The sequence below is a fragment of the Arthrobacter sp. NtRootA1 genome, from assembly GCF_019976975.1.
Lineage (GTDB): Bacteria > Actinomycetota > Actinomycetes > Actinomycetales > Micrococcaceae > Arthrobacter > Arthrobacter aromaticivorans.
This window is the reverse complement of the sequence record NZ_AP024630.1, coordinates 798607-856277: the sequence shown is the minus strand read 5'-3', so window position 1 is coordinate 856277 and position 57671 is coordinate 798607. Positions and strand designations below refer to the sequence as shown.

47 protein-coding genes, 1 tRNA gene and 3 rRNA genes (2 of these 51 only partly in view) are annotated in these 57671 nt (G+C 61.6%); 17 read left to right on the top strand and 34 right to left on the bottom strand.

Annotated elements, in window-relative coordinates; translation table 11 throughout:
* Together LDN90_RS04105 and LDN90_RS04100 are read right to left on the bottom strand one after the other, a co-directional pair.
* On the bottom strand, nt 1–1605 hold the 5' portion of the coding sequence (locus tag LDN90_RS04105) for an ABC transporter permease subunit (RefSeq protein ID WP_223948013.1). The gene continues 69 nt to the left of window position 1, outside the view; only the first 1605 of its 1674 coding nucleotides appear in the window; it begins with the start codon at nt 1603–1605; its stop codon lies beyond the left edge, outside the window.
* A 113-nt stretch (nt 1606–1718) separates the two neighbouring features.
* A complete protein-coding gene (locus tag LDN90_RS04100) occupies nt 1719–3017 on the bottom strand; it encodes a maltose ABC transporter substrate-binding protein (RefSeq protein ID WP_223948012.1) in 1299 nt (432 codons plus the stop codon).
* Nucleotides 3018–3223: 206 nt separating this feature from the next.
* On the opposite strand from LDN90_RS04100, the gene LDN90_RS04095 reads away from it, so the two are divergent.
* Together LDN90_RS04095 and LDN90_RS04090 are read left to right on the top strand one after the other, a co-directional pair.
* The gene (locus LDN90_RS04095) at nt 3224–4981 is read left to right on the top strand and encodes a glycoside hydrolase family 13 protein (protein ID WP_223948011.1); all 1758 of its coding nucleotides are present in this window, start codon (nt 3224–3226) and stop codon (nt 4979–4981) included.
* Nucleotides 4982–5001: 20 nt separating this feature from the next.
* Nucleotides 5002–6024 carry a LacI family DNA-binding transcriptional regulator gene (locus LDN90_RS04090; protein ID WP_223948009.1) on the top strand — a complete coding sequence of 341 codons (1023 nt, stop codon included), beginning with the start codon at nt 5002–5004 and terminating at the stop codon, nt 6022–6024.
* A gap of 21 nt (nt 6025–6045) precedes the next feature.
* Here LDN90_RS04090 and LDN90_RS04085 read toward each other — a convergent pair whose 3' ends face one another.
* Nucleotides 6046–6519 carry an N-acetyltransferase gene (locus LDN90_RS04085; RefSeq protein ID WP_346347002.1) on the bottom strand — a complete coding sequence of 158 codons (474 nt, stop codon included), beginning with the start codon at nt 6517–6519 and terminating at the stop codon, nt 6046–6048.
* Between the two features lie 55 nt (nt 6520–6574).
* A complete protein-coding gene (locus LDN90_RS04080) occupies nt 6575–7069 on the bottom strand; it encodes an SRPBCC domain-containing protein (protein WP_223948007.1) in 495 nt (164 codons plus the stop codon).
* Nucleotides 7070–7321: 252 nt separating this feature from the next.
* Between LDN90_RS04080 and LDN90_RS04075 the strand changes: the two genes are divergently transcribed.
* Nucleotides 7322–8269, top strand: coding sequence for a patatin-like phospholipase family protein (locus LDN90_RS04075; protein WP_223948006.1), 948 nt, complete (start codon nt 7322–7324; stop codon nt 8267–8269).
* Between the two features lie 129 nt (nt 8270–8398).
* On the opposite strand, the gene rrf is transcribed toward LDN90_RS04075, so the two are convergent.
* The 6 genes from rrf to LDN90_RS04045 all read right to left on the bottom strand — a co-directional run bounded on the left by rrf (nt 8399) and on the right by LDN90_RS04045 (nt 21930).
* Nucleotides 8399–8515, bottom strand: a 5S ribosomal RNA gene (gene rrf, locus LDN90_RS04070).
* A gap of 141 nt (nt 8516–8656) precedes the next feature.
* Nucleotides 8657–11800 (bottom strand): 23S ribosomal RNA (locus tag LDN90_RS04065).
* 553 nt (nt 11801–12353) lie between these two features.
* Nucleotides 12354–13875: ribosomal RNA gene (locus tag LDN90_RS04060) — 16S ribosomal RNA — on the bottom strand.
* Together the 16S, 23S and 5S rRNA genes form the textbook arrangement of a ribosomal RNA operon.
* A 540-nt stretch (nt 13876–14415) precedes the next feature.
* Complete coding sequence (locus LDN90_RS04055; protein WP_223948005.1) at nt 14416–18072, bottom strand: 1,4-alpha-glucan branching enzyme; 3657 nt, start codon at nt 18070–18072, stop codon at nt 14416–14418.
* A gap of 1 nt (nt 18073) precedes the next feature.
* Nucleotides 18074–19870, bottom strand: coding sequence for a maltose alpha-D-glucosyltransferase (gene treS / locus LDN90_RS04050; RefSeq protein ID WP_216921180.1), 1797 nt, complete (start codon nt 19868–19870; stop codon nt 18074–18076).
* A complete protein-coding gene (locus LDN90_RS04045) occupies nt 19870–21930 on the bottom strand; it encodes an alpha-1,4-glucan--maltose-1-phosphate maltosyltransferase (RefSeq protein WP_223949233.1) in 2061 nt (686 codons plus the stop codon). The genes treS and LDN90_RS04045 overlap by 1 nt, the downstream gene beginning before the upstream one ends.
* 152 nt (nt 21931–22082) lie before the next feature.
* Here LDN90_RS04045 and glgP point away from each other — a divergent pair, with 152 nt between their 5' ends.
* Nucleotides 22083–24707 (top strand): alpha-glucan family phosphorylase, encoded by a 2625-nt coding sequence (glgP, locus tag LDN90_RS04040; protein WP_223948004.1) that lies wholly within the window; start codon nt 22083–22085, stop codon nt 24705–24707.
* Between the two features lie 131 nt (nt 24708–24838).
* Here glgP and LDN90_RS04035 read toward each other — a convergent pair whose 3' ends face one another.
* From LDN90_RS04035 to glgX, 3 genes are read right to left on the bottom strand one after another with little or no spacing between them, the layout of a single operon-like run.
* On the bottom strand, nt 24839–25198 hold the full coding sequence (locus LDN90_RS04035) for a barstar family protein (RefSeq protein WP_216921185.1): 360 nt from the start codon (nt 25196–25198) through the stop codon (nt 24839–24841).
* Nucleotides 25199–25204: 6 nt separating this feature from the next.
* Complete coding sequence (locus LDN90_RS04030) at nt 25205–25666, bottom strand: ribonuclease domain-containing protein (protein WP_223948003.1); 462 nt, start codon at nt 25664–25666, stop codon at nt 25205–25207.
* A gap of 11 nt (nt 25667–25677) precedes the next feature.
* Nucleotides 25678–27792 (bottom strand): glycogen debranching protein GlgX, encoded by a 2115-nt coding sequence (glgX, locus tag LDN90_RS04025; protein WP_216921191.1) that lies wholly within the window; start codon nt 27790–27792, stop codon nt 25678–25680.
* A 239-nt stretch (nt 27793–28031) separates the two neighbouring features.
* On the opposite strand from glgX, the gene LDN90_RS04020 reads away from it, so the two are divergent.
* Nucleotides 28032–28841, top strand: coding sequence for a carbon-nitrogen hydrolase family protein (locus LDN90_RS04020; RefSeq protein ID WP_223948002.1), 810 nt, complete (start codon nt 28032–28034; stop codon nt 28839–28841).
* Nucleotides 28842–29174: 333 nt separating this feature from the next.
* Here the strand turns inward: LDN90_RS04020 and rlmB are convergent, their stop codons facing one another.
* The 6 genes from rlmB to LDN90_RS03990 all read right to left on the bottom strand — a co-directional run bounded on the left by rlmB (nt 29175) and on the right by LDN90_RS03990 (nt 33992).
* On the bottom strand, nt 29175–30164 hold the full coding sequence (gene rlmB / locus LDN90_RS04015) for a 23S rRNA (guanosine(2251)-2'-O)-methyltransferase RlmB (RefSeq protein WP_216921202.1): 990 nt from the start codon (nt 30162–30164) through the stop codon (nt 29175–29177).
* A gap of 79 nt (nt 30165–30243) precedes the next feature.
* The gene (gene cysS, locus LDN90_RS04010; protein WP_223948001.1) at nt 30244–31713 is read right to left on the bottom strand and encodes a cysteine--tRNA ligase; all 1470 of its coding nucleotides are present in this window, start codon (nt 31711–31713) and stop codon (nt 30244–30246) included.
* A gap of 35 nt (nt 31714–31748) precedes the next feature.
* Nucleotides 31749–32105 carry a hypothetical protein gene (locus tag LDN90_RS04005; RefSeq protein ID WP_223948000.1) on the bottom strand — a complete coding sequence of 119 codons (357 nt, stop codon included), beginning with the start codon at nt 32103–32105 and terminating at the stop codon, nt 31749–31751.
* Nucleotides 32098–32664, bottom strand: coding sequence for a 2-C-methyl-D-erythritol 2,4-cyclodiphosphate synthase (gene ispF / locus LDN90_RS04000; protein WP_223947999.1), 567 nt, complete (start codon nt 32662–32664; stop codon nt 32098–32100). The genes LDN90_RS04005 and ispF overlap by 8 nt, the downstream gene beginning before the upstream one ends.
* A complete protein-coding gene (ispD, locus tag LDN90_RS03995) occupies nt 32661–33443 on the bottom strand; it encodes a 2-C-methyl-D-erythritol 4-phosphate cytidylyltransferase (protein WP_216921229.1) in 783 nt (260 codons plus the stop codon). The genes ispF and ispD overlap by 4 nt, the downstream gene beginning before the upstream one ends.
* Before the next feature lie 66 nt (nt 33444–33509).
* A complete protein-coding gene (locus LDN90_RS03990) occupies nt 33510–33992 on the bottom strand; it encodes a CarD family transcriptional regulator (protein ID WP_011690592.1) in 483 nt (160 codons plus the stop codon).
* Nucleotides 33993–34284: 292 nt separating this feature from the next.
* Between LDN90_RS03990 and LDN90_RS03985 the strand changes: the two genes are divergently transcribed.
* Nucleotides 34285–34830 carry a hypothetical protein gene (locus tag LDN90_RS03985; protein ID WP_223949232.1) on the top strand — a complete coding sequence of 182 codons (546 nt, stop codon included), beginning with the start codon at nt 34285–34287 and terminating at the stop codon, nt 34828–34830.
* An 81-nt stretch (nt 34831–34911) separates the two neighbouring features.
* On the opposite strand, the gene LDN90_RS03980 is transcribed toward LDN90_RS03985, so the two are convergent.
* Together LDN90_RS03980 and LDN90_RS03975 are read right to left on the bottom strand one after the other, a co-directional pair.
* On the bottom strand, nt 34912–35592 hold the full coding sequence (locus tag LDN90_RS03980; protein ID WP_216921232.1) for a response regulator transcription factor: 681 nt from the start codon (nt 35590–35592) through the stop codon (nt 34912–34914).
* A gap of 59 nt (nt 35593–35651) precedes the next feature.
* Nucleotides 35652–36893, bottom strand: a complete 1242-nt coding sequence (locus LDN90_RS03975) for an ATP-binding protein (RefSeq protein WP_223949231.1) — start codon at nt 36891–36893, stop codon at nt 35652–35654.
* Between the two features lie 198 nt (nt 36894–37091).
* On the opposite strand from LDN90_RS03975, the gene phoU reads away from it, so the two are divergent.
* Nucleotides 37092–37745 carry a phosphate signaling complex protein PhoU gene (gene phoU / locus LDN90_RS03970; RefSeq protein WP_223947998.1) on the top strand — a complete coding sequence of 218 codons (654 nt, stop codon included), beginning with the start codon at nt 37092–37094 and terminating at the stop codon, nt 37743–37745.
* A 145-nt stretch (nt 37746–37890) separates the two neighbouring features.
* On the opposite strand, the gene LDN90_RS03965 is transcribed toward phoU, so the two are convergent.
* Nucleotides 37891–38637, bottom strand: coding sequence for a phosphoglyceromutase (locus tag LDN90_RS03965; protein WP_223947997.1), 747 nt, complete (start codon nt 38635–38637; stop codon nt 37891–37893).
* A 132-nt stretch (nt 38638–38769) separates the two neighbouring features.
* Between LDN90_RS03965 and LDN90_RS03960 the strand changes: the two genes are divergently transcribed.
* Nucleotides 38770–39591 (top strand): class I SAM-dependent methyltransferase, encoded by an 822-nt coding sequence (locus tag LDN90_RS03960; RefSeq protein WP_223947996.1) that lies wholly within the window; start codon nt 38770–38772, stop codon nt 39589–39591.
* Between the two features lie 22 nt (nt 39592–39613).
* Here the strand turns inward: LDN90_RS03960 and LDN90_RS03955 are convergent, their stop codons facing one another.
* On the bottom strand, nt 39614–39955 hold the full coding sequence (locus tag LDN90_RS03955) for a DUF2516 family protein (RefSeq protein WP_216921243.1): 342 nt from the start codon (nt 39953–39955) through the stop codon (nt 39614–39616).
* A 10-nt stretch (nt 39956–39965) separates the two neighbouring features.
* Complete coding sequence (locus tag LDN90_RS03950) at nt 39966–41150, bottom strand: aminotransferase class I/II-fold pyridoxal phosphate-dependent enzyme (RefSeq protein ID WP_223947995.1); 1185 nt, start codon at nt 41148–41150, stop codon at nt 39966–39968.
* Between the two features lie 74 nt (nt 41151–41224).
* Between LDN90_RS03950 and tmk the strand changes: the two genes are divergently transcribed.
* From tmk to LDN90_RS03935, 3 genes are read left to right on the top strand one after another with little or no spacing between them, the layout of a single operon-like run.
* Entirely contained in the window at nt 41225–41899 is a 675-nt protein-coding gene (tmk, locus tag LDN90_RS03945) for a dTMP kinase (RefSeq protein ID WP_223947994.1), read from the top strand.
* Complete coding sequence (locus LDN90_RS03940; RefSeq protein WP_223947993.1) at nt 41896–43047, top strand: DNA polymerase III subunit delta'; 1152 nt, start codon at nt 41896–41898, stop codon at nt 43045–43047. Before tmk ends, LDN90_RS03940 begins: the two co-directional genes overlap by 4 nt.
* Before the next feature lie 8 nt (nt 43048–43055).
* The gene (locus LDN90_RS03935) at nt 43056–44666 is read left to right on the top strand and encodes an alpha/beta hydrolase (RefSeq protein WP_223947992.1); all 1611 of its coding nucleotides are present in this window, start codon (nt 43056–43058) and stop codon (nt 44664–44666) included.
* Here LDN90_RS03935 and LDN90_RS03930 read toward each other — a convergent pair.
* The gene (locus LDN90_RS03930) at nt 44663–45409 is read right to left on the bottom strand and encodes an HAD family hydrolase (RefSeq protein ID WP_223947991.1); all 747 of its coding nucleotides are present in this window, start codon (nt 45407–45409) and stop codon (nt 44663–44665) included. The genes LDN90_RS03935 and LDN90_RS03930 overlap by 4 nt on opposite strands.
* Nucleotides 45410–45625: 216 nt before the next feature.
* Between LDN90_RS03930 and LDN90_RS03925 the strand changes: the two genes are divergently transcribed.
* A tRNA-Thr gene (locus LDN90_RS03925) sits at nt 45626–45698 on the top strand.
* Nucleotides 45699–45791: 93 nt separating this feature from the next.
* On the opposite strand, the gene LDN90_RS03920 is transcribed toward LDN90_RS03925, so the two are convergent.
* A complete protein-coding gene (locus LDN90_RS03920; protein WP_223947990.1) occupies nt 45792–46397 on the bottom strand; it encodes an XRE family transcriptional regulator in 606 nt (201 codons plus the stop codon).
* Nucleotides 46398–46490: 93 nt separating this feature from the next.
* Between LDN90_RS03920 and LDN90_RS03915 the strand changes: the two genes are divergently transcribed.
* Nucleotides 46491–47420, top strand: coding sequence for an NAD(P)/FAD-dependent oxidoreductase (locus tag LDN90_RS03915; RefSeq protein WP_223947989.1), 930 nt, complete (start codon nt 46491–46493; stop codon nt 47418–47420).
* Between the two features lie 46 nt (nt 47421–47466).
* The gene (locus LDN90_RS03910) at nt 47467–47727 is read left to right on the top strand and encodes a hypothetical protein (protein WP_216921266.1); all 261 of its coding nucleotides are present in this window, start codon (nt 47467–47469) and stop codon (nt 47725–47727) included.
* 336 nt (nt 47728–48063) lie between these two features.
* On the opposite strand, the gene LDN90_RS03905 is transcribed toward LDN90_RS03910, so the two are convergent.
* Nucleotides 48064–48564 (bottom strand): hypothetical protein, encoded by a 501-nt coding sequence (locus LDN90_RS03905; RefSeq protein WP_223947988.1) that lies wholly within the window; start codon nt 48562–48564, stop codon nt 48064–48066.
* Nucleotides 48565–49804: 1240 nt separating this feature from the next.
* On the opposite strand from LDN90_RS03905, the gene LDN90_RS03900 reads away from it, so the two are divergent.
* From LDN90_RS03900 to LDN90_RS03890, 3 genes are all read left to right on the top strand, one after another.
* Nucleotides 49805–50176, top strand: coding sequence for a hypothetical protein (locus LDN90_RS03900; RefSeq protein ID WP_223947987.1), 372 nt, complete (start codon nt 49805–49807; stop codon nt 50174–50176).
* Nucleotides 50177–50654: 478 nt separating this feature from the next.
* Nucleotides 50655–51182, top strand: a complete 528-nt coding sequence (locus tag LDN90_RS24265) for a hypothetical protein (RefSeq protein WP_275963748.1) — start codon at nt 50655–50657, stop codon at nt 51180–51182.
* Complete coding sequence (locus LDN90_RS03890) at nt 51179–51439, top strand: hypothetical protein (RefSeq protein ID WP_223949384.1); 261 nt, start codon at nt 51179–51181, stop codon at nt 51437–51439. Before LDN90_RS24265 ends, LDN90_RS03890 begins: the two co-directional genes overlap by 4 nt.
* 349 nt (nt 51440–51788) lie before the next feature.
* Here the strand turns inward: LDN90_RS03890 and LDN90_RS03885 are convergent, their stop codons facing one another.
* The 7 genes from LDN90_RS03885 to LDN90_RS03855 all read right to left on the bottom strand — a co-directional run.
* A complete protein-coding gene (locus LDN90_RS03885; protein WP_216921305.1) occupies nt 51789–52628 on the bottom strand; it encodes an aldo/keto reductase in 840 nt (279 codons plus the stop codon).
* A gap of 120 nt (nt 52629–52748) precedes the next feature.
* On the bottom strand, nt 52749–53201 hold the full coding sequence (locus LDN90_RS03880) for a hypothetical protein (protein ID WP_223949230.1): 453 nt from the start codon (nt 53199–53201) through the stop codon (nt 52749–52751).
* An 8-nt stretch (nt 53202–53209) separates the two neighbouring features.
* Nucleotides 53210–53851 (bottom strand): bacterial proteasome activator family protein, encoded by a 642-nt coding sequence (locus tag LDN90_RS03875; protein WP_216921311.1) that lies wholly within the window; start codon nt 53849–53851, stop codon nt 53210–53212.
* A gap of 79 nt (nt 53852–53930) precedes the next feature.
* The gene (locus LDN90_RS03870; protein WP_216921314.1) at nt 53931–54122 is read right to left on the bottom strand and encodes a YbdD/YjiX family protein; all 192 of its coding nucleotides are present in this window, start codon (nt 54120–54122) and stop codon (nt 53931–53933) included.
* A complete protein-coding gene (locus tag LDN90_RS03865) occupies nt 54122–56401 on the bottom strand; it encodes a carbon starvation CstA family protein (RefSeq protein WP_216921317.1) in 2280 nt (759 codons plus the stop codon). The genes LDN90_RS03870 and LDN90_RS03865 overlap by 1 nt, the downstream gene beginning before the upstream one ends.
* Before the next feature lie 153 nt (nt 56402–56554).
* A complete protein-coding gene (locus LDN90_RS03860) occupies nt 56555–57097 on the bottom strand; it encodes a PadR family transcriptional regulator (protein ID WP_216921319.1) in 543 nt (180 codons plus the stop codon).
* 63 nt (nt 57098–57160) lie between these two features.
* Nucleotides 57161–57671, bottom strand: the 3' portion of a protein-coding gene (locus tag LDN90_RS03855; RefSeq protein WP_223947986.1) for an NAD(P)H-quinone oxidoreductase. The gene runs 473 nt beyond the window's last position; 511 of the gene's 984 nt are visible here — the last part of the coding sequence; the start codon falls outside the window, past its right edge; its stop codon occupies nt 57161–57163.

Here is a 57671-nt window from a genome sequence, read left to right as displayed (position 1 = left end):
GATGATGATGGCGAGCGCGCTGGCCAGTCCGTAGTCGCGCCCTGTGCCTTGGCCGAACGCCACCTTGTAGACCAGCGTGATCAGGATGTCCGTGGCTCCGATATCGCGATCGGTGTCTGCAAAGCGCGGGCCGCCACCGGTCAACATGTAAATGACATTGAAGTTGTTGAAGTTGAACGCAAAGGAGGAGATCAGCAGCGGTGCCACCGAGACCAGGAGCAGCGGCAGCTTGATGGAGCGGAACACTCGCCAAGGGGATGCTCCATCCATGCGGGCAGCCTCATCAATTTCTGTTGGCAAGGATTGGAGTGCCCCGGTGCATACCAGGAACATGTACGGGAATCCGAGCCACACATTGACCACCAGCACGCTGATTTTGGCCAGGACAGGGTCCGTGAGCCAGCCAATATGCGCCCCGCCCAGCAGTGTCTGGTTCAGCCACCCGAACTCGGGGTTGAGGATGCCCGACCACACCAGTCCAGACAGGAATGCCGGGAAGGCGTAGGGCAAGATCATCAGGATCCGGTAAACCTTTTTGCCGCGGAGGTCCTCACGGTTGAAGGTGATGGCCAGGAACAGCCCCAAGGCGAACGTCAAGGCAACAGAGGCTACCGAGAAAGTGAACGTCCAAAGGATGACGCCCAGCAGTGGGCCGCGGAGGCTCGGATCGGTGAAGGCCCGGGCGAAGTTCGCCATGCCGACGTCGATCTTCCAGCCGGTGGCCAACGTCTCTCCGTTAGCGTCCGCGAAGGCGCCCTTGCCGTTGTCGCGGTAGGCCGTGCCGGTGTCGCTGTCAGTGAAGGTATCGGTGGCGGTGTCGTAGCGCAGCGCCGGCTTGAACTGGTAGGCCGTGCTGCCATCGGCGGTGCGCAGGGTTCCATCAGCGGGGTTCTCTGAGACGGGAACGGTAATCTTCAGAATTTCCTGCTGGTTGGCCACGATCTCCTGGAACTTCAGTGTTTCGTAGCCAGGAAGGGAGTTGGCCTTGCCAGTGGAATCCTTTCCCGCCCCTGATACCTCAGTGAGTGGCTCATCGGTGCTGCCTATTTGGGCTTTGCCGGAGGGGTCCGTAAACAACAGGTAGAACGTATCGCCCTTGGTCAGCACGGCCGCCTTGTATGCAGGCGAATCCGGGACGCGCTTCTGGGCGGTCAGCTGGATGGCCGCGATGGCGTCTTCCTTGGTGCTGTTATGCCCGTCGCCATAGTTGGTGAAGGCGATATAACCGCTGAAGAACACCACCAGGACCTGGAATACCAGCAGGAACAGCACACCCGGAGCCAGATACTTCGCCGGAAGCCCACCCCTGCGCAAATAGATCCAGTTAATCGCCAGCACCACCAGCGAGGAGACGGCGAGCGCGGCCCATGATTGGCTCAGGAACAGCATCATCAGCACGTACACGGCAAAGGCATCCACCAAGCCCAACAGGACGATCTTGAGGATGGTGCCCTTGATGGAGTCGGGGCCCCGGAGGCCGTTCCGGATAGTCCGGTGGGCCGCGTCCTGGTGGGCAACCTTCGGGTGGGCAGTACCGCGAGGCGGCTGCACCGGCGTCGTACTGGCTGCGCTGGCTGGCGGTTCGTGGAGATCTGGCTTTGGCATTTTGGATCCTTGGAGTAAAGCAGTTTGCGACTGGCACGGGCCGGACGGTGGGCCCGGGGCCGGGCGGGCACCGTCCGGCCCCGGGCAGACCGGTGGAATCACCGGTTTAGGCGTCAGCCGCCGATCTTGGACTTGATGCTCGCGGCCATCTTGGCCCACGCTTCAGCGGGATCGCCCTGGCCCTTGATGATGGCCAGTTCCGTGGCGCCCCAGTCAGCCCAGACGGCGCTCATTTCGGGAATAGCCGGCATGGGCACGCCGGTGGCGCCGATCTTGCCGAAGGCCTCCACTACGGGATCGCTGGCTGCCTTCTCAAAGGATGCCTTGAGTGCTGGCGGGCGACCGCCTGCCGTGTACATGGAGTCCTGGGCGGACTCGGAGGTGAGGTAGTTGGTGACGAATTCGTTGGTGGCCAGGGCGTTGGCGCTCTTAGCGCTGATGAAGAAGCCGTTGACGCCGATGAAGGGCTGCGCAGCCTCGCCACCGGCCGTGGGCAGCTCATCAACTGCGAACTTGATGCCCTTCTTCTGAACATCCGGCACGTTCCACGGGCCCGTCAGGAAGTACGCCGATTCTCCGGCAAGGAATTTCTCCTTGGCGATGTCGCCGGTGATGTTGGAGTTGATGATTTTCTCGCCGGCATCGCCCCAGGCGGCCAGCTTCTTGGCGAATTCGACGCCGGCAGCGTCACCAATGAGCAACTGCTTGGCATCGTAACCGCCGTCGGCGTTCTTACCGAAAACCTGCGAACCCATGGATGACTGCAGCGGGTACAGGTGGTAGGGATCGCCCTGTTTGGGATCCATGCCCACCAGGAACGGGAAGGTGGCTTTGCCCTCTGCAACGGCCTTCTTGCCGTTGGCCACTACCTCATCCAGGGTGCTCGCCTTGCTGTCCACGATGCTGGTGTTGCGCAGCAGGGCAATATTCTCGATCGCGTACGGTACGCCATAGACGGCGCCGTTGTAGGTCATGGCCTTGATGGAGGAATCCTGGAACTGGCTGGCTTTGTCGCCTAGTTCCACCGGTGCGATCACACCGTTTTGAACAAACTTTCCAATCCAGTCGTGCGGTCCAACGATCAGATCGGGGCCTTGGCCGGTTGGAACCTGCGTGATGAAGTCATCGCGGACGGCAGCGAAGTCCTTCACTACGAGCTTGACTTCGATGCCGGTGTCGGACTTGAACTTTTCGGTGATGTCCTTCAACGCGGGCGATCGTTCGGCGTCTACCCACATGGTGATGGTGCCGGCGCCGGCTGCCTTGAGGTCCTGCTTGGCGGCTTCCGAACTGGGAGCGGTGGAGGCGCTGCCGCCACAGGCGCTCAGGGCCAGGGCTGCGACCACGGAGATCGCGCCGGTAGCGAAAACGCGGCGGGTGGTCTGAGTCGCGAGGGTGTTGTGCACCTTCATTGGTGTCCCTTTCCTTATGTGCTTCGACGGCGGGGCTCTATGCCCAGAGGCAACGTCGGTGATGTGGCTCACAACTGCAAGCGCTTCCAAACAGTACATGCTGAAACGATGATTGGTAAACCCCGATACTCCACAGAGCTGTCATGGAAGGGTCATTTTGACTGAAAGCGTTTCCAATCTGATGCCTGGTCTCCTACGATGTGTTCATGTCTGTTGATTCATTGCTCCCAGTTGAGGCGTCCGCGCCCGCTGCAGCTCTCGCTAGATTGACGCCCATCCACGAGGCCTCCGCAGCTCACGGATGGTGGCGCTCCGCAGTCATTTACCAGATTTATCCGCGGTCCTTCCGGGACCTCAATGGCGACGGAATCGGCGACCTCGCCGGTATCACCCACGAACTCGCCCACCTCGCCGAACTGGGCGTGGATGCCGTATGGCTCTCGCCGTTCTATCGCTCACCGCAGCGGGACGCAGGCTATGACGTGAGCGACTACTGCGATGTCGATCCGCTGTTCGGAAGCCTCGCGGACTTCGACGCCCTGATCTACGAAGCCAACCGCCTGCACCTGCGGGTCATTGCAGATCTTGTTCCCAACCACTGCTCCGACCAACACGCCGCCTTCCAAGCGGCACTCGCGGCTCCGGCCAACAGCCGCGAGCGGGACATGTTTATCTTCCGGGACGGCCAAGGACCTGACGGAAACGAACCTCCCAACAACTGGCAGTCCCACTTTGGCGGCCCGGCCTGGACCCGCATCACGGAACCGAATGGCCAGCCCGGACAGTGGTACCTGCACCTCTTTGATTCCTCTCAGCCTGATTTCAACTGGGACAACCGTGCCGTGCACGCCGAGTTTGAGCGGGTCCTCCGCTTCTGGCTGGATCGCGGAATTTCCGGTTTCAGGGTTGACGTGGCCCACGCGCTCGTTAAGGCCGCCGGCCTGCCCAACTGGGGTGGACGCGCGGATGGCAACAGCTCCGATGGCTACCCCGGCCACGAGGCCCCTATGTTCGGCCAGCCCGCTTTGCACGATATCTACCGGCGCTGGCGCTCCATCCTGGAGGAATATGGCCCCGATCGGATCCTCTGCGCCGAAGCCAACGTCGATCCCCTTCCCCGGCTGGCACAGTGGGTCCGGCCCGACGAGATGCATCAGGCCTTCAATTTCCCGTACCTGCACGCCGGCCTGGACGTGAACCGCCTGCGCCACATCATCACCGACTCGCTGGTCTCCCTGGACTCGGTTGGCGCGCCCAGCACGTGGGTGCTGTCCAACCACGACGTCGTGCGGCACGCCTCACGCTTCGGTTACGAGGGACCAGGTCCCCGCGATGGCGACGGCATCGGTCCCGACGACGTACAACCCAATGAAGAACTCGGACGACGTCGGGCTGCCGCGGCCACCATGTTCATGCTTGGCCTCCCCGGTGGTGCCTACCTGTACCAAGGGGAAGAGCTTGGGCTGCCTGACTCCACAAGCATTCCCGGGAGCATGCGCCAGGACCCCACCTTCGCCCGGACCGGCGGAGAAAGAATAGGCCGCGACGGCTGCCGCGTGCCGCTGCCATGGCGTTCTTCGGAGTTGCATGCGGGTTTCGGAGATGGCCAGGATCCCTGGCTGCCGCAACCAGAGTCCTGGGCCGCATTGGCGAGGGACAAGCAGCAGGCGGATCCGGCGTCGCACCTTAATCTTTACCGTGAGATGCTTGCCCAACGCGCCGAGCGTCGGCTGGGCCAGGGTTCCCTGGCATGGGTGGAGGACTACTGCACCGAATCCTCGCTCGCCTACCTCAACGGCGACACCTTGGTGATCATGAACGTGGGTAACCAGCCCCTGCCGTTTCCCGACGGCAAGGTCATCCTTCGCAGTTCGGCGGCAGGCGTCGCCCATTCCATGGACTCCGATCTGCAGGGCACGGATCTACTAAGCTCGGGGGAGAGCATCTGGCTCACAACCAGCTAACTTTCCCACCGAGGAGCAGCATGACCGGCATCAAGGACGTAGCCGAGCGATCGGGACTCTCCGTTGCCACGGTTTCACGCGCGCTCAGTGGCAAAGGCAACGTCTCCCCCGCCAGCCGGGAACGGGCACGTGCCGCCGCAGCCGAGCTTGGCTTCGTGCTCTCCTATCACGCCTCGAGTCTGGCGTCCGGCCGTACGCACAACGTTGGCCTGGTGGTGCCCTCGGTGCACCGCTGGTTCTATTCAGCGGTGATCGAGGGTGCCTCCGCTGCGCTCCTGAGTGCCGGATACGACCTCACGCTCTACAACATCGGCGAAGACCCGCAACACCGGCACAGCGTGTTCAACGACTTCCTGCTGCGCAAGCGCGTGGACGCGGTCATTGCAGTCTCCTTGGAGCTCAGCGAGGACGAGATGCAGCAGCTCCTTGCAGTCCATCGGCCCATCGTCGGCATCGGCGGCCCCCTTCCGGGGGCGTCGACCATCCGGATCGATGATTCCGCGATCGCACAGCAAGCCACAAACCACCTGATCGGCCTGGGTCACACCAAGATCGCCCACATGACCGGCGAAGAAGCATACGATCAGGACTTCCAGCTTCCCGGGACACGTCGCGGTGGTTTCGAGAAAGCAATGAACGACGCCGACTGCCAGGTTCGGCCCGAATGGATCGCTTCCGCTGACTTCACTATCGAAGGCGCTTACGCCGCTGCCCGACAGTTGCTGGGAGGCGCACCAGAGCGACCAACGGCAGTCTTTGCTGCATCAGATGAGATGGCCATCGGCACCATTCTTGCTGCGCGTGACTTCGGCCTGCGAATTCCAGAGGACCTCTCGGTCATCGGCATCGACGGACACGACCTCGGGAAGGTCATGGGCCTCACCACCATCGACCAGGACGCAAAGGGGCAAGGAGCACTGGCCGTGCGCACTTTGCTGGGCGCCATCAACAATGGCCTGGACCTTGTACCTGCCGATACTGAACACCCCACCAAGCTCGTGGTTCGTTCGAGCACGGCCGTCCCCAGGAGCGACGCCGCCTAGGCCGGCCCCCCCGGCTACCGCCTAAAACTTCGGCTGCTGCTTCAAGACCTTTTCCATGACCAGTTCCTGCTTGGACGTGTCCTGGGGATACGGTCGGCTGTCCCCTGTGGTGCTGAAACCGTGCCGCCGGTAGAAAGCCAACGCCCTCGTATTGTCCTCGTGGACGCCCAACTCCAAGAGCTCGGCACCCAGATCGATCCGGGCAGCCTCGCAGGCCTGGTGAAGGAGCTCATCCGCCAATCCCAAACCTCGATGTTCGGGGGCAACATAGACACTTATCAGCATGGCTTGAAGTGGCTTCTTCGGGTCTTGAGGATGCTTCAGGACAACCCTCATCAGCCCACAGAACGGGCTTCCATCCACGCCACCGTCAGCCACCAACGTCACGCTGGAATCGCCGGCCATAGCCGCAGTCCGTTCCTGCCATTGCGGGTCCGTTTGCCGCCGCGCCGCCTCCAGGCTTTCGACATAAGCCATAGGCGTATCCGTTAGCATTTCCAGCCGGACTTTCCTCAGGAGAGACCAATCTTCAGCACGAAGTCTCCTGACTCTAGGCAACGGTCCCGCCCATGAACCGTACATAGCGTTCCAGGACGCGAGGCCAACCTTCCGCATACGATTCCCGGCTGGCAGCAGGATCCTCAGCACCTTCCCAACCGTCGTGAACCAACCGTACCTCCGTGCCACCCTCCACCGCCCTGAACGAGACCCTCAATTCCGTGGACCAGAGGGGCGTGCTCGCCGGATACCAGCTTGCATGGAAGGACAGCGGCGGCTGCCAGTCATCGATGGTTCCCCACACCGAGGTGCGACCGTCCTCGGCCGTCTCCAGGATCAGGTTTTCCTCGAATTCCACGTGTGATCCCGCGCCGAACACACTCTCCTCTTCAAGGGGCCACCACAGATGAGGATGGTCCGTAAACCCCAAAAAGGCATGTGAAACGCTGGCTGGCACCACCACTGTCACCACCAAGGGTTCAAGATCGTTGGTGTCCTGTGACGAGGGCTCAGGCTCCGGCTCGGGATGACTGAAAATACTGTCCATGACCACCAACTCTACCGGTGCCTAAACACGCAATTCCCCCATCAACCATGTCCACACCGCGTGCTGGAGGATGGCTTGGTTGCGCAGCCCGTAAGCGCGGTGTTAGAGTCCCGTTGATCGTGATCTATCAACAGGAGGTGAGACCCATGAACGCAGTATCCGAAATGGGTGCTCCCCCGCAGGACACGATCTCGCGACTCAGCTAGTCGCCAACGGGAGCGCCACAGAGGCAATTCGCGAAAGGCGACTCCCATGAACACAACACCTCTTTCTGCCCAGGAAAATCCCGCCACGGTTCCGAAACAAACAGCCGGAAAAGCGCTTGTGCTTGGTGGCGGTGGATCCACGGGCAATGCATGGCTGATCGGCGTGATCGCCGGAATGTTCGATGCCGGAATGGATGTGACCACAGCCGACCTGACTGTCGGCACATCGGCTGGCTCCACCGCCGCGGCACAGATAGCTGGCGCGAGCCCTTCAGAACTGTACGCAGCTATCCTTGCGGCACCACCCCAGCCACAACGACAACGGCCGCCGGAAGCCAATGCAACGCAGTCCGGTCCAGCGCAGCACGTGGTGGACCATTTGGAAAGAACACGAAAAATCATTGAAGCCTCTACGGATCCTGCCGATATGCGCCGAAGGATGGGCGCTGCAGCGCTTGAGTTCGCTGCCAGTGCGGACGAATCAAGGCAAAGCCAGTGGCGTGCAACCGTCGCCGCCCGACTCCCAACTTTGCAGTGGCCGCAACGAACCGTACTCATCACTGCAGTGGATGCCAGGACGGGTCAGCCCGTCCAGTTCGACAGTCACAGCGGCGTAGAACTGGCGGATGCCGTAGCGGCCAGCTGCTCCAGTGGGTTCGCCTACAGCATCGGTGACGGCCGATACATTGACGGCGGGTATCGAGCCAACGCCGAGAATGCGGATCTTGCAGCGGGATACGCCCGCGTGCTGGTGCTCTCACCCTTTGGGGGGAGAACACGGACTCCGCTGGAGTGGGGCATGGACCTCGCCACGCAGGTCGACGAATTACGCGCCGGCGGCAGCCGGGTCGAAACGATCTTCCCGGAGAGCAGGGCCGAGCACATGTTCGGGGCCAATGCGATGGATGCGTCGATGCGTCCGGCGGCTGCCCAGGCCGGTTACGAGCAAGGCCGCGCCCTTGCAGAGCAACTCGATGGGTTCTGGAACAGCTAAATGCGCGTTAAATGGGGCGAGCCCCGGCTGTGGTGGTCGGGGCTCGCTTTGTGTTGGTTAGATTCGTGTCGTTTAAATGTGGGAGACCCCCCGACCCGGTGTGGGTTGGGGGGTCTCGACCTAATGTGTGTCCGGCGGTGTCCTACTCTCCCACACCCTCCCGGGTGCAGTACCATCGGCGCTGTGGGTCTTAGCTTCCGGGTTCGGAATGGGACCGGGCGTTTCCCCCACGCTATGACCGCCGTAACCTTGTTACCCGTCCCCCGGTTTTGTCCGGGGTGGGAAGTCTTGTGTGGTTACAACTTTGTGGTGTTGTTATTCAGTTGTGTTGGTTCCTGGAACGGTTGTTGTTCGGGAACCACATAGTGGACGCGTGCAGTGTTGTGTGTGGTGTAAGTTGTTGGCCTATTAGTACCGGTCAGCTTCACGAGTCTTTGGTCCTCGCTTCCACATCCGGCCTATCAACCCAGTGGTCTGGCTGGGGGCCTCTCACACAAATTGTGTATGGAAATCTCATCTTGAAGCGAGCTTCCCGCTTAGATGCTTTCAGCGGTTATCCCATCCGAACGTAGCTAATCAGCGGTGCACTTGGCAGTACAACTGACACACCAGAGGTTCGTCCGTCCCGGTCCTCTCGTACTAAGGACAGCCCTTCTCAAATTTCCTGCGCGCGCAGCGGATAGGGACCGAACTGTCTCACGACGTTCTAAACCCAGCTCGCGTACCGCTTTAATGGGCGAACAGCCCAACCCTTGGGACCTACTCCAGCCCCAGGATGCGACGAGCCGACATCGAGGTGCCAAACCATGCCGTCGATATGGACTCTTGGGCAAGATCAGCCTGTTATCCCCGAGGTACCTTTTATCCGTTGAGCGACGGCCATTCCACAATGTACCGCCGGATCACTAGTCCCGACTTTCGTCCCTGCTTGAGATGTCTCTCTCACAGTCAAGCTCCCTTGTGCACTTACACTCGACACCTGATTGCCAACCAGGCTGAGGGAACCTTTGGGCGCCTCCGTTACTTTTTAGGAGGCAACCGCCCCAGTTAAACTACCCATCAGGCACTGTCCCTGACCCGGATCACGGGCCGAAGTTAGATGTCCAAAGTGACCAGAGTGGTATTTCAACGATGACTCCACCCGAACTGGCGTCCGGGTTTCAACGTCTCCCACCTATCCTACACAAGCCACTCCGAACACCAATACCAAACTATAGTAAAGGTCTCGGGGTCTTTCCGTCCTGCTGCGCGTAACGAGCATCTTTACTCGTACTGCAATTTCGCCGAGTTTATGGTTGAGACAGCGGGGAAGTCGTTACTCCATTCGTGCAGGTCGGAACTTACCCGACAAGGAATTTCGCTACCTTAGGATGGTTATAGTTACCACCGCCGTTTACTGGGGCTTAAATTCTCAGCTTCGCCCACAAGGGGCTAACCGGTCCTCTTAACCTTCCAGCACCGGGCAGGAGTCAGTCCGTATACATCGTCTTGCGACTTCGCACGGACCTGTGTTTTTAGTAAACAGTCGCTTCCCCCTGGTCTCTGCGGCCCACACCCGCTCACGGAGAGCACGTCTCCATCACGGGGCAGGCCCCCCTTCTCCCGAAGTTACGGGGGCATTTTGCCGAGTTCCTTAACCATAATTCTCTCGATCGCCTTGGTATTCTCTACCTGATCACCTGTGTCGGTTTGGGGTACGGGCGGCTAAAACCTCGCGTCGATGCTTTTCTTGGCAGCATAGGATCACCGGATCCCCCCAAACGGGAGTCCCATCAGATCTCAGGATCGTGCTCGAAGCACACAGGAACGGATTTGCCTATCCCTGACCCTACATCCTTGGACCGGGGCAACCATCGCCCGGCCCGGCTACCTTCCTGCGTCACACCTGTTAATACGCTTACCTCCCGGGATCAGGTCCCGCGCTCGGCCAAAACCCACACACCACAAGGGTGGGCGGGCAGGCTCCGGGCGGTTAGTATCCCCCGCTTGGCATGGGCGGTTTTTCGCCGGTACGGGAATATCAACCCGTTGTCCATCGACTACGCCTGTCGGCCTCGCCTTAGGTCCCGACTTACCCAGGGCAGATTAGCTTGACCCTGGAACCCTTGATCATTCGGCGGACGGGTTTCTCACCCGTCTTTCGCTACTCATGCCTGCATTCTCACTCGTGTAGGCTCCACCGCTGGTTTCCACCGCGACTTCACTGCCCACACGACGCTCCCCTACCACTCCACACCCCTGAACCACGAAGGCTAGGGTACCGTGTGAAATCCACAACTTCGGCGGTGTACTTGAGCCCCGCTACATTGTCGGCGCGGAATCACTTGACCAGTGAGCTATTACGCACTCTTTCAAGGATGGCTGCTTCTAAGCCAACCTCCTGGTTGTCTTCGCAACTCCACATCCTTTCCCACTTAGCACACGCTTAGGGGCCTTAGTTGGTGGTCTGGGCTGTTTCCCTCTCGACTATGAAGCTTATCCCCCACAGTCTCACTGCTGCGCTCTCACTTACCGGCATTCGGAGTTTGGCTGACGTCAGTAACCTTGTAGGGCCCATCGGCCATCCAGTAGCTCTACCTCCGGCAAGAAACACGCAACGCTGCACCTAAATGCATTTCGGGGAGAACCAGCTATCACGGAGTTTGATTGGCCTTTCACCCCTACCCACAGCTCATCCCCTCCATTTTCAACTGAAGTGGGTTCGGTCCTCCACGACGTCTTACCGTCGCTTCAACCTGGCCATGGGTAGATCACTCCGCTTCGGGTCTAGATCACGCCACTACACTCGCCCTGTTCAGACTCGCTTTCGCTACGGCTACCCCACACGGGTTAACCTCGCGACGTAACACTAACTCGCAGGCTCATTCTTCAAAAGGCACGCCGTCACCAGAATCAGACTGGCTCCGACGGATTGTAAGCACACGGTTTCAGGTACTGTTTCACTCCCCTCCCGGGGTACTTTTCACCTTTCCCTCACGGTACTGGTCCGCTATCGGTCATTAGGAAGTATTTAGGCTTATCAGGTGGTCCTGACAGATTCGCACGGGATTTCTCGGGCCCCGTGCTACTTGGGATCCTCTCCAGGCGGCACACAACATTACGGTTACGGGGCTCACACCCTCTCTGGCCGGCCTTTCAAGACCGTTCACCTATGCCTGCACTACACACCCCACCGGTCCGGCAGAACCAGTACGGAAAGTCCCACAACCCCGCCCATGCAACGCCCGCCGGCTATCACACATGAAACGGTTTAGCCTGATCCGCGTTCGCTCGCCACTACTAACGGAATCACTCTTGTTTTCTCTTCCTGCGGGTACTGAGATGTTTCACTTCCCCGCGTTCCCCCCACGCACCCTATGTGTTCAGATGCGGGTCACACAATCACCCTGCGGCGTTGTGCGGGGTTTCCCCATTCGGACATCCTGGGATCAACGCTCGGTTATCAACTCCCCCAGGCTTATCGCAGATTCCTACGTCCTTCTTCGGCTCCTAATGCCAAGGCATCCACCGTGTGCCCTTAAAAACTTGACCACACACAAACCAAACATACGTTCAGTCATGCATCATCTATTCGAGAGAACCACGACCACAAGGGCCAGGTTCATTCATAAGAAATTGCTGTAAGAACACACACACAAATGCGTGTGTGTCCTAGATGCTCGCGTCCACTATGTAGTTCTCAAACAACAACCCCGTCAACCACCCCCACCACCACAACCCACACCCAAAGGCGGGGCCGACCACGGCAGTGAAAGGACAGAAGCAGGAACAAAAGAAACACCAGAAGTGCCCCCCTGCATTGCTGCAAAAAGGTCCTGTTGCCTCAGGACCCAACAGTGCGCCAAACACAACCCCCACAACCACGCCCCGGCACGTTCCCAACACCACCACACCCCCACAAGGGGACGCAGCAACGCCGTACTAACACCAGGACACAACCAGCAAGGCCATGCCAAAAAACATTTGATTTGTTGATATTCCACCCATGAGCACCCACCGCAGAACAAACGCCTGCGCAATGGGCAACACTGACAACCACCACCACCCCATGCAGGGCAACAGCAAGTTGTTAGCAGCTCCTTAGAAAGGAGGTGATCCAGCCGCACCTTCCGGTACGGCTACCTTGTTACGACTTAGTCCCAATCGCCGGTCCCACCTTCGACGGCTCCCCCCACAAGGGTTAGGCCACCGGCTTCGGGTGTTACCAACTTTCGTGACTTGACGGGCGGTGTGTACAAGGCCCGGGAACGTATTCACCGCAGCGTTGCTGATCTGCGATTACTAGCGACTCCGACTTCATGGGGTCGAGTTGCAGACCCCAATCCGAACTGAGACCGGCTTTTTGGGATTAGCTCCACCTCACAGTATCGCAACCCTTTGTACCGGCCATTGTAGCATGCGTGAAGCCCAAGACATAAGGGGCATGATGATTTGACGTCGTCCCCACCTTCCTCCGAGTTGACCCCGGCAGTCTCCTATGAGTCCCCGGCCGAACCGCTGGCAACATAGAACGAGGGTTGCGCTCGTTGCGGGACTTAACCCAACATCTCACGACACGAGCTGACGACAACCATGCACCACCTGTAAACCGACCGCAAGCGGGGCACCTGTTTCCAGGTCTTTCCGGTTCATGTCAAGCCTTGGTAAGGTTCTTCGCGTTGCATCGAATTAATCCGCATGCTCCGCCGCTTGTGCGGGCCCCCGTCAATTCCTTTGAGTTTTAGCCTTGCGGCCGTACTCCCCAGGCGGGGCACTTAATGCGTTAGCTACGGCGCGGAAAACGTGGAATGTCCCCCACACCTAGTGCCCAACGTTTACGGCATGGACTACCAGGGTATCTAATCCTGTTCGCTCCCCATGCTTTCGCTCCTCAGCGTCAGTTACAGCCCAGAGACCTGCCTTCGCCATCGGTGTTCCTCCTGATATCTGCGCATTTCACCGCTACACCAGGAATTCCAGTCTCCCCTACTGCACTCTAGTCTGCCCGTACCCACTGCAGAACCGGAGTTGAGCCCCGGTCTTTCACAGCAGACGCGACAAACCGCCTACGAGCTCTTTACGCCCAATAATTCCGGATAACGCTTGCGCCCTACGTATTACCGCGGCTGCTGGCACGTAGTTAGCCGGCGCTTCTTCTGCAGGTACCGTCACTTTCGCTTCTTCCCTACTGAAAGAGGTTTACAACCCGAAGGCCGTCATCCCTCACGCGGCGTCGCTGCATCAGGCTTTCGCCCATTGTGCAATATTCCCCACTGCTGCCTCCCGTAGGAGTCTGGGCCGTGTCTCAGTCCCAGTGTGGCCGGTCACCCTCTCAGGCCGGCTACCCGTCGTCGCCTTGGTAGGCCATTACCCCACCAACAAGCTGATAGGCCGCGAGTCCATCCAAAACCACAAAAGCTTTCCACCACCATGACATGCGCCAGATGGTCATATCCGGTATTAGACCCAGTTTCCCAGGCTTATCCCAGAGTCAAGGGCAGGTTACTCACGTGTTACTCACCCGTTCGCCACTAATCCCCCCAGCAAGCTGGAGATCATCGTTCGACTTGCATGTGTTAAGCACGCCGCCAGCGTTCATCCTGAGCCAGGATCAAACTCTCCGTTGAAAACAAAAAATCAAACAGACACAACCACACCCACCGGAAATAACGGCAAGAACGCGGCTGCACAAAATTCGAAACCAGCTGAAAACCAGACCACCACACACGGGGGTGCGCAACGGCCCGGCCATAATTTCAACCAATCAAAAAACAATCGGCATCAACAAACTTGGCACACTATTGAGTTCTCAAACAACAGGTCACTATTCCAGAGCAGTACCAACCAAAACCCAAAAGGCCTCAGAATCGCTCCGGAGCAACTTTTCAAACTTACCGGCTGGATCTCTCGGAGTCAAATCGGCAAGCTTGACTTGATTTTTCCTTGCGGTTTCTTGTCAGCTTGGCGATCTCCACTCGGGGACCAGCGCGGGTACTAACTATACCCCTACTCCGCCGAGATGGCAAAGCCACTCAGAGAGGGCTCCGTTGGTATCTCAACGACACACCCAGACGGAGTCAGGGAGGGCCCGAAGCACTCCGCTCCGGACCCTCCCTGCTCTTGAAGAAGTACTCGGGTCTTCAATCACAACCCGGCTCGTTGAAGAACTACTCGGCCAACGTGAACCAGGACGCGCCAAGCGGCGGCAGTGTCACCGTCAATGCCGCCGGCTGGCCATCAGTCCCCGGTGAGGCAGCCTTCAGTGTTCCAGCGTTGATGACGCCTGAGCCACCGTAGGTCTCGGCATCGGTGTTGAGGACCTCAACCCACTCCCCTGCTTCCGGTACGCCCAGAATGTAATCGTTGTGCGGGCCACCGGAGAAGTTGACTGCGCACACCAACGGCTTGCCATCGTTGTCCCAGCGAATGAAAGTCAGCACGTTGTGGTCGGCGTCTCCACCGTTGATCCACTGGAAGCCGCCGGGTTCGTTGTCGCGTACATGCAGTGCAGGCGTTGACGTGTAGAGGCCGTTAAGGTCCCGGACCAGGAGCTGGAGTCCACGGTGGGCCGGGATGTCCGCCAGGAACCAGTCGAGTCCGTACTGCTCCGACCATTCGGCTTCCTGGCCGAATTCGGTACCCATGAATATGAGCTGCTTACCGGGGTGTGCCCACTGGTAGGCGAAGAAGGCGCGGAGGTTGGCCAGTTGCTGCCAACGGTCACCGGGCATCTTGCGAAGCATTGATCCCTTGCCGTGCACTACTTCGTCATGGCTGATGGGCAGGAGGAAGTTCTCCGAGAAGGCGTAGACCATGGAGAACGTGATGGTGCCATGATGCCAGCGGCGGTTGATGGGGTCTTCGGAGATGTATTTCAGGGAGTCGTGCATCCACCCCATGTTCCATTTGAGGCCAAAGCCGAGCCCGCCATGATTGGTGGGTGCCGTGACACCTGGGAACGCGGTGGATTCCTCAGCGATGGTGACGGCCCCGGGGTGCGTCTTGTAGACGGTCGCGTTGACCTCCTGCATGAAGGAAATTGCTTCGAGGTTCTCGCGGCCGCCGAACTTATTGGGTTGCCACTGTCCTTCCTCGCGCGAGTAGTCCAGGTAGATCATGGAGGCCACGGCGTCTACGCGGAGTCCGTCAATGTGGAATTCTTCGAGCCAATACAGTGCGTTGGCCACCAGGAAGTTCCGCACCTCGGTACGTCCGAAGTCGAAGATCAGGGTGCCCCAGTCCGGGTGCTCGCCCAGGTTGGGATCTGAGTGCTCGTACAGGGCTTCGCCGTCAAAACGGGCCAGTGCCCAGGAGTCTTTGGGGAAGTGCGCCGGGACCCAGTCCAGCAGGACACCGATGCCTGCCTGGTGCAGGGAGTCCACGAGGAAACGGAACTCGTCCGGGTGCCCGAACCTGGACGTCGGCGCAAAGTAGGACGTGACCTGGTAGCCCCAGGAACCACCGAAGGGGTGTTCTGCCACGGGCATGAATTCCACGTGGGTGAAACCAAGCCATTTGACGTAGTCAACAAGTTCCTTGGCCAGTTCCTTATATCCCAGGCCAAGGCGCCAGGACCCAAGGTGGACTTCATAGACGCTCATGGGCGAGTTGTGCGGGTCCTTCTGGGCACGCGCGGCCATCCAGTCGGCATCCTTGAACCGGTAGCTGGAGTCGACCACACGCGAGGCCGTGAGCGGCGGAACTTCCGTACCAAAGGCCAACGGGTCCGCCTTCTCAACCCAGTGGCCGCCGCGGGTGAGGATCTCAAATTTGTAGCACGCCCCTGCTACAACCCCAGGAATGAAGACTTCCCAGACACCGGACGAGCCGAGGGAACGCATCGCGTGGCTACGGCCGTCCCAGCCGTTGAAATCCCCCTTGACCCGCACCGCTTGGGCATTCGGGGCCCAGACAGCAAAGGAAACACCGTCCACGTCACTCAGCGAAGAGCGGTAATGCTGGACGTGGGCGCCAAGGACGTCCCAGAGACGCTCGTGCCGGCCTTCGCCGATCAGGTGCAGATCCACCTCACCCACGGTAGGCAGGTAGTGGTAGGGGTCATCAATGGTGACGGGTTCGGCGTCGTACACCACTTCCAAACGGTAGTCCGGCACGTGGCCGTGTTGCAGCGGATCCAGGACAGCGGCCCAAATGCCGTTGGCCTCGTGCTCCATGGCAGTGCGTCCGGCCTCCGTCACCACCGTTACCGATTTGGCGAGGTGCTTCACGGTCCGGATAGTGACGTGGCCGTGATCGTCCAGGTGGGCGCCGAGCACGGAGTGTGGTGCGTGGTGGGCTCCAGCTGCCACGCGGGCCAAGGTCTCGGAGTCCACATGCAGGGGAACTCGGGGCCGTTCGGTGCGTGCAGAGCCTGTCATTTCATTACCTTCCGCTGTAGCTGCGGCGTGCTTGCCGCGGCTCGTGTTGTCGAGGATTTGCCGTGATGCGTTGACCGGAATGGACAGCCAGTCCGGCCGGTTCCGCAACTCATAGACCACCTCATATAAGGCCTTGTCCAGCCACAATGCCACAAACAGCGGCGAGCGGCGGTCAATGGTTCCCGGCATGACTTCGCTGTACCCCGCCAGGAACGCGGTGGAGCAGTCATCCGCCCATGTCGCGGGGACCTTGGCTTCCGCGTTCTCACGGACTGCGGCTCCTGCCGCGTAATCGAAGGAGCGGAGCATTCCCACAACGTCCCGCAAGGGGAGATCGGGAGTGTTGCGCTCACTAATGGTCCGGAGGGGCTCGCCTTCGAAGTCCAGGATGGCCCACCGGCCCGGCGCCTCATTCTTTCCGGGAACCTTGAGGATCTGGCCAAGATGGAGGTCGCCGTGGACGCGCTGCAGCTGGCCCACATCGCGGGGATGCAGCGTGGCTAGCAGTTCTTCGAGGTTGCCCTCATAGGGCCCGACGGCGGAAGCCGCTTCTGCCCATGACTGGCGGACACGCCGGGCCAGGGTCCCAATGATGTCGGCGCCCTGCGTCTGGCCATCCAGCGTGCCGAAAGTTTCCGCGAGCCTGGCGTGGACCGTCGCGGTTGCAGCACCGAGTTCGTGGGCCTCTTGGGTGAAATCGGCACCGGCTGCAGCGGCCTCGACAGCCAACCTCCATGCATCCAATCCCCCCAGCAGGAATTCATGGGCCACCGTGAGCTCGCCCGTGGCCGAGCCACTTGGGCCCTGACCATCCCAGGAACCGGTGATCCAACCCAACGTTGCGGGAACCTCGGTTGTCCCTGCTGCCGTCAGCGCAGAGCCCAACTCCACCTCGGGGTTCCTGCCGGCTGCCAACACACGGAAGATCTTCACGATTGCCGTTGAACCGCCGTCGTCAATGATGACGGACGTGTTGGACTGCTCGCCGGACAGCACGCGGACTGAGGTGGGTCCTTCCGGAAGGGCCACACGGCCCCTGGTGAGGTGTCCCGCGGCGAGGCCGTCATCCACGGTGTCCTCCCGGCGCATGAGATCCAGCCACGCCGTGATGAACTCGGTGTCGTACACGGCGTCGTAAACCAGTCGCAGTCCCAGTTCCGGATCCGTGATCTCCCCGAGCAAGGCTGCGGGAGCGTCCGGCAACGGCTGGCTTCTGAAGCTCAACGGCACCTGGACGACGTCGGTCCGGGGACCGCCGTCGGCCGTCCGGTACGTCACGGCGAGCAGTTCAACCTGCAATCCGGCGATACCTTCCGGGTATGGGAGTTTAAAACCGCCGACACGCTCCAGCGTAAAGTCGGGGCTCTTCACCGGGAACCAGCGTTTGGTGGGAAGCCAGCTCCGGAGAAGACTTTCGATCGAGGGGTTAAGTGTTCCCTTTTTCATCTCATCCTTTGGTCGACACCACGGGAATCGCCTGGGTAAATGGCGATGAGGGGTTGGAAAACGCCGAGCGCAGCCGCAGCCAGTAGAAGTTGTGGCTACCCAGCATGACTGTCAGTTGGCCGTTGTCCCCAACGGCCGGAAATGTTTGGCCACCGAAAATATCCCGGAAGCCCCTGCCGGCATATTCCGGCAGATCCAGGATCGCGGCCACCGGGTGCTGCGAAAGGTTGAAGACGCACAGTATGGTTTCCGCGTCCTCGCCTTCAGGGTTGCCCGCCGGCAGTTCCCGGACATAGGCCAGAACTACCTCGTTGTCCGCTTCGATGTGGCGGAAACTTCCCAGGCCGAACACGGGGTGGTTCTTGCGCACGCTGAGGATCTGCCGGGTCCATCGCAGCAGGGAGCCTGAGTGCGCGGCCTCTGCTTCAACGTTGGCCATGCTGTAGTTGTAGACCAGGGACTGGATCACCGGCAGGTACAGCTTGCCGGGGTCCGCGCCTGAGAAACCCGCGTTCCTGTCCGGGTTCCATTGCATGGGGGTGCGGACGGCATCGCGGTCATCAAGCCAAATGTTGTCCCCCATGCCGATTTCGTCCCCGTAATAGAGGAAAGGGCTACCTGGCAGGGAGAGCAACAGCGCATTAATGAGCTCAATCTCGGCGCGGGAATTGTCCAGCAGCGGAGCCAGCCTCCGCCGGATACCAATGTTGGCGCGCATCCTGGGGTCCGGTGCGTACCAGCCAAGCATGGCGGCGCGGTCGTCCGCGCTGACCATCTCCAGCGTGAGTTCGTCGTGATTCCTCAGGAAGGTCCCCCACTGGGCACCCTTGGGAATCTCCGGAGTCTCCCGCAGGGTCTGGATGATCGGAGCTGCCTTCTGGTCCCGCAGGGCATAGTAGAGCCGGGGCATGATCGGGAAGTGGAAGGCCATGTGGCATTCCGGGGCTTCCTCGGTGCCGAAGTACTCCACCACCTCATGAGGTGGCTGGTTCGCCTCGGCGATGATCACGCGTCCGGGGTAGTTGGCATCCACCATCCGGCGCAGGTCTTGCAGGAAGGCGTGGGTCGCGGGCAGGTTCTCGCAGTTGGTGCCTTCCTCCTCGAAGAGGTACGGAACGGCGTCGGCGCGGAAGCCATCGATTCCCTGGTCGAGCCAGAACCGGATGACGTCATAGAGTGCCTCAATGACTTTGGGATTCTCGAAGTTCAGGTCCGGTTGGTGGCTGAAGAAGCGATGCCAGAAGAATTGGCGCCGGATGGGATCGAAGGTCCAGTTGGATTCCTCCGTGTCCACAAAGATGATGCGCGCATCCTGGTATTTCTCGTCCGTATCGCTCCAGACATAAAAATCGCCGTAGGGGCCCGTGGGGTCCTTCCGTGATTCCTGGAACCATGGGTGCTGGTCCGAGGTGTGGTTTAGCGGGAGGTCGATGATCACCCGGACGCCGCGGGCGTGCGCCTCCGCCACGAGGCGCTTGAAGTCGCTGATGGTGCCAAACTCGTCCAGCACCGAGGTGTAGTCGGCGATGTCATAGCCGCCATCACGCAACGGGGAATGGAAGAACGGCGGCAACCAGAGGCAGTCAACGCCCAGCCATTGAAGGTAGTCCAGTTTCTCGATCAAGCCGTGGAAGTCACCGGAGCCATCCCCGTTGGCATCCGCAAAGGCCCGCACCAGTACTTCGTAGAAGACTGCCTTGCGGTACCAGTGCGGATCATGCTGGAGACCGGGGGCATTCAGCTCGAAGGTGTTCTTCGGAGTGAAGTACTGGCTCGGGTTTTGCGGAGAAAAACTCACTAAGGCTGCCTCCGGATGCTCAGGATGTGTGCTGGCTCCACGTGTGCGTCGAGCCTGACGTAGTTGTGTTCACCCCACCACCAGCTTTGCCCGCTGATCAGGTCATCCACCAGGAACCGGCCGTCCTCGTTGAAGTCCGCAGGGTCCAGCTGCAGTGCCGCCAGGTCCAGGGAAACCGTGCTTTCGCGGGCGCTGTGCGGATCCACGTTAACAACGATGATCAACGTGTCCTTGGTGCCGTCCGGCAACGTCTTGTGCTTGGAGTAGACGATCGTTGCGTCATCGGTGCTGCTGTGCAGCGTAAGGTTCTGCAGGTCGCCCAGGGCAAGGTGGTCCTTGCGGATGGTGTTCAACCGAGTGATGTACGGAGCCAACGTACGGCCGGACGCGGCAGCGCCTTCCCAGTCCCTGGCCTTGTACTCGTACTTTTCGTTGTCGATGTACTCTTCTGCCCCCGGCCGTGCCACGTGTTCGTACAGCTCGTAACCGGCGTACATGCCCCAGACCGGGCTTGCCGTAGCGGCAAGGACAGCCCGGATGCGGAAGGCCGCGGGACCGCCGTACTGGAGGTACTCCGTGAGGATGTCAGGGGTATTCACAAAGAAGTTGGGCCGGAAGAAAGCCGCGCTCTCGTGGCTGACCTCATGGAAATACTGCTCCAGTTCGGTCTTGGTGTTCCGCCACGTGAAGTACGTGTACGACTGCTGGAACCCTGCCCTGCCCAATGCATGCATCATGGGTGGACGAGTGAAAGCCTCCGCCAGGAAAACTACCTCGGGATTCTTTTTGTTGATCTTTCCAATCAACCATTCCCAGAACCACACGGGCTTTGTATGCGGATTGTCCACGCGGAATATCTTCACGCCATGGCTGATCCACAACTGCACCACCCTGAGGATTTCCTTGGAAAGGCCCGCAGGATCGTTATCGAAGTTCAGGGGATATATATCCTGGTATTTCTTTGGCGGATTTTCGGCATAGGCGATGGACCCGTCCACACGGGTGGTGAACCATTCCGGGTTGGACGTTACCCACGGGTGGTCAGGGGCTGCCTGCAACGCCAGGTCCAGTGCAACTTCGAGCCCCAACTCCCGGGCGTGGGCAACAAAAGCGTCAAAATCTTCAAAAGTGCCCAAATCCGGGTGGATGGCATCGTGGCCACCGTCCTTGGAACCAATAGCCCACGGCGAGCCCGGATCCTGCGGGCCTGGTGTCAGCGTGTTGTTGCGGCCTTTGCGGTGCTGGAAACCGATCGGGTGGATCGGCGGCAGGTAGATGACATCGAAGCCCATCTCCGCAACCGCCTCCAGGCGCTTGGCTGCGGTGCGGAAGTTGCCCGAAGTCCAGATACCCGTGGCGTGATCCAACACCGCGCCCTCGGAGCGGGGGAAAAACTCGTACCAGGAACCGCGGCCGGCGAGGTCCCGTTCCACCTGGAGCGGGAACGGCTCGGAAACGGTCACCAACTCACGTATCGGAACGCGTCCGACGGCGGCCAGCACCTCCGGGCTGAAACCGGCACCAAGGCGCTCCTCGGCAGATTTGGTGGTGTCGGCAAGGACGACAGACGCAGCACGCAAGGTGCGCTTCTCCGCAGCGGTGCGACCGGCGTCGTCCTCGGCTGCCTCAGAAAGCAGGGCGGCGCCCTCGGCGAGCATCAACTCGACGTCAATGCCGGCGCCCACTTTCACTTCAGCGTTGTGGTGCCATGTTCCGTAGCGGTCATGCCAAGCCTCAATGACGAACGACCACGCGCCTGTGCCGGAGGGAGACAGCAAACCCTCCCAGCGGTCCAAGCCTTTCCAGCGCTCATCCTTGGCCGGTGCCATGCGGACCCGCTGGCGCTCCTTGCCCTTGGGATCGAGCAGGACGGCAGAGACGCCGAGCTGATCATGTCCTTCACGAAAGACGGTCGCGCCGATGGCGAGATCCTCACCCGGAAGGGCCTTCGCGGGGAACCGGCCACCCTCAACCACCGGCTGGACAGCCGTGATGGGGAACCGGCCGAAGCGCAGTCCGGCGGTGATGTCCGTTTTCGTCTTGGATTTCAAAGCGGTCATGGTTCGCGAGGTATTCGTCACAACCACGACGTTAGCGACAAAAATCCAAGAATGCTAAGCACACGAGCCATCTTCGCGACTCAAGATGACTTTTACCTAAAAGAAACCCAAACCAGTTCCGACTGCCATGTGAGTCCGTTAGTGTGGCGCTCGTGAAGGCAATTCGAAGATTTACAGTCCGTACCGTCCTCCCTGAGCCCATCCGGCCGTTGGCCCGTTTGGCGACCAACTTGCGCTGGTCCTGGCACCGGCCCACCAGGGAACTTTTTGCGAGCCTTAACCCGGCTCTTTGGGAGGCCGCGCAGCATGACCCCATCGCCCTCCTGGGGTCCATCAGCAGGGAGCAACTGCAGGACCTGGCCAACAACGGCGAAGTCGTTAACCGGGTACAGGAAGCAGCAGCCGATCTGGACCGCTACCTCAGTGAGCCGCGCTGGTACCAGGGCCTGGGTGAAGAAGCCCCGGCTTGCATCGCCTACTTCTCGCCGGAATTCGGCATTACCGAGGTTCTTCCCCAGTACTCCGGTGGCCTGGGCATCCTTGCCGGTGACCACCTCAAAGCCGCATCGGACCTCGGTGTCCCGTTGATCGGCGTCGGGCTCCTTTACCAGGCCGGCTACTTCAAGCAGTCCCTGTCCCGTGACGCCTGGCAGCAGGAAACGTATCCGGTGCTGGACCCGGACGGGCTGCCGTTGACGCTTCTGCGCCAGCCCTCCAAGGACGGCGTTCCCGGCAAACCGGTGCACATTTCGCTTCCGCTTCCCAACGGCCGCGAGCTTCACGCGCATGTGTGGCGTGCCGACGTCGGACGCGTTCCGCTGCTGCTGCTGGACTCCAACGTCCCCTCCAACGACGAAGCCGCGCGCGGCATCACCGACCGCCTGTACGGCGGTGGCGGCGATCACCGACTCCAGCAGGAACTGCTGCTGGGCATGGGCGGCGTCAAAGCCCTGCGCGTCTACCAGGAACTGACGGGCACGCCCGCGCCGGAGGTCTTCCATACGAACGAAGGCCATGCAGGATTCCTGGGAATCGAACGCATCCAGGAAGCGATGTCTGACCCCAATGATCCCCTCACCTGGGACGAAGCCCTCGCAGCGGGACGTGCATCCACCGTCTTCACCACGCACACCCCCGTACCGGCAGGCATCGACCGTTTCGAGGCCCTCCAGATCAAGCACTTCTTCGAAGCCGGGCTCGCCCCCGCGGTGCCCGTGGACCGGATCCTGGAACTCGGCCGGGAAAACTACGACGGCGGCAACCCCTCCGTCTTCAACATGGCAGTCATGGGCCTGCGCCTCGCGCAGCGTGCCAACGGGGTAGCCAAGCTGCACGGCGTGGTTTCGCGGGAAATGTTCTCCGGTCTCTGGCCAGGATTCGACCACTCCGAAATCCCCATCACGTCCGTGACCAACGGCGTGCACGTTCCAACCTGGGTGGACCCAAAGATATCCTCCTTGGCACGGCAGCAGTTCGGTGCAGAAGCCGAAGCCCTGGGCCGTTGGGACCTCGCCTACAACGTCAGTGACGAGGACGTCTGGGGGCTCCGCAGGGAACTGCGCACCCAGCTCGTGGACGACGTCCGCCGCCGCTTGCGCGCCTCCTGGAAAACACGAGGTGCCGCCGACGCCGAGCTTGGCTGGACGGACAGCGTACTGGATCCGGACGTGCTGACCATCGGCTTCGCCCGAAGGGTGCCCACGTACAAGCGGCTCACGCTCATGCTGCGCGACCCCGCGCGTCTGAAGGCCCTCCTGCTGAACCCCAAACACCCCATCCAGCTGGTCATCGCAGGCAAATCGCACCCGGCAGATGACGCGGGCAAGAAAATGATCCAGGACCTGGTCCGGTTCACCGACGACCCCGAGGTACGCCACCGGATCGTGTTCCTCCCGAACTACGACATCGCCATGGCCCGCACCCTCTTCCCCGGCTGCGACGTCTGGCTCAACAACCCCCTGCGGCCGCTGGAAGCCTGCGGCACATCCGGGATGAAGGCAGCCATCAACGGCTCGCTCAACCTCTCCGTCCTGGACGGCTGGTGGGACGAAATGTACGACGGCGAAAACGGGTGGGCGATCCCCACAGCCAACAACGGCGCATCCGCCGATGAACGCGACGACATTGAAGCTTCCGCACTCTACGAGCTGCTGGAAACCCAGGTGGCACCGCGCTTCTACGGGACCACCGTGGCCCAAGGCGCCGGCGCAGCAGGACCCTCCGAATCCAGCCGCGAGACCGTGCCCACCCACTGGGTGTCCATGATCAAGCACACCCTGGCAAACCTGGGCCCGGCAGTCTCAGCCGAACGCATGCTCCACGACTACGTCAACAACCTGTACTGCCCCGCAGCAGTAGCCGGGCGCCGGGCCACCGCTGAATCATTCAAGGAAGCCAAGGAACTCGCGGCCTGGACCTCCAAGGTCCGCAGCGCCTGGCCTGAGGTCGTAGTGGAACACGTCGACTCGGTTGGCGTGTCCGAAGAACCCCAGGTCGGCGACACCCTGCAGGTCAACGCGTACGTGGCCCTTCACAACCTGACCCCCGACGACGTCTCCGTGGAGGTCGCGTTCGGTCGTGCCGAGGAATCCGATGAGCTTGAGGACATCGTCGTAGCGGAACTGGACTCCCTGGAGAACCTCGGCGGCGGGCGCCACCTCTTCCACGGCGACCTCGTCATCAACCGTTCAGGATCCTTCGGCTACACCGTCCGCGTGTTCCCGAAGCACTCGGCGCTGGCTTCCAAAGCAGAACTGGGATTGATCGCGAACGCGTAAACCCAACCACACGACATCCGCCGGATGTCAGTCATCCTCCGCGTGCTGCTCCTTCGTCGCTTTGACGCACGCTTCCGGATAACTGACATCCGGCGTTTTGTTTGGACTCCTTAGCGGATGGCTTATGCAGTTCAGTTTTCGAAAACCGCGATCACTGCGAGGTCGCGGCCTGCGTAGCGCTCGGCGTCTTGGAGGATTTCGCAGACCACGCCGAAGGAGCGGTCGGTTCGGTAGGCCGCTGGGACTTGCCAGATCATCGTGACAGGAGTGCCGTCGTCGTCGGACAGGGCATCAGCGAAGTCATGCAGGGAGTCATTGAGGGCGTCCAGATTCACGCCGTAGTACTCAGGGAAGTCCAGGACCTGGCCAAAGACCTCCAGGACGCCCGATTTCGTTGTTGCCGGCGGGACGAGGACGGTCCTGCGCCCGGCGTCTGCCACCTGGTCCTGAAGTTCTTCGATGGTCCAGGTGTCTGCGGAATAGATCTTCATGGGCTCCTACTTGCCTTCGACGATGAACTTGAACGAATCGTAATGGTCAGCGGTGTAGTACTTGGCCGTGTCCTTGCCAACAATGATCCGGCGGGCGCCGCGGTCCGACTCGCCAGGCGTAGGGACCGTGTATTCCTTGTAGAATCCGCTGGACTTCTTGGGCAGGAGTCCCTCGAAGTTACCGAAATTCACGCCGTCCCTGTCATAGGGATAAGGCCCGCCTTTCGCAATCAGGGCAAGCGTCCGTTGCGCTTCCCTGGGAAGCTGCGAGGCGTTGATCGTGGGCAGCGCAGAGGGGTTTGCCACGGACGGCGGGGTTGACGCGGAGCCAGGCTCCGCCGTCGTGGTTTGGGTGCTTGACGTTTCCTGGGTGGCGGTCAGCGGGCCGCCCACCATTGCGACCACAAGCGCGACGACGGCAATCACCAGGGCTGCGAAGGCCAGCAGCTTGCTGCTGCTCCGTTTCATGCGGGGAACTCCTAGGTGCGGTAAATGTTGATGGTGTTGGCCTGCAGGATATCCCGCTCGCCCGACGCCACCAGCGCACCTTTCCGGCGTTCATGCAGCACCGAGGTTGTGAACCGGAGTTCGAACATACGCTTGCCGATGCCCGTTTCACTGAGGATCTCGGGGAGCACCATCTTCACGTCCTGGTTGCTGCCGTTCACCACTATCAAGCCACGGATTTCGCTGTCCTCATGACCCATCAGGAGCTGAATGGAGCGCGCGTTGGGATCATTCCAACGCGCGGGCGTCATGCGCTTTCCCTTGTCGTCGAACCATTGCAGGCTGGAATCATTCGCGTGGGCGGGGAAGCTCTCGGGCTGGTGGCGCAGGAACCACCGGCGAAGCCTGACAAGCTCCCTGGTGGTTTGGAACATGGCGTTGGCTTCCTGGGTCCTGCTCCAGTCCAGCCACGCCGTCGGGTTGTCCTGGCAATAGGCGTTGTTGTTGCCCTGCTGGGTCCGGCCCAGCTCATCGCCGGCGGTGATCATGGGGACGCCGAAGGACAACAATAGAGTGGCCATGAGGTTCCGAATGGACAGCGCGCGGGCCGCCACGATTTCCTCGTTCTCGCTGCGGCCTTCAAAACCATGGTTGTAGCTGCGGTTATCTCCATGGCCATCGCGGTTCTGCTCACCGTTGGCCTCGTTGTGCTTTCGGTCGTAGCTCACCAGGTCCTTGAGCGTGAAGCCGTCGTGTGCCGTGATGAAATTGACCGAGGCCAAGCGCGTGCGGCCGGACGGCGCGAACAGGCTCGCCGAACCCGCCATCAGCTCAGCCAGCGACGCGACTGAGCCGCCTTGGCCGCCGGCCTCAATCGCGGCACGGTCTGACAGCCAGAAGCGCCGGACGCCGTCGCGGAAATGATCGTTCCAATCGGACCATCCCTGAGGGAACCGCCCTGTCTGCCACCCGCCGTAACCCACGTCCCAAGGCTCGGCGATGAGCTTGACCTCTGACAGGACCGGATCCTCGGCAATGGCCCGCAGGAAGGGATGGTTGGGATCGAATTGGTTGCCGGCGTCCCGGCATAATGTCACGGCGAGGTCGAAGCGGAAGCCGTCCACGTGGAAGTCATTCACCCAATACCTCAGGGAATCCAAGGCAAGGTCCACCACCACGGGATCACTGAAATCCAGGGTGTTGCCGCACCCGGTGGTATCCAGATACCTTCCATGCGCATCGTGCCGGTAGTAGCGCTTCTCCGCGAGGCCGCGGAAACTCAGCGCAGGCCCGTCCGGTCCCGCTTCCGCGGTGTGGTTGTAGACCACGTCCAGGATGACCTCGATGCCAGCGGCGTGGAGCAGCTTGATCATGCCCTTGAGCTCGTCCTGCACAGCGTGGGGACCGGCGTTCCGCGCAGCCTCAGTGGCGTAGTCGGAGTGCGGGGCAAAGAAGGCCGCGGTGTTGTATCCCCAGTAGTTCGTCATGCCCAGATCCTGGAGGTGTGACTCGTCCAGGTGGAAGTGGATGGGCAGGAGTTCCACCGCAGTGATTCCAAGCTCAGTTAGATGCTGGATCATCACTGGGTGTGCCATGCCGGCATAGGTGCCGCGGAGGTGTTCCGGAATGTCCGGGTGAAGCATCGTCTGACCACGGACGTGGGCTTCGTAGATTACGGACGTACGCATCGGAGTCCGCGGCGGCGCGTCATCGCCCCAGTCGAAATCCGTTGCCATGTGGACGCTCGTTAGGAATTCGCCCCGCTGATCCACTGCACGAGCATAGGGATCCAGCAACAGGGACTGTTCGCCGTCGTCCTCAATATCCACTGCCGGTACTGACATCGGCAGCCCGCCCTCAGGGGGAGCAGCGCGGAAACCGTACCGTGTGCCTGGCGGCATGCCGCTGACGATGCCAAAGTGCACACCGTCCTCCAGATTGGGAAGGGTGTGAACCCGCCAACCATCCCCCGGGGCCTGGTAGGCGATTTCAACGCGTTCCAGGTCCGGAGCAAACACTGCAACGTTGACATTGTCTGTCTGCTGGGTGACGTCATCAAAGAAGTCGGGCTGGGGCTTGCTCAGTCCGATGGGCCTGGGGCGCGAAGCATCCAGGGCGGCTGCTGGGTCCAAAATAGGCATAACCATTGCTTGCAAGTTTAGTTCCATACCTGATGAGTGCTGAGTCGACCGCCCGTGTGACGGCGCGCACCACGTCAAATTTCCGGCAAGCACCGGCCGCGGCCGTCGTTCCCGGCCGCTCACGTGCTGGAACGCTTCAGCCCGGGCAGCAGCACACTTGTATCGGCTCCCCCGAATGTGTCGCTGCGGCTGTGTGTTGGCCGCAGCCTTGCCATACTGGGACTGACAGAACTGGAGGTTCAATCGTGCGCGTTGCACTCGCTCAAGTCATCACTGGCCGGGACCTGGCCGACAATCTGCGGCTTCTGGAAGAGTACGCCCGCCGTGCCAAGGAGGGCGGCGCGGAGCTTGTCGTTTTTCCCGAAGCAATGATGCGCGCGTTCGGTAACTCCCTCCTGGACATCGCCGAACCCCTCGATGGCCCTTGGGCGGGCCGGGTGCGCGAGCTCGCTGACGAACTTCAGTTGGTGATCGTGGCTGGCATGTTCACGCCAGGCTCCGCTTCGGATTCCGGCGGGCGCCGCGTGCGCAACACTCTACTTGCCACCGGACCCGGCGTGGAGACCAGCTACGACAAAATACATCTCTTTGACGCGTTCGGCTTCGCGGAGTCGGACACGGTTGAGGCGGGAACAGACCCAGTGACGTTCGACGTCGGCGGCGTCACCTTTGGCTTGGCCACCTGCTACGACATCCGTTTCCCCGCATTGTTCACAGCCAACGCGTTGCGCGGAGCCGTGGTAAACATCGTGGCTGCATCGTGGGGAGCCGGACCGGGCAAGGCCGATCAATGGCAGCTCCTTTCCCGCGCCCGCGCGGTGGATACCACCACGTTCGTTCTTGCCTGCGGCCAAGGAGATCCTGCTACCCAGGGCATCGAAGCGAAAGGCACCGCGCCCACGGGCGTCGGGTACTCCGCCGTCGTGTCCCCCTTTGGGCAGGTCCTTGAAGCCCTCGACGGCGAACCCGGCCTCCTCTTCGCCGACATCGACCCTGCCGTGGTGGAAGAAGCCCGCCAAAAGCTCCCGGTCCTGGCCAACCGCCGCGACTTCTGATCTTCTCTCACATCCTGCGGGTTTCGGGCGGATGTTCTCTGACATCCTGCGGGTTTCGGGCGGATCTTCTCTCACTTCCCCTCCCAAAGCGGACCGGACCGCTCGAGCCGGAGCCGCCGTCGTCGTCATTCCAGAGAACAGCAAACGCTCCCCCACCAGCATGAAGTGAGAGAGCGTTTGCCCAAAACAGTCAGGATATGAGAAAGCATCGGCCAAAAACCGCCGGGAAGTGAGAGAGCATCCAAGGGCGCCGCTGGGGCCATCCGGAAGCGTGCGTCACAGCGACAGAGGAGCAGCACACGGAGGATGGCGCTTGCGGCGCCTTACTGAGGATTACGCGGAACGCTGCCTCGACACTTCGTACAGCGAGATACCCACGGCCATGGATGCGTTGAGCGATTCCATGGCGGAGTCGATGGGAATCGAGACGATCTGGTCGCAGTTTTCGCGCACGAGCCGGCTAAGGCCCTTGCCTTCGGACCCGACCACGATGCAGACCGGCTCGGTCGCTACGGTGAGGTCGGGCAGCGAGACGTCGCCGTCGCCATCAAGTCCGAGGACGTAGATGCCCATGTTCTTGAACTGCTTGAGCGCGTTGTTCAGGTTGGACGCGCGGGCCACGGGTACGCGGACCGCTGCGCCGGCACTGGTCTTCCATGCCGATGCCGTGACGCCGACGGACCGGCGCTCGGGGACGATGACACCGTGGCCGCTGAACGCGGAGACGGAACGGATGATCGCACCGAGGTTGCGGGGATCGGTGATGCCGTCGAGCGCCACGAAGATCGGGGCGTTGGAGATATGCCCCTTCTTCCACTTGGCGATAGTGGTCTCTGCGAGGTCGTAAGCGTCCTCGTACTCGTACGGCGGGATCTGCAGCACCAGGCCCTGGTGAACTGCGTCCTCGGTCATGCGGTCCAGTTCGGGCTTGCCGGTTTCCAGAAGCGGGATGCCGCGTTCAGCTGCAAGTTTGAGGGACTCCTTGACGCGGTCGTCCATTTCGATGCGGATGGCAACGTGGAGGGCCTTGGCAGGGATGCCGGCGCGCAGCGCTTCCACAACCGAGTTGCGGCCGGTGACCAGCTCTTCAGTTGCGCGACCCTTGGGGCCGGAGCGAGCACCGGTACCCGGGCGTGCTGGACCGCGCTTGGCGGCCGAACGCTCCGAGAGCTGCTTGTTCTTGTATGCCTTGTGGTAGGTCCGGTCCTCGGCTTTAGGGGTGGGCCCCTTGCCTTCGAGGGCCTTGCGACCGTGGCCTCCGGTACCCGTGGAGGGGCCCTTCTTGCTCTTGCGGATTGCACCCGGGCGACCGTGGTTGGCCATTCTGTCCACCTTGCTTGAAATTAATGAGTCTGCATTCCAGTCTACTGACCCAATGCAATTCGGCGGCGGCGGCGGTTTGTCAGTCGCGTTTCAGGCTCCAGGTAGCGCCGTCCGCACCATCTTCGACGACGACTCCGGCGGCCGAGAGTGTGTCGCGGATGGCGTCGGACGCGGCCCAGTCCTTGTTGGCCCTGGCCGCGGCACGAGCCTCAAGCTGCGCTTCCACGAGGACCTCGAGGGCCGCGTGTTCGCGGCTTTGCACGGCCTCCGGGCGCTTCACGGAATCCAGGCCAAGGACACTTGTCATGGCGTGGACGCTGGAGAGAGCGTCTTTTACGGCGTCCAGATCACCGGCAGCCAAGGCGGTGTTGCCGGCCCGAACGGTCTCATGGAGAACGCCGAGCGCTTGCGGGACGTTGAGGTCATCGTCCATGGCGGCCACGAAGGCGGCCGGCATCGCAGCCTGCGCACCCTCGGTATAGCTGTTCGGCTCAGTGGCTTGCTGCCCCACCTTCGCGGCGGCCTTGGCTATGAAGCCATCAATGCGTTCGACGGCGGCGGCTGCTTCCTGCAGCGACGTAGGCCGATAGTCCAACACAGAACGGTAGTGGGCCTGCCCAAGGTAATAACGGACAACCCGGGGCGAGGCCAAATCAAGCATTTCGGCGGGACTCACCGTGTTGCCGATCGACTTGGACATTTTTTCGCCCTCGTACGTGACCATGCCGTTGTGCATCCAGAAATTGGCGAATTCGTCCCCTGCAGCCTGGGACTGTGCCATCTCGTTTTCGTGGTGCGGGAACCGAAGGTCCAATCCCCCACCATGGATATCGAAGCGCGTGCCCAGGTATTTGGTAACCATGGCGGAGCATTCCAGGTGCCACCCTGGACGTCCGGCTCCCCAAGGGGATTCCCATTTGGCGGTGAGGGGTTCGCCGTCTTTGTAACCCTTCCACAGCGCGAAGTCGCGCGGATCCCGCTTACCGCGGGGGTCGGCGTCGGGAGCGCCCTGCATGTCATCGATGTTCTGGCGCGTCAGCGAACCGTACTTGCTCCAGGAGCGGACATCGAAGTAGACATCCCCGGAATCATCCAGCGCGGGGTAGGCATGCCCGCGGTCGATCAGCCGCTGGATCAGCGCGTGCATTTCCGGGATGTGCCCGGTGGCGCGGGGCTCGTACGTCGGCCGCTGGACACCGAGGGATTCGTAGGCGTTCTCGAATTCCTGCTCGTAGCGGTAAGCCAAAGCCCACCACTCCTCGTCTTTCCGCGCCGTCGGCTCGTCAGCCCAGTCCGGGCCAAAGGATTGCTCGGACTTGGCGAGGATTTTGTCATCGATGTCCGTGACGTTGCGCACCACCGTGACGCGGAGGCCGCGGAATTCGAGCCAGCGCGTCAGTTGATCAAACGCGATGGCGGACCTGACGTGCCCCACATGCGGCATCCCCTGAACAGTAGCCCCGCAGTAGTACACGCTGGCCTTGCCCTGTTCGAGGGGAACGAAGTCGCGGACTTCGGCGGAGGCGGTGTCATAGAAGCGCAGGGTCACCGCTCCAGATTAGCCGATGACGCGGCATGACTTGCCTACTTGCAGTATTCGCCGATTTTGTTGAAGTGCACGGTCAACTGCTGTTGCTGTTCCTGGGTGGTTGCCCCGAGCGAGGAAGCGGCGGCTTTGTCCATGATGGCGGCCATCTCCTTGATGGGATCGCCAATTTCCGGAGCCAGCTTGTCTGCGATCTCGTGATAGTGGGCAGCGATCTGCTTGGACTGCTGCTGTTGATTGCCGTCGGGCTTGAAGGTGTCGTTGTTGAGGAACTCGCAACTGGCCTTCACATCCATCTTCGGCGTCGCTGCACAGCCACCGAGCAGGAGGGCTGCAGCCACACTCGCGGATAGCAGCACGGCGGAACGCACGACGCCGGAATGCGCCTTAGTCATTCAGCCCGCCTTCAGTGGAACCCGGCTCGGTTGCGCCGGGCTCAGGGTAAACGAGGGCGGTGGCAACCGCAGAAATTCCTTCGCCTCGGCCAGTGAATCCCAAGCCATCGCTGGTGGTGGCCGTGACGCTGACGGGTGCGTTCGCGGCTTCACTCAGCACCCTTTGGGATTCTTCGCGGCGGGGTCCGAACTTGGGCCGGTTGGCTACGAACTGGACGGCGACATTGCCGATCTCGAACCCTGCGGCCCTGACAATCCGTGCGGCCTCACCGAGGAGCTTTACCCCGGAGGCGCCGGCCAACTCGGGACGGTCTGTGCCGAAGTGGGTACCAAGGTCACCGATTCCACAGGCGGAAAACAGGGCATCGGCAGCTGCATGGGCGACGCAATCGCCGTCGGAATGTCCGGACAGCCCCCGTTCGCCTTCCCAAAAGAGGCCACCCAACCAAAGCGGCTGGGGATCGTCCTCCGGCGCGAACGCGTGCACGTCGACGCCGATCCCTGTACGGGGCAGGACCAGGTGGGTGGGACGGCTTGCAGCTTGCTGAGACGCCATCATCCTTCCACCCAGCGCATTCCAAGGGGGCCCTCGAGGAGGCCCTCGGCGATGATGAGATCCAGCGGAGTGGTGATCTTCAGCGACTGGCTGGCCCCGCGGACGGCGTGGACCGGAACGCCCAGAAGCTCAACCAGCATGGCGTCATCGGTGACTGCGGCGGCCTGTTTGTCATCAAAGAGCTCTGCGGCGTCGTGCGCACGGCGCAACGTGGCGAGCTCGAAACCCTGTGGAGTCTGGACTGCCCTGAGCTGTTCCCGGGGCGCTGTCCCCGTGACAATTTCCGGGGCGATGGCAGAATCCGAAGCGCCAGTCTGGGCCACAGTCTTGATGGTGTCCACCACGGGCATGGCTGGAATGACGGCCTTGGCGCCGGAAGCCAAAGCGTCGGCGACGCGCTGGAACACGCGCTCGGGGGTGAGGGCACGGGCGGCATCATGTACGAGCACGGCTTCGGTGCCGTCCTCCAAAGCAGCCAGAGCGGCGCGGACGGAATCCGCACGGGTGGACCCGCCGTCGACGACAGTCACTTCCGGGCCACCGTCCACCAGTTCAACAGTGAAGTCAGCAATCAGTTGGCGGAGTTCCGCATCCCCCTTGGGTAGGGCCACGCAGATCTGGCGCGCGACGTCGGCAGCGACGACGCCACGCAGTGCGTGCATCAGGATGGTTTCGCCACCCAGCGGAACTTTGGCCTTTGGCATGCCGTAACCGAGGCGTTCGCCCGAACCGGCAGCAACCACGATCACCGCCGTAACAGCGCGCTTGGAAGGAATACTCATGGTGACAAGAGTACTTTGTGGCAAAAAGAAACCCGGCGGCGCTTTCGCACCACCGGGGATCAATTCTTAGGAAGCCAAGACCTCGTCAAGAACGCTTGCTGCCTTCTCTTCGTCTGTCTTCTCAGCCAGGGCCAGTTCTGAAATCAGAATCTGCCGCGCCTTGGCCAGCATGCGCTTCTCACCTGCGGAAAGGCCGCGATCGTGATCACGACGCCAAAGATCGCGAACGACCTCCGCCACCTTGATGACATCGCCCGAAGCAAGCTTCTCCAGGTTTGCCTTGTAACGACGCGACCAGTTGGTAGGCTCTTCCGTGAACTCGGCGCGGAGAACGTCAAATACGTGCTCCAAGCCTTCTTTGCCCACTACGTCCCGGACCCCAACAAGGTCAACGTTCTCTGCTGGAACTTCAATGGTCAGATCACCCTGAGCCACCTTGAGCTTGAGATACATCTTCTCTTCGCCCTTGATGGTGCGCATCTTGATTTCCTCAATTTTTGCTGCACCGTGGTGAGGGTAAACTACTGTCTCGCCGACCTCAAAAACCATGTGGACTTTCCCCTTTCCCGCAGACTAGTCTATCACGATTAAGGCATACGACTGGCACCCGACGGCCCGTCCTGCCGCGCCAATAAAGGGAAATAGGCCCCAAACGAGCTCGCGATACCCCTTGACGTGGGCCAGGAAAGATGCTTCAGCGAGGCAAGTTGCGCGTCGGACCTTCCCCGTCGCGTACGCCATAAAGCCTTCTCGAATCCTTGTTTCGGCTGGTTTGCCGATAGGCTATGGCTGAAAAGTTTCCAATGACTCTTGAGGAGTAGGTGTCGTGCGCAATTCTGCGATGAACACTGTCCAGCGCGGCAAGCTGGCAATTGCGGCGGCTGCAATCGGCGTCGGTCTTCTGTCCGTTACCGGCTGCGGCTTCGTCAACGCCCAGCAGACTTCCCACCAGTATTCAGCATCGGACGGGGTCAGAGCAGATCTCGGCCAGCTGGAGCTGCGCAACATGCTGATAGTCGCTTCCGGCGAGAACCAGCCCGGCCGCGTGATCGGCGCGGTGTTCAACAAGTCCAACTCGGATGCAACCCTGACCATCAGTGGTGCAAACGGATCCCAGACTGAGATTCCCGTTAAGGCAAATTCAGAGACGTACCTGAACAAAGAGGCTGACGCTGCGGTCCTTAGCACCGCTGGCACCAAGCCCGGCGGACTGAGCCCGGTAACCATTCGCAGTGGTTCTGACTCCGCTACCCTCAACGTTCCCGTAGTTGACGGCACGCTCCCGGAGTACAAGGAGTACCTGCCCTCTTCGAGCGCCACGCCGACGTCCACGGCAACCTCGACTGCCACGCCGACGGCCACCGAATCCGCAGCAGCCGGCCACTAGCGGGCACGCTTCAAGTAAGACAACAAAGGAAGGGTTCCGCTGCGGCGGAACCCTTCCTTCGTCGTTGTGCTGATTGAAGCTTTACGGCTCGAACTTGTACCCCAGCCCACGCACAGTGACCAGGTACCTCGGAACGGACGGATCCGGCTCAATCTTGCTACGCAGGCGCTTTACGTGGACATCAAGCGTCTTGGTATCACCCACATAGTCCGAACCCCACACGCGGTCAATCAGCTGGCCCCGGGTGAGCACACGTCCGGAATTGCGCAGCAGCATTTCAAGGAGTTCAAATTCCTTCAACGGCAGTGATACCTGCTCGCCGTTCACGCTCACCACGTGGCGTTCGATATCCATCCGGACGGGTCCGGCCTGCACGGTGGAGGTGATCAGCTCCTCAGGCTCACCCTGCCTGCGGAGCACTGCGCGCACACGCGCCACGAGTTCGCGGGAGGAGTACGGCTTGGTGACGTAATCGTCGGCACCCAGCTCCAAGCCAACCACTTTGTCGATCTCCGAGTCCTTGGCGGTCAACATGATGACCGGCACGCTGGAACGCTGGCGCAGTTGACGGCACACTTCCGTCCCCGGTGTTCCTGGCAGCTGGAGGTCCAGCAGGACGAGGTCGGCACCGTTCCGGTCGAATTCCACCAAGGCGTCAGTGCCGTTATCCACTACCTCGACGTCGAAACCCTCTTTGCCCAAAAGGTAGGACAGGGGGTCGCTGAAGGACTCCTCGTCCTCCACTATCAAAATCCTGCTCAAGCGCTGGCTCCTTGCTCTTGGGCGCCGCCGGCGCCCACTTGTTTATTCGCGTGTTGCGGTTAATTCGCGTGATGCGGTTGCTGGGTGGTGTGCTGGCTTTCGACGGCGGCAACACCCGTCGCTGGTAGCTCCGCGGACCCGGCAGTGGAGGCAGCATGACTCGGGAGGCCGGCGTCGTCGTCCTGGCCTTCCATCTCAGGCAACCGGATGGTGAACGTTGAGCCTTGACCAGGCTGGGACCACACAGTGACCTCGCCACCATGGTTGGACACAACGTGCTTGACGATGCTGAGGCCCAGGCCAGTGCCACCGGTATGCCGGGAGCGTGCAGCGTCCACCCGGTAGAAACGTTCGAAGACCCGTTCCTGGTCCTCCGGGGTCAGACCCTCGCCCTGGTCCGTGACTGAGATAGCGACCACGCCCTCCCGGGTCCGGACTCCGACGCCTACCCGGGTGTTCTCCGGCGAGTAGCGGATGGCGTTGTCGATGAGGTTGCGCAGGGCGGTGACCAGCAGGTCCCTGTCACCGAACACCAGGGAGTCTGAATGGCCTCCCACAACAATCTGGATGTTCTTGCTCTCTGCCGGGAGCTGCGAGCGGTCCACTGCCTCACTAATCACCGTGTTGATGTCCACCGTGTGGCCTTGCTGGGCAACATTTGCGCCCTGAAGCCGGGAAAGCTCAATGATGTCCTGGACCAACGCTGCGAGGCGTCCGGATTCCTTATGCATGCGTTTGGCGAAGCGACGCACGGCTTCTTCGTCGTCAGGCGAGGCTTCCAATGCCTCGGCCAGGAGCGAAATAGCACCCACCGGCGTCTTGAGTTCATGGGAAACGTTGGCCACGAAGTCGTTGCGGATCTCCTCGGTGCGTGTGATCTCGGTTCGGTCATCGGCGAGCAGCAGGATGTACTCCCAGCCGAGCATTGCTGCCCGCACCTGGACCACGATGGTGCCCTTGCCGAGAGGCCCCCGGGGAAGTTCGTACTGTTCCTCCAGAATCACGCCATCGCGGCGAACCTTTGCGGTCATGTCCAGGAGCTGCTTGTGAACCACGGTGTGGCCCCGAACCAGACCGTAGGCGTACGCTGCCGGACTCGCGCGGACCACGCCATCGATCGCATCGACCACCACAAATGCGCGCCCGACGACGGCAAGCACCTCCGCTGCACCTTCCGGAAGCAGGGGTTCGGTAACATCCAGGTCCACGATCCTGCGCTGCCGTTCGCTGATCCTGAAAGCGAGCATGCCAAAGACGCCCAGCGACAGGCCAACCAAGCCTGCAACGACACCTATAAGCAACGGATCCACGTGTCCAGCTTATGCTCTGGAATCACGCCAAAGTGTTGATCCGATGCCAAACGGGGGCGGTTCAACTAACGTTCATCTAAAGGTGCGCAACCGTTCACTGGCTCCTGACACAGTTACTGGTTGGACTGCCAATTGTTTTTGAAATCCGCACCCAGCATGGGACAGGATTTCCAAGGAAAGGACGCCTTAGTGCGCAAGGTTTTTCAGGAGGAGCTCACCCAGGTCGGTGACGACCTCGTCGAGATTTCCAAACTGGTTCACGAAGCAATCACGAACGCCACTACGGCCTTCGAAGGCGCCGACGTCGATCTTGCCCAAGACGTCATCGCGGCAGACGCACGCATCGACTTCCTGCAGAACAGCCTCGACGAACGGGCCATCGACATCTTGGCTTTGCAAGGCCCCGTTGCCAGCGATCTGCGCATGATTGTTGGTTCGCTCCGTATGAGCGCATCGCTGGAGCGCATGGGTGACCTCGCCCGCCATGTGGCGCAGCTGGCGCGCCTCCGCTACCCCGCAACCGTCATTCCGACGTCCCTGACCCAGACCTTCAAGGCGATGGCGCAGCACGACATCGACATCACGGCCAAGGTCACCGAACTCCTCGAGACCCGCAACCTTGAGGTGGCGCGCGACATCCTCAAGATCAACATCGCCGTGGACGACCTCCACCTCAGCGTCTTCAAGGCGATCGCTTCCCCCGCCTGGAACGAGACTGCTTCCACCACGGTGGATGTGGCACTGGCCAGCCGCTACTTCGAGCGCTTCGCCGACCACGGCGTCTCCGTTGCCCGCAAGGTCACGTACCTCGTCACGGGCGAATGGCAGCCTGAGGGCTTCTAGCGGGTCCCCGCATAACCAACGACGGCGGCCGGTCACCTGAGAGGTGACCGGCCGCCGTCGTTAACACACTACGTAGCTGGTGCCGCGGGCGGGCTGCGTCTAAGGGAGGAACGACCGAGCAGCCGCCGCGGCAGTAGCGGAGAACTTACTTCTTACCCTGGTTCGCTACAGCCAGGATCGCATCTGCTGCGGCCTCGGGGTCCAGGTACGTGCCGCCCGGGTTGATCGGCTGGAAGTCTTCATCCAGTTCGTAGACCAGCGGGATGCCCGTGGGGATGTTCAGTCCTGCAATGGCGTCATCGCTGATGCCGTCAAGGTGCTTAACCAAGGCGCGCAGGGAGTTGCCGTGCGCGGTCACCAGGACGGTCTTGCCGGCCTTGAGGTCTTCCTTGATGTCCGATTCCCAGTACGGGAGGAGGCGGACAAGGACGTCCTTGAGGCATTCGGTGCGCGGAAGGGCGTCGCCGAGGTCCTTGTAGCGGACGTCGTGCGCCTGCGAGAATTCGCTGTCATCGGACAGGGGCGGCGGCGGGGTGTCGTAGCTGCGGCGCCATTCCATGAACTGCTCTTCGCCGAATTCGGCGAGGGTCTGGGCCTTGTCCTTGCCCTGCAGCGCACCGTAGTGGCGCTCGTTGAGGCGCCAGTCGCGCTTGACCGGGATCCAGCCGCGGTCGGCCTTGTCCAAGGCCATGTTGGCGGTGTTGATGGCGCGCTTCAGGAGCGAGGTGTACAGGATGTCCGGGAGGATGTTGTTCTCAACCAGGAGTTCCCCACCGCGCACTGCTTCCGCGCGGCCTTGGTCGTTCAGGTCTACGTCCACCCAACCGGTGAACAGGTTCTTGGCGTTCCAGTCGCTGTGGCCGTGGCGCAGCAGAATCAGCTTGTAAGTCATGGTTTTCATCCTAGCCGAGGGGTCCTGTGCCTTGCCGGGCGTTACGTTTCTCAACGCGGGGTCATTTACGGCCCATAAAGCGGCTCCGCATGGGCCGTAAGTGACCCCGGGTTGCAGGATAAAGTGGGGGCCGTGGTGCAAAAAGCGGAACGGGTCAGTACTTCCCGCAGTCGAAGTGGGAAACCTGTTGGCAACGTCACCCGCGGTACCACCAATCCGAACCGTATGCGTCGCTTGGATCGGTGGCTCGCCGGGCCGCAGGCGTGGCGGCTGCGCGCCGCCGTCGACCCTTTGGTTGTAGACCTGGGCTATGGCGCCTCGCCAGCCACCGCCGTCGAACTGTTTGAACGGCTCCAGGCCGTCCGTTCGGATGTGCGCGTCTGCGGGATCGAAATTGAGCCTGACCGGGTGCGTACGGCCAAGGCGCTGGAACGCCCCGGGCTCAGCTTCCACATAGGTGGTTTCGAAGTGCCCATTCCCGGAGACCCCATACTTGTGCGGGCCTTTAACGTTCTCCGCCAGTATGAGGAGGCGGACGTGGCCGGGATCTGGGGCCTGGTTCAGTCCCGCTTGGCTCCGGGCGGCCTGTTCATCGATGGCACCTGCGATGAGATCGGCCGGTGCGTCACGTGGGTGGCCTTGGACCGGGATCGACCCCTGAGCCTTAGTTTCTCGGTGCGGTTCGGCAGTTTTGAGCTGCCCTCGGAAGTGGCCGAGCGGCTGCCCAAGGCCCTTATCCACCGGAATGTGCCAGGCGAACCCATCCATGCATTCCTGCGGGCCATGGACAAGGCATGGCTGGAGGTCGCGCCTCTGGCATCGTTCGGCAACCGGCAGCGCTGGACGGGAATGTGCCGCTTACTGCGCGACGCCGGGTGGCCGCTTCAGGATGGTCCCTCCCGGTGGCGCCTGGGTGAAGTTACGGTGGCGTGGGACGCGGTTGCGCCGAAGTAGCGTTCTTTACCCACGCATTTTTCTACCAGGGTCCGTAGGGACCGACGTTGCGGTTGCCGCCGCTGCCTGCTTCGCGGACTGCTGGACGGACGTCCGCAAGGTATACGCAGGACGCGGTCACTGCAGCAATGCCGAACAGGCCCAGACCGCTACCACCGCTCAAGAGGGTCAATGCGCCGATGGCAAAAGCGACGCCGGTGAGGGCCAACCAGAACGTCTTGGTGCGCTTGGAGGCAGCAACAAACAGCGTCGGCCGGTGGCGCAGGCAATCCACAAAAGCCCACAGTTCAAGAACAACGGCCACCAAGCCAAGGATGAAGTAGACCGCGTTGGTGACAATCGCGATCAAGAATTTTCCGTCCACGCCCCTTAGCCTAACCGTCCAGCGACTTCAGTGCTTGCTCGAGATCGGACCAGAGGTCTTCCACATTCTCGATCCCCACGCTCAAACGAACCAGGTTCTCCGGGACACTGACCGGTTCAGCCGTGTGCCGGCGTCGACGTTCGATCAGCGACTCAACCCCACCCAAAGATGTTGCCGGGAGCCAGAGCTGAAGCGCGCGGACCATTTCGTCGGCAGCCTCGGCGCCAGAGCGGGCTTCGTCTCCTGCGATCTGGATGCACAGGATGGATCCGAACCCCTTCATCTGGTCCTTGGCGCGCTCATGCCCCGGATCCGTGGGGAGGCCCGGATAACGGATGGACTCTACCCTCGGATGAGTGCTGAGGCGCTCGGCGAGCACTGCCGCGGACGCCTGCGAACGCTCGATCCGCAAGGCGAGGGTGCGCAGTCCGCGCAGCGCAAGCCATGCTTCGAACGGGCCGGCGATGCCGCCGTGGATGATGCGGTGGTGGAGGAGCGTGGCCCGCAGTTCCGCGTTGGAGGTCACCAAGGCGCCCAGGACGACGTCGGAATGGCCCGCCAGGTATTTGGTCACGGAGTGAAGCACGACGTCGGAGCCCAGGCTAAGCGGCTGCTGCACCAACGGCGTGGAGAAAGTATTGTCTGTGACCACGGTCGCGCCCACAGCGTGGGCGGCGTCGGTAAGCGCCCGGACATCGGCAATGCCAAGCATGGGGTTGGTGGGGCTTTCCAGCCAGAGCATGTCCGCGGCTTTGCCATCTTCCGGACTGATCACGGCCTTCACGGCCTCCGTGTCCGTAATGTCCACGATTCGTAGGTCCAGGAAGCCCTTCTCAGCAAGTTCCGTCGCCATGACCAAAGAGCCCGAGTAGCTATGGGATGGCATGACAACAACGCCACCGGCAGGTACCAAAGAGAGGGCCGAGCTGGCGGCAGCGAGCCCGGATGCGTACAGCAAGCCGGGCAGCGTAGCGCCTTCCAGCTTGCCCAGGGCGTCCTCGAACGGGTCCCAGGTGGGGTTGGCGTAGCGACCATAGCCGCGATCGCCGTCGCCAAGAGAACCAGTTCCAAAATATGTGGAGGACAGGACGATGGGCGGATTCACCGGCTCATCATGTTTACGCTCGGGGCGGCCCGCAGCCACCACAACGGTTTCCGGGGACAAATCGGCAGCACGCTGATCGGAAAGGCTCATGGTTTCAGGGTAGTCGTGGGCGAGCCTGTGGATGAAAGCGGTTACGGTTTGCGCCTGATCGGTAGGCTAGACAGGTGAGTATTCAGAGCCCCGGTCTTTTCATCGCGTTCGAAGGTGGCGATGGAGCCGGCAAGTCCACCCAGGCTGCCCGGCTCTGCGACGCCCTCGAATCGAGGGGCCTGTCCGTGGTGCGCACCCGCGAACCCGGCGGGACGCCCATTGGAGAAAAGCTGCGCTCCCTTGTCCTGGACCATGGCCACGGCACCATCGACGCCCGCACAGAGGCGCTGATGTTCGCGGCGGCCCGGGCAGCGCACGCCAGCCAAGTGATCCGCCCGGCGCTTGCAGCCGGTCGTGTGGTCATCACGGACCGCTACATTGACTCGTCCGTTGCCTATCAAGGTGCTGGCCGCGGGCTTGGGGCAGAGGGGGTTTTGTCCCTCAACGAATGGGCCACGGAAGGCCTGCATCCGGACCTGACTGTACTGCTCGACGTCGAGCCCTCCGACGGCCGCGAACGTCGCACCGCCGGCGCGGCTGCGGAGGACCGTTTGGAATCGGAACCGGACGCGTTCCATTCCACAATCCGCCATGCCTTCCTTGACCTCGCTGCAGCGGCTCCCACAAGTTATTTGGTGCTCCCAGCCAAAGCCGAAATTGGGACGCTGGCCGCGCAGATCCTCGAACGCGTGGAATCCCTGCTGGTTGAGCGTGGGCTGGGCGAGCGTGTTTCCGGGAACCACCTATGAATGTTTGGGACGACCTCCAAGGCCAGTCGCCGGTCGTTGCCCAGCTCAAGCAGGCAGCGCAGGGCGAAACCGGCCTCACTCATGCCTGGCTCTTCACCGGCCCTCCGGGATCGGGCCGTTCCAACGCTGCCAAGGCTTTCGCTGCCGCGCTGAACTGCGAGCAGGACGACGTCACTTTGCGTGGCTGCGGGGAGTGCGCCGCGTGCCACACGATCCTCGGCGAGACCCATTCGGATGTGACATTCGTACGGACCGAAAAAGTCACCATCACCATTGACGAAGCCCGCGAACTTGTCTCAAAGGCTGGCGACCGTCCCGCCACTGGCCGTTGGCGGATCATCATCGTTGAGGACGCGGACCGCATGGCGGAACGAACCACCAACGTCCTGTTGAAGGCGATCGAGGAACCGACTCCGCGTACTATCTGGATGCTGTGCGCCCCATCGCCGGCAGACGTACTGGTTACCATCCGATCGCGCTGCCGTCCCGTAAGCCTTCGGCTTCCCCCAGCCTCCGACGTCGCCGCACTGCTGGTAAGGCGTGACGGCATTGATCCCGAACTCGCGGACCGGGCTGCCCGTGCCGCGCAAAGCCACATCGGAATTGCCCGCCGCCTCGCCCGGGACGCGGACGCCCGCGAACGCCGTCTCGAAACGGTTCGCATCCCCTTGGGACTCCGTGGGGTTACGGCAGCGGTGATGATGGCCGAGAAGCTCGTCAAGATTGCCACCGATGAAGCCAACAGCTCCAATGATGAACGCGACGCGGCCGAGAAAATTGCGCTCCTGGCAAGCCTTGGCGCACCAGAGTCGGGCACCCTGCCACCGTCCATGCGGAGCCAGGTGAGGCAGCTTGAGGACGACCAAAAACGCCGTGCCAAGCGCTCCATCACGGACTCGCTGGACCGCACGCTGACCGATCTGTTGTCCTTCTACCGGGATGTCCTGATCATCCAATTGGGGAACGCCGTGGAGCTGGTCAACGTTGAGCTCAAGAGCGATCTTGAAGAATACGCCGCCCGCTCCACCCCGGAAGCGACCCTCGCCCGGATGGACGCGATCAACAAGGCCCGTGTCCGTATTACCACCACCAACGTGGCGCCGCTGTTGGCGGTCGAGTCCATGGCGACCAGCCTCATCCAGCAATAGGAGAATCCATGAAGTCCGCACCTCGCCGGCCCGCCGGTACCCCTATAAGGGACCGGTCTGTCCAGCCTGCTGCGGGCAGGAGTGCCAGGCGGCGCGGGTTCGCGGCCCTCTGCTTGGCCCTTGCCTCCCTGCTGGTGCTCAGTGCCTGCTCGTTGCCCTTCCTGCCGACACCTACGGCGAAGCCAAGCACCAGCACTGTTGACCCGTCCATTGCGGCCTCGGCGCCTAAAGGCCTCGAAAAGTACTACTCACAGGCCGTGAAATGGACCTCGTGCGAGGACGGGTTCCAGTGTGCTGAGGTCAAGGTTCCCCTGGACTATGGCAAACCGGACTCCGCCGACATCACGCTGTCCGCCATCAAATTGCCCAGCACGGGCACCAAGAAGGGTTCCATCCTGGTCAATCCGGGAGGTCCGGGCGGCTCCGGCGTCGATTTCGTCAAGGATGCGGGAAACACGCACTTCACCGAGAAGCTCCGCGCCAACTACGACATGGTGGGCTTCGACCCCCGCGGCGTCAAGCGGTCCGCTCCGGTCACCTGCCTGTCTGATGCAGAACGCGACGCCGCTCGCGAGAAAGTATTCCGGAAGGACACGGACCAAGGCCTGGCTGCCGCCTTGGCCTTCAACAAGTCCCTCGCTGAGAAGTGCGTCGAGAAGACCGGACCCGTGCTGGAGCACATTGATACCGTCAGTGCTGCCAAAGACCTGGACGTCCTGCGCGCGGTCGTCAACGATGCCAAGCTCAATTACCTGGGCTATTCCTACGGTACTTTCCTGGGTTCCACCTACGCCTCGCTGTTCCCTGAGAACGTCGGGCACCTAGTCCTGGACGGTGCCGTGGACCCGTCCATCAGCAACGAGGAACTGACTGCGGGGCAGGCTAAAGCGTTTGAAAAGGCCCTTCGCACGTACGTCGACGACTGCCTTCGTCAAAAGGGGTGCCCCCTGAGTGGCTCCGTTGACAACGGAGTCCAGGAAATCAGGGATCTCATCAACGCAGTGGACCAGAACCCCCAAACAGCCAAGGACGGGAGGCTGGTGACCGGGACCGAGTTTGTCAACGGGCTCTTCCTCCCGCTCTATGACAACCAAAGCTGGCCGGCATTGACCCAGGCCCTGGACAGTGCATTCTCCGGTGACGTGTCCCAGATGATGCGCATCGCCGATCTCGGGGCGGACCGCGAAGCCAACGGTACGTACAGTTCAAACTCGGCGTTCGCGTTCCAGGCCATCAACTGCCTCGACTACCCAATGGTCAGCGATACCGCCGGAATGAGGGCTGAGGAAGTTCGCCTCAAGCAAGAATCTCCAACATTCGGCGCATTCTTCGCCTACGGCGGGGTGACCTGCAAGGACTGGCCGTACAAGAACACCCGCACGCCGGCCCCTGTGGACTACACCGGCTCCGCCCCCATCGTCGTCATCGGTACCACCGGCGACCCGGCCACCCCCCTGGAGTGGGCACAGTCGCTGCGCAAACAGCTGGAAAATGCGGCCCTGGTCACCTGGGAAGGTGAGGGGCACACAGCCTATGGCCGCTCGAACTCATGCGTCAGCACCGCCGTCGACGATTACTTTGTGGACGGCAAGCTGCCGCAGGACGGACTGCAGTGCTAAGTCTCCCGTGACGTGACAGGCCTGGATTCGTGTTTCTCCAGCAGGAGCGGGAGTTGCTTGATGGAATCCACGACGACGGTAGCACCCGCTGCGCGCAGCGTCGCCTCGGAGTGGGAGCCTGTGAGGACGCCGGCAATCAGGGATGCACCCGAGCGGACGCCTGAGAGCATGTCTGAGCTGGTATCTCCAATCACGGCCACCTCCCGCACGTCATCGAGGTCCAAGGCGAGCAACGCCGTCAGGATCATGTCCGGGTAGGGCCGGCCGCGGCCCGCATCTGCCGGACATAAACTAAGGTCCGCCAAACCCATCCACCCGAGTGACTCGAGCACCATGTTCTGCGTATGGCGGCCGAAGCCCGTGGCAAGGCACACCTGGATGCCGGACTCCCGCATCCAGATAATGGCATCCTCCGCGCCAGGGATAGCCCGGATACCAGAGTCCTCGATCAACTCGTCATAAGCCCTCTCGAAGACCTTGTTTGCGCTCTCTGCCACCGCGGCGTCGCCGAAGAGGTCCCCAAAGACCGCCATTTTCGAGAAGCCCATGGTGTCACGCGCATAACCGAGCATGCTCTCGAAGCGCCTGCTGCCCGGTTTCACGCCGTGCTCCACCAACGCGCGGGACAGAGCCCGCTCCGTGCGGCCATCGTCGGTAATCGTGGTACCCACCATGTCCACCACGGCCAGCCGTAGCCGGTGGGGAGTGTTGTTCGTATCCGTGGTTATTGCGTCCTCGGTCATTGCGCGGCTCCTTCGGCTGGTTTTCGTGGCTCGATGTAACCGCCACCGTTGATTTCCCAGCTTCCGGCCGCCCGGAAAAGGCCGCCTGAACCCGGCCCGACATGCAGGTGAACATCCCCGCAACGGCCACCACCGCCCTCGTTTTGACCCGGGCGCGGTGCCTCTATTACAGTTATGTCTTGCGTGATCGCCCGGGAAACCGGCGATGAACGCGGTGCTTCCTTAGCTCAGTCGGTAGAGCGTTTCACTCGTAATGAAAAGGTCATCAGTTCGATTCTGATAGGAAGCTCGGTAGAGAACCCCTGGAAATCAAGGATTTCCAGGGGTTCTCAGTTTTTCTGACTGAAGCGATTACGTGTGCCTGCGTCCGAATTCCGGGCCTCTACTGTTTGCGGCTTTTCGCCCGAATGTTTGACTTGGCGCGGACGTGCATCCGTTCGCCCTGTCCGCCGAAGACGCTGAGGACTTCTGCGGGCTGGTCTCCTGTGCTGCCGAACCAATGAGGGACGTGCGTGTCGAACTCCGCCACTTCCCCGGGTTCGAGGATCAAGTCGTGGTCGCCGAGAACCAGGCGCATGCGTCCTGAGAGGACATAAAGCCATTCGTATCCTTCATGCGTCTTGGGTTCGGGGTGGATCTTCGTGGTGGGGATGACGATCTTCGCGGCCTGCATGCCACCGGGCTGGCGCGTAAGCGGAATGACGGTCCGCCCGTTCGAGCCGGCGGCTTTGAGGCGGACACGGGGGTCTCCGACGTCGGGGGCGCCGACAAGGTCATCCAGTGGCACGCGGTACGCCTGAGCGAGGGGCAGCAGCAGTTCCAGGCTGGGGCGCCGCTGCCCTGTCTCCAGCCGCGACAAAGTACTCTTCGAAATTCCGGTAGCGGCAGCGAGAGCTGTCAACGTAACGCCGCGCTGGGTGCGCAGTCGTTTCAGCCGTGGTCCAACCTGCTCAAGGGCGGCCGCGATCGCTGGTACTGAGTCGGTCACAGGGCTATCCAACGCTTAATTCCCAGAAACACCTAATTCCCGGAAACAGCAACGTTTGTTGTCGCAGCGCAGGATGCCGGACAGCCTTGAGCCATGACTGAATTTGACGTAGTGATAGTGGGCGGCGGAGCGGCCGGACTCTCGGCGGCCCTGGTGTTGTCACGGGCCCGCCGGAAAGTCCTCGTAGTGGACTCCGGCGCCCCCCGGAACGCGCCGGCCCCGCACATGCACGGCTTCCTGTCCCGTGATGGTATGCCGCCGGCCGGGCTGCTCGAAGTGGGCAGGGACGAAATGAAAGGTTACGGGGGCGAGATCCGTGCCGGTGACGTGACCGAGCTGGTGCTGTCGGGCGGATCGGGGTTCTGGGTTCTGCTCTCGGACGGCCAGCGGGTTTCGGCGCGCCGCCTGCTGATCGCCACCGGCCTGCGTGACGAACTGCCGGACATTCCCGGTCTTGCGGCCCGATGGGCCCGGGACGTCCTGCATTGCCCGTACTGCCACGGCTTCGAGGTCCGCGACCGACAGCTTGGCGTGCTCGGCGGTTCTGCTGAATCCGTTCGGTATGTGCAGACTGTGCGGCAGTGGACGACGGACGTCGTGTTCTTCACCCCGCCCGGATCCCTAACACCGCTGCAGCGCTCCGAGCTCGTGGCCCGCGCGATCGGGATCGTCGAAGGCACCGTGAAGCGAGTCCTCGTCGAGAACGACCAGCTCAGCGGAGTGGAAATGGACGACGGACGGATTATCCGCCGGCAGGCCCTGTTCGTCCCTCCCCGCTTCGTCCCTCACAACGACCTCCTAGCCAGGATCGGCTGCGAAATGGATGATTCCGGGTGGGTGGTCCGCGACGGCACAGGGCTCACCACCATTCCCGGGGTATGGGTTGCAGGTAATGTAGCGAACCCCCGCGCCCAAGTCATAACCGCAGCAGGCGAAGGATCCACTTCAGCAATAGCCATCAACGCCGACCTGATAGAAGAGGACACCCGAAATGCTGTCCGCGCCTTCAGCCTGGGCTACTGATCCAAACCCCATCACCAGATGCCCAATGAATACCAAAGGAGCCTTCATGTCCGATCAAGCAACAACCCAGCGCCCCACCCAGACCCCGCCGCCAACCCAACATCAGCTCGCCCTCATGATCTGGCTGGCGGTGTTTCCCACGCTGACCGTCATCAACCTCGTAGTCGGCGACTGGCTAGTAACCCTGCATCCCGTGCTGCGCACCTTCCTTCTGGCTACCGTTGCCGTGCCGATCGTGATCTATGGGCTGATGCCGCACCTTCACCGGCTTCGCGCCATCCTGCTGGCCCGTCTGGTCCGCAACTGAACCCCGGGGCCATCACTGCGCACTGTCATGGGACAGTGCGCAGTCAGGCGCTTCGCGGCCTGTGTGGGTGTGGTGCGGGGCTACACGACGCTCGCGATGATCAGCTTCGACGGATCCCGCCAGATCGCGATGGCGGTGGCCTGCGCTCCCGACCCGACCCGGTTGGCTTCGATGACCCGCAATACATTGCCATGTCTCAGGCAGCCATGAACACGCTCGACACGACCTGTTAGGGACACGAGTTCCGAGACGGCCTTTGCTCCGCCTGAAGTTGGATCGTTCGCCTCCCCAGCGCATCTTTTGAGTATCGGCCTCTGTTCGAGGTTCTCGTCTCGGTTAGTTGACTGGAAGCCCAAAGTGGTTAACGAAGTTTGCCGTTTTCCTGGACTTGAATGGTCCCTCGCATATCCCCGTTATTGCAGAGCAAACTGAGATGCCTGGGCCAACGAGGGTCAATTCTTCAGGTCCAGCCCAACCGTAACGTTGCTGGAAATCGCGTCCGATCTTGACAGTTGCGCCGGTCGCCGTCTCGACGATCAGGTCATAAGCCGGTGCGTACCAGAACCGGCCACCCGGGCTGAGGCCGCTACCGAATGCCGTCCGGTCTCCATAGGACGCGTGGACCGATGACAAGACCGTTCCGTCGGCGCTCTGGAAATTGATTCGATCTTCCCTCACTACCGCCCACGTGCCACCGCTGACGTCGGCAACATCAAGGTTGCTGGCTTGCGGAGCTCCACCTTCGGCCCACCGCCAAACCCACACATTCGCGATTCTGCCTCCTCCGGGCGAGGTTGCATAGTAGACCGCGGCATCGTCTATTGAACCGAAGATCACGCCATGTTCGGGGGGGAGAATTGATTCCCGTGCGGGCGAGGACTTTCCCTGTACTTGGCTGCACTACGACGATGTCCCCGCGGTGTCCGTCTATCGTTTCGACCCAAGAGACCAGGTCATGGCTAGGGTTTCCGACTATTTCTCGGAACTCACCCCACTGATAGCCCACACGAGTGCCGCTGGGTTCCAGCCATGGCTGCCGTCCTATAGCTCTGGCAGCATGCTCCCAGTCTTCCCAAACAATGCCCGACGTCTCAGCATCGACGTACACCACCCCAGTGGAGGTCGTTGTAAACGATGCCACACCAACTGTCGACTCCCATTTGTTTTCCCCCGAATACGGGATTCCCGCATCCGTGTAGAACATGGCATCGGGTCCCCAGTCTTGCCGCGCCCCAACAGCTGGTTCCGGGTCCGAGACCCGGGGCGCGGGAGAGACAGAACCCGGCAGCGATTCCTCCCCCACCGGCTCCTCATAGGTGCAGGCGTTCACCGAAAACAACAATCCCAGGCTGACAATGAGCGCCGCTACACGCTGACACCCTATGTCCCGCCAGTATTGGGACTCAGGATGGAAGCCACCCGCTGCATAGTGGGCAAAACAGTAGTGAGACGGGCGGGCGGCCTTTACAAGGGCTGTCCTGGAAGTCATCGATATCCCAAGCCGCTACTGGGGGCTGCCAGGCCCCGCAGCCGGATGGCCCCGCGGGCGGCACGGTATGCGATGCCGCCGGTTCAAGTCTCCTCCGGCACAGAACCCGTGGCAACGAAGAATCATGGGCGCAGGAATACCCCCTGTCTCGTAACCTCAGCCTGTCGTAGTCGAGGTGACGCGGCAGAATGCCTCGCCGTATACCCCGTCCCCGAATCTTCGAGGCGAAAGAACGGCCGGAGCCCCGACTGCGGCCGAGGCGCATACGCAGCGAAGAACACAGTGGCATCACTCGACAACGCGATGGTGCCACGGAAAGATCATTGGGCAGCGTGCCAGGCACGCCTAGCAAACTGGGGCCATCACAGAGCCTGCAGCATTGGGAGTTCAAGCACCAAGGTGCTCCGCGGTGCCTGAAACATCGGGCGAGCGCCCCCGGATTCTGGCGCGCGGGATGGATGTTGGTTCTCCGCGTCATCTTCTTTCGCGTCATCGTAGCGTTCTGCTTCCTCGGCGGCGGTACATTCGAAATCAAGGACCGGCTCATCCCGGTCGACGCCCTCGCAACCGGACTCTGACAGGATCGCCATGGAGAACAAGAAAATCTTCGCCCGGTCGGACGGATCGCCTTATGATCCGAACCCGGTCAACGTCCGCCAGTTCGAGGAGCAGTATGGGCCCGGAGGTGTCCCCGGAGGATACTCGATGGCGGCCGTCACGCCGCTCCAGGACCCGACAACCATCAGGGTGGCGGCCTGCTTCCTTACGCTCCTAAGCGGTGGGATGCTTGCCCTGGGCGTCTACTGCCTCACCCTTCCTGACGAAGTGGGGACGGGTATCTGGAGCATAATCCTTGGGCTCGCCTCCTCAGTCATGGTCTGGTGGGCTTTCGTTATCGCCAGCCGCCGACGGCGGTGGTTGCAGGCGCAGAAGGCCCGGCAGGCGTGGAGCGCCGAATAGTGAACGAGCTCATCGGGATTGGCGTGGGACTCGGATGCCTACTGGTGATCATGGCAGTGGTGTTCGGATTGAACACCGTCTGGCAACGCAGGCACCGCCGGACCAGGCCGCCGCGGCACCAAGGAGAGCCCCAGTCTCAGCGGGGCCGGGTTTACAAAAACCCGCCGCCCACCAACCATAACAAGGATCAGTCGAGCGGCTGGCCCTGATTGCGTGCTCCGCGAGAAGTGCAAAGTGCCTTCGCAGTTTTCTTCAGTCTGGTCCGGAATGAGAACTTGAATAGGCAATATTCTCATTCTCCAGACACTAGGAGAAAACCGAAGGACCCATCCTCTCAAAGGAAAACCATGCCCTCCCAGACCCAGCAACCCAGGGGCATGCCAGCCGGGGAGTTCGACGCCAACGTGCACGCCGAACTGGGCATCTCCCTGTCCGTTGACGGCGCCGCCTGGGCCGCGGGTCCTACGAGGCCGCCGTCGTGCCGGAGATCGCTGAGCTGGATCCCGTCATCGATTCGCGCACCCAGGCCATGGCCGAGGCGGCAACTCTGGAAATGGTGCGTTTCGATGCCGAGCTGGGACGGGACACCACACCCTTCGCGGCCATGCTTCTGAGCAGTGAGGCTGCATCCAGGTCCCAGATCGAGAACCTGACCGCTGGCGCACGCCAGATCGCCCCTGCTCAACTGGGCGACAGCTCCAGCAAGAACGCGTTCCTGATTGCCTCCAACGTCAAGGCTCTGCAGGCGGCGATCGACCTGCCCGAGAACCTGTCACTGGAGAACATCGCGGTGGTGCACCACGCTCTGCTCAACGCCTCGGACAACAGCATCGCAGGGGAATACCGCGACGCGCAGAACTGGATCCGCGGAACTCCCCGCACACCGCCGAGTTTGTGCCTCCCCACCAGGACAGGTGCTGCCGGCGATGGAGGATCTGGTGGGGTTCATGCGCCGCGACGACGTCCCGGCGCTGACCCAGGCCGCGATCGCTCACGCCCAGTTTGAAACCATCCACCCGTTCGCCGACGGCAACGGTCGCATCGGGCGGGCCAACGTCCGTCCGCAAAGTCCTGAATCTGCTGCGACGGGAACCCGCGGTCGCCGCGGAGATGATTGCAGAGCACACCGGCTCGTCCCTGGAGACGGCGGGCGTCCTGGCCTCCGCCGGCAAGATCCGCGGCACGTGCGTCTGGATGGCCCCTGACATCATCGCAGCGCTGGATGCCTTCGCGGACCGGGCCGGACGGCGCAAGCGGCACTGATGAGAACTCCCTCAAAGGGGTCTGCATCAGGGAACGAAGCCCATCCAGGCCGCGTGGCACCTCTTGGTCGCCGTAGCCATTGCAGCTCCTGCTTCTGCTGGTGCTTCTGCTGGTGCGGCGCGGCAGCGTGGGATCCAGAGCGTTTCACTCGTTATGAAAAGGTCGACGGTTCGATTCTGCCGGGAAGCTCGTAAGTGAACCCTGTAAATCACGGGTTTCCAGCGGTTCTTTGTTGCATCCCAGTGAAGTTGGCCTGTCGGGCGTTAAAGGCGAGTGCCCCACCCCAAGTAAAGGACATTTGGGTGTGGGGCACCTAAGTTAGGCTTCGGGACTAAGTCAGGCCACGCGACTAGGCGAAGTCGGAAACTGCCGGGTCCGGGCCGATGCGGCCTTCGGCACCGCGGTCCAAGCCACTGATGGCCTCGACGTCGGCGTCGTCCAGCTTCACGCCCAAGGCGGCGAAGTTCTCTTGGATACGGGATTCCGTAACCGACTTGGGGATCACCACGTTGCCGATGGCCAAGTGCCATGCGATGACAACCTGGGCCGGGGTGGCGCCATGCTTGGCTGCGATTTCGCCGACCGTGGCGTTCTCCAACAGCTCCCCACCTTGGCCCAGCGGCGACCAAGCCTGCGTCAGGATGCCCTTGGAGGCGTTGAACGCGCGCAGTTCCGCCTGGTTGAAGAACGGGTGCAGTTCCACCTGGTTGATAACCGGAACAACTCCGGTTTCATCGATGATGCGCTGCAGTCCCTCAACCGTGAAGTTGGAAACACCGATGGACTTGACCCGGCCACGCTTCTTGAGTTCGATCAGGGCCTTCCAGGTGTCCACGAACTTGTCCTGCTTGGGCTGCTGCCAGTGGATGAGGTAGAGATCCAGGGTCTCAAGGCCCAGGCGGTCCATGGATTCTTCGAACGCGGCAAGGGTGGACTCATAGCCTTGGTCGGCGTTCCAGAGCTTGGTGGTGATGAAGATTTCTTCGGCGGAAAGGCCAGAAGAAGCAATTGCGCGGCCCACCCCAGACTCGTTACCGTAAATCTTTGCGGTGTCGATGTGGCGGAAGCCCGCTTCGAACGCTTGGCGCACAACTTTTTCGGCTACATCGTCTTCAACTTGCCACACCCCGTAGCCGAGCTGGGGGATGGTGTTGCCGTCGTTGAAAGTAAGTGTTGGTGACGAAGTCATGTTTGCCATCCTGCCAGCAATGGGTTGCCTGAGGCACCAAATATTACAGAGATCAGCTATCCGCTTAACTATTTGCGATCTGAAAATATAGGCGTGCGCTAGTAGTTGCGTACGCCCCCTTTATTGGATCTCTGGAGCCTGCAGTTGGCGTTCGGCGTCGGCAACCTGCTCGAAGACCGACTCCGCACGGCGCCTAACGGACAATGCGCCCACAGGGACGGGTCCAACGGCCAGCCGAAGCATGGCAGCTGCTTCCGCCGTAGTGGCCAAGGAATTCCCAGCCTTGGACAGTGCGCGGTGGACACCGGCGAGAGAACCAGGAACGTCCAGACCATCGCTCGGCGCCCTCTTTTGGGCTTCCACGCAGATGGTTCTCACACGAGGAGACAACTCAGCCAGCTCATTCGCGATCTCCACGAGTTCCTCGTAGAGCTGGTCGTCGTCGACACCCTCAAGGACTTGGTGGTACCGGTCCAATCCGCGGTGAAAGCGATCGTGGGCGCGGCGCCACAGCCCCTTGCCCAGCTCAAGATCGTCTTTCCGCCCTTGCCGGACGGCCCCAAAGAAACCCACGGTCAAGCTCAGAGGTACTGGCCCGGGCCATGGTCCGGATCTTCGGGACGGCCCTGGGCCGCTGCTCCGGGCGCACCCGGTGCGGCGGCCCGCTGGGGTTGACCATTTTCGCCGATGACAATGCCGGGCGCAATGACAGTTCCTGGGGGAAGCTGACGGAGTTGCATCTGTGCCTTTGCGGCCTGCTGTGCCGCGACAGCAGCCTGAATGCCGTGGAAGAGTCCCTCCAACCAGCCGACGAGCTGGGCTTGGGCGATGCGAAGCTCTGCATCCGATGGCGCCTTCTCCTCTGGGAAGGGAAGACTGATGCGTTCCAGCTCTTCGATGAGCTCCGGCGCTAGTCCGTCCTCGAGTTCCTTGATGGAGCGCTCGTGAATCTCTGCGAGCCGGCCCCGGGCAGCATCGTCCAGCGGTGCACTCTTCACCTCTTCAAGGAGTTGGCGGATCATGGTGCCGATCCTCATTACCTTGGCTGGCTCGTCAACAAGTTCCTGGAGGTTCGTGCCCCGGGGTTTGGAATCCTTGACAGGTAGCGCATTGCCCGAATGCTCTTCTGTGGGCGTGCTGGTGCCCTCGTCCAAGGTGGTTCCCTCCACGGGGGTGTCGTCCGAAGCCTCATCCGTGGGCTGAATGTCGTTCAGATCGCTCATCCGTTCATACTCTCATGCGGTTCACGGGAACCTGGGTCCAGGCCCGGATTTTGGACTTCGTTCGTAGCGAAACTAACCGTCAGCAGCAGCGGCCTTGTGGGTTGTTGTCCTGCCGGTCCGTCCGGTCCCGCCAGAACTCGCGTTCTGTCATGGCGGGACCGGGGTGGCCTGTGGCGGTGAAGTGGTCCAGGTACTTCCGGTACGCGTCAGCGCCCATGAGTGAGCCCATGTAGGCGGCGAAGCCCCGGAAGCCCTTGACGACGGCGTGCATTAGTGGTGCCCGGCCTTTTGTGTGCGTTGCCCGGCCGGCAAGGCGTTCCATTCGGCGAGCAACTCCTTCTCTGCCGGGGTCGGGAACAGCCCGGCGGGGGCGAAGACCTTGGAAGCTACTGCTGGATCCTCGTGGTCCTTGCCTCCACCGGCACGGAAGGCCTTGATGGTAGCGATCACTGCCGTGAGGATCACGATGATGCTCAAGACCACGAAGATCACGGACAGCACGCCCTGGATCATAGTGTTACGCACTACCGCCTCCATGGCTTCCACCGTTTTGGCGGTGCCGAACGACGTCTTGCCATCGGCCAAGGCCTTGGAGAACGCCTGGTTGTTGGCAAAGTAGCCCACGGCGGGAACCGGCGAGAAGATCTTGTGGAAGCTTGCCGTAATGGTCACGACGGCGGCAAAAGCCAGCGGGACCGCGACGATCCACAGCCACTTGAACACCCCGCGCTTGGCAACAATAGCCATGCACACTGCCAGGGCAATGGCAGCCAGGAGCTGGTTCGCGATGCCGAACAACGGGAAGAACGTATTGATCCCACCCAGGGGATCCGTAACGCCCAACAAAAGCACCGCACCCCACGCTCCCACCATGACGGCCGTGCACAGCCAAGCGCCCGGGCGCCATGCGGGCTCCTTGAACTTGGGCACGAAGTTGCCGATGGAGTCCTGCAGCATGAACCGGGCTACGCGGGTTCCGGCGTCCACGGCCGTAAGGATGAACAGGGCTTCGAACATGATGGCGAAGTGGTACCAGAAGGCCATCATTGCCGGCCCGCCAATGAATTGCTGCATGATGTGGGCCAGGCCCACCGCCAAGGTGGGCGCTCCACCCGAGCGCGAGATGATGCTCTCCTCCCCCACGTCCTTGGCCGTCTGCGCCAAAACCTCAGGAGTGATGTTGACGTTGGCCAAGCCAAGGCTGTTCACCCAGTGCGCTGCGGATTCCACGGTGCCGCCCGTGAGTGCGAGGGGTGCGTTCATGGCGAAGTAGATACCGCGATCGATCGAGATGGCAGCCACCAGCGCCATGATGGCCACAAAGGATTCCATCAGCATCCCGCCGTAGCCAATGAAGCGGGTCTGGCGTTCCTTCTCGATCAATTTGGGCGTGGTACCCGAAGAGATGAGTGCATGGAAACCGGACAACGCTCCACAGGCGATGGTGACGAACAGGAACGGGAAGAGAGCCCCGGAGAAGACCGGGCCGTTCTCACGTCCCGCGAACTCACTGAACGCCGGGACACTGATTTCCGGGCGGACCACGATGATCGCGACGGCAAGCATCACGATCACACCGATCTTCATGAACGTGGACAAGTAGTCCCGCGGCGCCAGGAGCAACCACACAGGCAGGATCGCCGCGATGAAACCGTAAATGATCAGGCCCCACGCGATCGTGACCTTGTCCAGGTGGAAGAACGCTGCGCCCCATTCGGTACCGGCCACGGCACCGCCACCAATGATCGCTGCCATCAACAGCACGAAGCCGATGATGGACACTTCCATGACCTTGCCCGGACGGAGATAACGCAGGTAGACACCCATGAACAGTGCGATGGGAATCGTCATGCCCACCGAGAACACACCCCACGGGCTTTCACCCAGGGCGTTGACCACTACGAGGGCAAGAATGGCCACGATGATGATCATGATGAGCAGCGTTGCCACCAGCGCCGCCGTGCCACCGATGACACCGAGTTCCTCACGGGCCATCTGGCCCAGCGAACGGCCACCACGGCGCATGGAAAAGAACATGACCAGGTAATCCTGCACCGCGCCGGCAAGAACGACGCCGATGATGATCCAGATAGTGCCGGGCAGATAGCCCATCTGGGCCGCAATGATCGGGCCCACCAAGGGTCCAGCACCCGCAATAGCCGCGAAGTGGTGGCCGAACAGGACGTTACGGTCAGTGCGAACGTAGTCCTTGCCGTCAGCCTTGTACTCCGCCGGAGTCGCTCGCCGGTCATCAGGCTTCAACAAGTACCGCTCAATGACCTTGGAATAGAAACGGTAACCAATCAGGTAGGTACACACCGCAGCGAATACAAACCAGATGGCGTTCACCGTCTCCCCGCGGACCAAAGCCAGCATGAACCACGCCACGGCCCCCAGCAGGGAAACCGCCACCCAGATTCCAATCCTCGCCGGAGTCCACCTGCGCTCCTCGGCATCCAGAACAGCTTCATCAACGGCAGTCGGGGGCAGCGCAGGATCCAGCCCTGTCGCAACTTCTGTTTGGTCAGGTTCTGTATGGTCAGGGGTCATGCCCGTGTCTCCTCCTTGAGAACTGCTGCGGTTGTGGCCGCGGGTGCGCTGAACAGTCAGGGCACGGTAACAATGAGGACAGACAGAAGATGGGGGTGACACAGGAACCCCGGTGGTCTTGCGGTAAGCGGTAGTAGCGCTGCGGTGGGCGTACTAACTAAGCCCTCTGTTTCCCTGCGACTGGACCATGCGCGCCTCGCAAAGATCCAGCCAGCGCACTTCCGCTTCGGCTTGAAAAATCAAGGAATCCAGCACAAGCAGCCATGCCGTATCGGAGGACCGTTGGTTGGCCGAGACAGCCTTTCGCGCTTGCGTATGTTCTTGCAGGGCCCGAACGGAAACTTCGCGCTGTGATTGGATGACGGCCGATGCATCCACGCCCGGCAGCGTCACGGCGAGCGCAAGTTTGATGGCAATTTCATTCCGCGGCGGATTGTCGCGACCCACCGCTCCCTCAAACCAAGCCGCAACTTCCTCCACCCCGGCGTCCGTGATGCTGTAAACGACGTGGCCACCGCCGTCGTCGCCGTCTTTGCTGACAAGGCCATCGCGCTCAAGCCGGTCCAGCGTGGTGTACACCTGACCGATGTTCAGCGGCCAGGCAGCACCGGTTCGGTCCTCGAATTCCACACGCAGCTCATAGCCGTACCGGGGCTGGTCCTGAAGCAGGGCAAGCAGGCTGTGCCGGATGGACATGAGGCTCCTTGCTACTGGGGAATTGGTGGGGGACATCGTGCATTAACGGGGCTGCTGTGGTTGTTAGAGGAGCAGGAGGACCTTTCCTACGTGCTCTCCGGAATCAAAGTATTCATGTGCCTCGCGGACATGGTCCAGCGGAAATGATTTGGCCACCAGGGGCTTGATGCGACCGTCGGCGAGCATGGGCCACACGGACTCGCGTACGGCGGACATGATGATGCCCTTTTCGGCCACCGTCCGCGGCCGGAGGGCTGTGCCTATGACGGCGGCACGTTTGCTGAGGAGTTGGCCCAGATTGATCTCGGCTTTGGTTCCACCCTGCAGGCCAATGATGATCAGCCGGCCGTAGTCGGCGAGCGCTTCAATGTTCTGTTGCAGGTACTTGGCGCCCACGACGTCGAGGATCACGTCTGCGCCTTTGCCTCCGTTTTGTGCCTTGAGGGTTTCAGGGAAGTCTTCCTCGTTGTAATTGATGGCGATATCGGCACCTAGGAAGGCCTTTGCTGTGCCAACTTTTTCATCAGAGCCGGCGGTGGTGGCAACCTTGGCTCCATAGGCTTTGGCGAGCTGA

What these genes read in the sequence shown, in the direction of transcription:
- LDN90_RS04095 (WP_223948011.1), top strand. Translation starts at nt 3,224, where the DNA reads ATGTCTGTTGATTCATTGCTCCCAGTTGAGGCGTCCGCGCCCGCTGCA.
- LDN90_RS03915 (WP_223947989.1), top strand. Translation starts at nt 46,491, where the DNA reads ATGACTGAATTTGACGTAGTGATAGTGGGCGGCGGAGCGGCCGGACTC.
- ispD (WP_216921229.1), bottom strand. Translation starts at nt 33,443, where the DNA reads ATGAGTATTCCTTCCAAGCGCGCTGTTACGGCGGTGATCGTGGTTGCT.
- LDN90_RS03985 (WP_223949232.1), top strand. Translation starts at nt 34,285, where the DNA reads ATGAACACTGTCCAGCGCGGCAAGCTGGCAATTGCGGCGGCTGCAATC.
- LDN90_RS03950 (WP_223947995.1), bottom strand. Translation starts at nt 41,150, where the DNA reads ATGAGCCTTTCCGATCAGCGTGCTGCCGATTTGTCCCCGGAAACCGTT.
- LDN90_RS03865 (WP_216921317.1), bottom strand. Translation starts at nt 56,401, where the DNA reads ATGACCCCTGACCATACAGAACCTGACCAAACAGAAGTTGCGACAGGG.
- LDN90_RS03870 (WP_216921314.1), bottom strand. Translation starts at nt 54,122, where the DNA reads ATGCACGCCGTCGTCAAGGGCTTCCGGGGCTTCGCCGCCTACATGGGC.
- LDN90_RS04100 (WP_223948012.1), bottom strand. Translation starts at nt 3,017, where the DNA reads ATGAAGGTGCACAACACCCTCGCGACTCAGACCACCCGCCGCGTTTTC.
- LDN90_RS03875 (WP_216921311.1), bottom strand. Translation starts at nt 53,851, where the DNA reads ATGAGCGATCTGAACGACATTCAGCCCACGGATGAGGCTTCGGACGAC.
- LDN90_RS03910 (WP_216921266.1), top strand. Translation starts at nt 47,467, where the DNA reads ATGTCCGATCAAGCAACAACCCAGCGCCCCACCCAGACCCCGCCGCCA.
- LDN90_RS04090 (WP_223948009.1), top strand. Translation starts at nt 5,002, where the DNA reads ATGACCGGCATCAAGGACGTAGCCGAGCGATCGGGACTCTCCGTTGCC.
- LDN90_RS03965 (WP_223947997.1), bottom strand. Translation starts at nt 38,637, where the DNA reads ATGACTTACAAGCTGATTCTGCTGCGCCACGGCCACAGCGACTGGAAC.
- LDN90_RS03940 (WP_223947993.1), top strand. Translation starts at nt 41,896, where the DNA reads ATGAATGTTTGGGACGACCTCCAAGGCCAGTCGCCGGTCGTTGCCCAG.
- glgX (WP_216921191.1), bottom strand. Translation starts at nt 27,792, where the DNA reads ATGGTTATGCCTATTTTGGACCCAGCAGCCGCCCTGGATGCTTCGCGC.
- rlmB (WP_216921202.1), bottom strand. Translation starts at nt 30,164, where the DNA reads ATGGCCAACCACGGTCGCCCGGGTGCAATCCGCAAGAGCAAGAAGGGC.
- LDN90_RS04045 (WP_223949233.1), bottom strand. Translation starts at nt 21,930, where the DNA reads ATGACCGCTTTGAAATCCAAGACGAAAACGGACATCACCGCCGGACTG.
- ispF (WP_223947999.1), bottom strand. Translation starts at nt 32,664, where the DNA reads ATGATGGCGTCTCAGCAAGCTGCAAGCCGTCCCACCCACCTGGTCCTG.
- LDN90_RS04030 (WP_223948003.1), bottom strand. Translation starts at nt 25,666, where the DNA reads ATGAAACGGAGCAGCAGCAAGCTGCTGGCCTTCGCAGCCCTGGTGATT.
- LDN90_RS03990 (WP_011690592.1), bottom strand. Translation starts at nt 33,992, where the DNA reads ATGGTTTTTGAGGTCGGCGAGACAGTAGTTTACCCTCACCACGGTGCA.
- LDN90_RS04080 (WP_223948007.1), bottom strand. Translation starts at nt 7,069, where the DNA reads ATGGACAGTATTTTCAGTCATCCCGAGCCGGAGCCTGAGCCCTCGTCA.
- LDN90_RS04085 (WP_346347002.1), bottom strand. Translation starts at nt 6,519, where the DNA reads ATGCTAACGGATACGCCTATGGCTTATGTCGAAAGCCTGGAGGCGGCG.
- LDN90_RS04075 (WP_223948006.1), top strand. Translation starts at nt 7,322, where the DNA reads ATGAACACAACACCTCTTTCTGCCCAGGAAAATCCCGCCACGGTTCCG.
- LDN90_RS04005 (WP_223948000.1), bottom strand. Translation starts at nt 32,105, where the DNA reads ATGACTAAGGCGCATTCCGGCGTCGTGCGTTCCGCCGTGCTGCTATCC.
- LDN90_RS03935 (WP_223947992.1), top strand. Translation starts at nt 43,056, where the DNA reads ATGAAGTCCGCACCTCGCCGGCCCGCCGGTACCCCTATAAGGGACCGG.
- LDN90_RS03900 (WP_223947987.1), top strand. Translation starts at nt 49,805, where the DNA reads ATGGAGAACAAGAAAATCTTCGCCCGGTCGGACGGATCGCCTTATGAT.
- LDN90_RS03860 (WP_216921319.1), bottom strand. Translation starts at nt 57,097, where the DNA reads ATGTCCATCCGGCACAGCCTGCTTGCCCTGCTTCAGGACCAGCCCCGG.
- LDN90_RS04035 (WP_216921185.1), bottom strand. Translation starts at nt 25,198, where the DNA reads ATGAAGATCTATTCCGCAGACACCTGGACCATCGAAGAACTTCAGGAC.
- LDN90_RS03930 (WP_223947991.1), bottom strand. Translation starts at nt 45,409, where the DNA reads ATGACCGAGGACGCAATAACCACGGATACGAACAACACTCCCCACCGG.
- LDN90_RS03885 (WP_216921305.1), bottom strand. Translation starts at nt 52,628, where the DNA reads ATGACTTCGTCACCAACACTTACTTTCAACGACGGCAACACCATCCCC.
- LDN90_RS04055 (WP_223948005.1), bottom strand. Translation starts at nt 18,072, where the DNA reads ATGAAAAAGGGAACACTTAACCCCTCGATCGAAAGTCTTCTCCGGAGC.